Consider the following 57,671-nt stretch of genomic DNA (forward strand, 5'->3'; position numbering starts at 1 on the left):
CTTACATATCTGATTTTAAACCTTGTTCAATCTTGTGTAGTTTTAAATATACTTGCATACCCAAAATCTAAGTTGTAATCCTTCCATTTAATATAACGATATAAAAGATACTTAAATACAATAACATAGAAAATAAAATGTATATCTTTAAATATAATAATATGTGACTAAGTGAATGTTGCTCAGAAGCATATAAAATGCTATAGTTTAAAATAAAGTATGATGTTAAATTTCATTATAATCTAAAAATTTAAGAGGGGGGATTTTATGAAAATAAAATTTGCTATAATAACATCTATGATATTTTTAATTGTATCACTTGTGGCTTGTCAAAGTACTAAAAATATAGAAAAAAAAGCACCAGATGCAGAAGTTAAAATATTAGCTACAGCTGACTTACATTCAATTATGACAGATTCTTTAGTTTCATATGTAAAAGAAGAAAGAGCAAAGAATGAAAACTTACTTATGGTAGATGCAGGTGATTTTTTTGGTACACAAAGTAAAGAAATGTGGGAATGGACTTCTGGAAAAAAACTAGTCAATATTAAAACAAGTGGTAGGGCAGAATATGAAGATATAATTAAGCGAAGTACAGATGAGGTACCTATAGTTAAAGACATGGCTCCTTTGAAGTATGACGCTGTGGTATTTGGAGACAATGAATTTGTTTCAAATGATAAGCAAAATCTTGATAAACTAGTTTCTGATTTTAAAAATAATGATATGCCATTGGTATCGGCAAATATATACGAACAATCTGGAAAAAACTATGTACAACCATATATAATGAAAAATGTTAAGACAAATAAGGGGAATGTAAAAGTAGGAATACTAGGTCTTACTATAAAAGAAGTAGGGGAAAGCCCTGGTCTTGAAGATTTTGAAAAAGATAGAAAAGCAAGAGAGCTTGGAGAACAAGCAGAGTACAAGGGAAAATTATATGCAAATGATTTAGTAGAAGATGCAAAGAAATGGGTAAAAGTAATGCAAAAAGAAAGTCCAGATATAATAGTTGCAGTTGTACATTCAGGTGAAGAACCCAAAACGACTAGAAATGCAGGTAATAGAATAAAAGAATTAGCAACTACAGTGGATGGAATAGATGCAATTGTAGCTGGTCATACTCATGAAAAAATAGATGAACATACATATAAAAATAAGTCTGATGAAGAAGTAATAGTTACCCAACCAGGTTCACATGCAGACAGTGTGTCACAAATTAATTTTAAATTAAATAAGAAGGATGATAAGTGGCAGATAGAAGAAAAGTCTAGCAAGTTAAAAGTAATTGATAAAGAGGTAAGTATAGTTGCTACTGCAGATTTACATTCACATTTTTCTGATAAATTGACAGTAAGTCTTGTTAATGAACGAAGTAATCCAATCGAGCCTGTTGTAGTAGACGCAGGTGACTTTTTAGACCCTCAAACAGGGGAAATGACTCAATGGTATAAAGAGTGGAAAAATATAAGAGATAACAATGCCAGGAAAACGATTAGTAGATGTCCAATGGTTAAATCTATGAATCAGGGTATGTATGATGCAGTAGTACTTGGAAATCATGAGTTTGTATCTGAGAAAGATGAGTTTTGGTCAGATGAGCGCCTTTTAGATGCTGTTATAGAAGACTTTGGACAAATAACAATTCCTGTATTATCAGCGAATATATATAGACAATCTGGAGAAAATTATGTTAATCCATATATCATAAAAGATGTAGAAACAAATGAAGGGAATATAAAAGTAGGAATATTAGGGCTTACTATAAAAGAAGTAGGGAAAGGTCTTAAAAATGTAAATTTACAAGAGCAATTTCAATACAAAGATAAATTGTACGCAAATGATTTAGTGGAAGAAGCAAAGAAATGGGTAAAAGTGATGGAAAAAGAAAAACCAGATATAATAGTTGCAGTAGTGCACTCAGGGGAAGAACCTAAAAACCCAAAACATCCTGGAAATAGAGTAAAGGAACTAGCAACTACAGTAGATGGAATTGATGCGATTGTAGCTAGTCATACTCATGAAAAAATAGATGAACATGACTATAAAAATAAAGCTGGAGATAAAGTTATAGTGACGCAACCAGGTGAACATGGTAAATACTATTCTAAAATTACTTTTAAAGTAAATAAAGAAAAAGGTTCATGGGTTATTAATGATAAGTCTAGTAAAACAGTAGCAGTTGAATAATTTTATAAAACTTATAGATACAGTAAAGTAGCTAATATTAGTGGTATGGATAAGATGAGTAGATAAGAGTATTTAAATGTGGTAAATATATGTGAGTATACTAGTAGAAATCTTAATTGATAATCTGAGTTTACTAGAGTAGGTTTTGTTTTACGAATAAAAAATATTGAGAACTATATGTAGATTTCATTAAAAAGGAATTTACATATAGTTCTTTTAGTATAATAAATAGTACAAACTTATATAGTAAAGATAAAGCATGGTATTAAATTTTATTATCATCCAAAATCTAAGGGGGAGGCTTTTATGAAAATAAAATTTATTATAGTGACATCAATAATATTTTTAATAGTATTACTCACAGGATGTCAAAGTACTAAAGATACAGAAATTAATGTACTTGCTACAAGTGATTTACATTCAATTATTCCAGATAATTTGGTATCTTATGTGGAGGAAGAAAGAAAATATGATGAGAATCTACTCATGGTAGATGCAGGTGATTTTTTTGATATGCAAAGTGGTGAAATGAATAAGTGGTTTACTGGACAAAAACTGGTAAGATTTAAAGATGGGATACCAGAGTATAAAAAAATAGCTGAACCACGTGAAGGAGAGGTTCCCTTAGCTAAAGAAATGGCAAAACTAAAATATGATGCAGTTACATTTGGAAATCATGAATTTGTTTCTAATGATAAACAAAGCCTTGATAAACTGGTTTCTGATTTTGAAAATAATAACATACCATTAGTGTCGGCAAATGTATATAAACAATCTGGAGAAAACTATGTAAAACCATATGTAATGAAAAGTGTACAGACTGATAAGGGAGATGTAAAGGTTGGAATACTGGGTCTGACTATAAAGGAAGTAGGTGAGCGCTCAAGATTTAAAAATTTTGAGGAAGATAAAAAAGCTAGAGAACTTGGAGAACAAGAACAATATAAAGGAGAGCTCTATGCAAATGATTTAGTAGAAGATGCTAAAAAGTGGGTAAAAGTTATGGAAAAGGAGAAACCAGATGTAATAATTGCGATAGTGCATTCAGGTGAAGAACCTAAAAATCCTAAAAACCCAGGAAATAAAATAAAGGAATTAGCAACTACTGTAGATGGTATAGATGCTATTGTAGCAGGGCATACACATGAAAAAATAGAACAGCATACATATAAAAATAAGTCGGGTGAAGAAGTAATAGTAACACAACCTGGAGCTCATGGTAATAGTATATCAAAAATTAATTTTAAGTTGGATAAGAAGAATGAGAAGTGGTATATAAAAGATAAGTACAGTGAGTTAAAAATATTTGGAAAGGAAGTAAATATAATCACAACATCTGGTCTACATCAAAATTTTTCAGATGAAATGGCAGTCAGTCTGTTTAATGAAAGAGATAGGGATGTCCAACCTATATTTATTGATACTGGGGATTTTCTGGATACCAATGCAAAGGAAATGACTAAGTGGTCTAAAGAGTGGCAGTACAATTCAAAGAAAGGTATCCATAAAAAAATAAATGAATGGCCAATTGTATACCTTGGTTATGATGCTGTAGTACTTGGTAGCCATGAGCTTACATCGGATAAAAAGAATTTTAAAGAAAAAAAATCTATCTTAGATTCTATTATAGAAAATTTTGAGGAAATGAAGATACCAGTTTTGTCAGCTAATATATACAATGAGTCTGGAGACAATTATGTAAAACCATATATAATGCATAAAGTGGAAACTAGGGAGGGGAGTATAAAGGTTGGAGTATTGGGTCTTACTGTAGACAAAGATAAAAAAGATTCTAGTGATTTAAATTCAGAAAAAGATTCAAAAACTTTAAATACTCCTGAAAAAACAGAAGAATTGTATACCAACAATTTAGTAAAAGATGCAGAAGAATGGATAAGAGTTATGCAAAAGGAAAATCCAGATGTAATCGTTGCAGTTGTTCATTCAGATAATAATATGGCACTGAAAAATCCAAGTAGCGAAATAAAAAAACTTGCAATGTCAGTAGACGGAATAGATGCTATTGTGGTAGGTCATACGAAAAATAAGATAGAAGAACATAGTTATAAGAATGAGTTTGGAGATAAGGTCATAGTAACACAATCTGGAGAAGATTGTTATTCAAAAATAAGCCTTGAATTAAGAAAAGAAAATGGTAAATGGAATGTCATCAATAAATATAGTAAGTCAATAAAAATGAAATAGGGTAATAATGAAGTAAGGTAATAATATATATTGAAATAAAAGAGAAGAACCTTTATATAAGGCTCTTCTTTTTTATTTACAAGCAATTAAACCTGTCAAAGACATTTTGTATGCCTGTATCACAGATTGCGCAACAGATTAGTATGATGGCTATGGCATTGGCAGGTGCAGAACGTATATTTGAATTAATTGATGAAGAACCTGAACAAGATAATGGATATGTTACACTAGTGCATGCTAGATTTAATAATAGTGAAGCAATAGAAACAACTGACAATACAGGGGTGTGGGCATGGAAACATCCTCATCATGATGGTACAATAACATACACTCCTTTAAAAGGAAATATTCAGTTCTCTGATGTAGATTTTGGATATACAGAAAAGAAATTAGTGCTACAAAACATAGTATTGGAAGCAACAGCAGGAGAAAAAATAGCATTTGTCGGTGCAACTGGAGCTGGAAAAACTACCATCACAAATTTGATTAACCGTTTTTATGATTTGGCAGATGGAAAAATTCGATATGATGGTATTAACATCAATAAAATTAAAAAGACAGATTTACGCCATTCATTGGGGGTTGTATTACAAGATGTCAACCTGTTTACAGGTACAATTATGGATAATATAAGATATGGTAAAATGGATGCTACAGATAAAGAGTGCATTGAGGCATCTAAATTATCAAATGCACATGATTTTATTACTAGGCTACCAAACGGATATCAGATTATATTGACACAAAATGGTGCTAGTCTTTCGCAAGGTCAACGACAATTAATCTCGATTGCCCGTGCAGCAGTTGCAAATCCACCAGTAATGATTCTTGATGAAGCTACATCTTCTATTGATACACGTACAGAAGTGTTGGTACAGCAAGGTATGGATAATCTTATGAAGGGTAGAACTGTTTTTGTAATAGCACATAGGTTGTCTACTATTAGAAACTCAGATTCAATTATAGTTCTTGAGCAGGGACGTATAATAGAAAGAGGTACTCATGATGATTTAATCAATCAAAAAGGCGTTTATTATAGTCTTTATACAGGGGCATTTGAGTTGGAATAGATTGTAGGTTGTAAATTTTTTTTAAGATATAGGCAAAGCAAGGTACTTTAAGTCATAACATGAGTACTTAGCTTTTTTATCTTTTTTGTTTTGTTGGAGTTATTTGTTCATTTTTAGCTTTTGTTACATTGTTTTTATATGTAGTAGAAGAGTAGAATTGGAATTTAATCTGCAAATCTATGCTACCTTAGTATTACATATTGCACATATTGTATGATTTGCAAGTCTTTACTACTATTTATTTCTAAATAATTTATCTCAATTACAAATTTAATCAAGAATATGTGATGATATTTTGTGTGTTGTAACACATTTTATAATGGATGTTGTGCTAAATGGAGAACGATGAAAGTGTTATACATAAATATAGTACGATGCATATTTATAAAAATATCAAAACATTTTAAGGCATTTAATGATAAAATAGTTATAGAAAATGATAAATTTAAATTGTATAAGTCTAAATTTGCTTATATTAAAAATATAGAAGCAAATAAATAGAGTGGAGGAGATAAATTGTCTTATATATATGAACCTAAAAACGACATTGAAAGAAAATTAGTAGAAGAATATGATAAACTAAATAAGAAAAAATATGAAAAGATGTATTGCAATATGGAAGATTATCAAATAGCTAAAGAAATATTAAATGAAGATTTATTTATAAGAGTTTGTATTAAAGATAGAAGATTAAAATATAAAGTAATGTGTATCAGTTTGGCTATTGTTGGTATATTCATATGTTTATTTCTGAGCTTTAGTATTTATAATGCTTCTAACATCTCCTCGAAATATTTATTTTCTTTTGGAATACTATTGCTCGCTATTTTATTAAATTCAAAATTAAGAGAAATCGGATTTAAATATAAACAACATAATTTAATTGATTTTAGTGCACTAAAGGTACTGGATGACATGAAAAAGAATACTAAATGTGTAGAAATAGAAAATGATGTATTTTAATAATTGAAACTGTTAAATTAAGAAGATTAAAACAATGAGTTATCTAAAGGTGATATAGTATATATCATATTCAGATAACTCATTTTTAATTAATTATGCATGATTTGAATTTATCTTGGTTTATTTGGTTCTCTTTTATATAACCTTTAGCCTCTAGTTTATTTAAGTTTTCATCAAATACAACATCTACCTTATTAAAAGAATAATACCACAAACAACCAGCCATATATTATAAACAGTATGTAATAGTGCTTTAGCATTTCCGAGAACACTCATAACTTGTGTTAAAGGATTATACCCTTTAAACCATAAAGCCCTTTTAAAATTTTGATAGCTAATTCTTTCATTACAATAATTCTTCATCAATGGTTTTCTTTGTTTTTATTGATTATCTCATACATAAAATAAAACAAATATATAGAATTGCCATTCATAAAGAAGTAATTATTTTTTTACAGAACACTTAATTATGATGGAATATTTAATATTTTTAGATTTATCATCATAGAAAGTTCAAAATAAGATACATCTCGTTTTATATGCTAAGAGTATTTGCAAATATCTTGTATATAAGTAGTTTTGGACTAGTTAATTCTAGTAATCTTAGAATTACAAATTATTTATATATAATCACTTTATAAACAAAATATAATCGTTTTATAAACGAATTGACTACTTTTAAGAGGTTTTCTCATAGTACTATAAGATAACAGGAATTGTGTTATTACAAAAAGAGAAAACCTATCAACTTATTTATGAATGCAATGTTCAATCCGTTTATTCAATATCTTAATTATTGAAATCCAAGATATTTCATTATAACGATTGTCTCAAATATCATAAAAATATACTTACTTGCTCTAGTTATAGTAAAAATACACTTATTCCTGTAGATACAAATAATTTAAATTTTAAAAAGGGGAATTAATTATGGCAATTGAAACTAAAACTCCAGACTGGGTTAATGTGCTGGAACTAAACAACAACATAGACATTACTGGAAAAGAAGATGTAAGTGATATGATACAAGAGATTGTTTCTGATGAATCACTAAAAGATTCTGTTATATACTTTCCAAATGGGGACTACTTATTTGAAAAAGGTATTAAAATTAGCCAACAAATAACACTTCAAGGAAATTCTTATTATGGAGGGGATGTTCCAAAGCAAGTAGAAGGTAAAGAACAACCATCTCTTGTAGGAGCAACAAATTTTATAACTCGAGGAGTTTCTAATATAAGCATTATTACATTGACAGAAACAAATCAAACAATCAAAAATATTAACTTTTATTATGATAATAGAGAAATAGAAGGTAAATTACCTGAAAATGTATCTGCTATCACAGAAGGGGAAAGAGTACAAGGTCTATCACATTTTGAGCATTTATATATTTCTGGCTTTTCAAAAACAGGAATAGAAGTCCCATTTTACGCTACTGCAAATGATATCACTGTTACTTCATGTGGACTTGGTATAAAACTTGGAGAGAAATCCATGCTTTCTAGTAGTAAGATTTATAGATGCAAAAACGGAATGGAAATTACGACTGGTGTCAGTGTAAACAACGTAAAAATAGAAGACATTCAAGAAATAGGTATTAATAATAAAGGGCTTGGTTTCAATCTTATGATGAACCTTTCAGTTGATAATTGTGGATACTGTGGATTTAAGTTTGACAAGATGGCTCATAGCCGAGTAAATGCAAGATTTACTAAGTGTGCTCAATATTATAAAAATGTTGACTATGATACTTACAAAAATATTACAGATAGAAAAGAAGATGCTTATTCAATATTTTATGGAGACTCTTTAGAGAACTGTAATATTGTATTACTGAATAATAATGTTGATACTCTAGAAAATGGTTTAGAGCGCAAGATACATGTAATCAAAGCAAATGAGACAACTAATGTAATGCTAGAATGCGATGCTGAGGCAGATAGTTTTGTACAATGTGCAAAAGGTAACTTATTATTGGAAAATGGTAGAAATACTTATAAGTTTTATGATGGTGAACTTTGTTCTGTAGGTGGCGTTCAGATTTCTGATACAAATCAGGGTGATTTACTTAAGATAAGTGACAATACACTTAGTATAAAAAATGGTGTACAGGACTTAATAGTTCCTAGATTAAGAAAGAATACTGTCATATCATCAATATTAGATTCTGAAGAAGAAATAAGTAAATTACACAGTGGAACATGGGAGCAAATAGGTGTAAAAACACTTGCTGGTAATCCTATGTACTATTATAAAAAAATAGAAGAATAATTCTAAAATTAGGAGGTAGTGAATTATGGGAGAACCGATAACAATTAAAGAAACAGATGGGTGGATTAATGTTTTAGATTATGGAGTTTGTAATACTGAAAAAGAAAATGTAAGTTATAGAGTGCAAGAAATCATAAATGCTGCACCAGAAGATTCCATTATATATTTTCCAAGAGGGAAATACCTATTTACAAGTGGTATAGAGATTAATAAGCGCTTAACACTATGTGGAGATACCTATTTTAGGTCGAATAATCCAAATCATAAAGATTTTTATTCAGGAGCGACACAATTTTCTGGTAAATTTGATGAAAAAGAGATAGAAAATGGGACAATGGAAAGTTTCACAATAATAACAGTAAAGGGAGTAAAGCATTGTATTAAAAGTATTTCTTTTCAATCAAATAACTGTAATACCAATAGTTATAGTGCGCCTCCTGCAAATGGTAAACCAGGATTTCATCATGAAATAACATTCAAAAGCGAACACAAAGGGAAATGTATATCAGCAATTGTATGTGAAAATGCACCAGAAGGGTCTGGTCACTATGAAAATGTAGATTTTGGTGGTTTTGGTGAAATTGCACTTAAAATGTCTAATAATTCTACAGTAAATGATATTACTGTTTTTTCATGTAATCATGGTATTAGTGCAGGGGAAAATTCGATAATTACTAATGGAAAGACTTGGGGATGTGATTATGGAATGGAAATTTCTACTGGAACATTTATCAATGGTATGAGAGTTGAAGAAGTAGGTAAGATTGCTATTAACAATGTTGGTAAGGGCTCAAACTTTATTACAAATATCACAATTGACCAATGTGGCTATTGTGGATTCAAATTTGATTCAATATCTAATACCCAAATATTAGGTAATGTCTCAAGATGTGGGCAATATTATTTTAATTTTAGCTATGATGACTACTTAAAGTTAGATGAAAAGGTTGAGGAAGCATATTATTTATTATATGGAAATTCAATAGAAGCAAGTAATATAACAATACCAAATGATAATACAGACAATTGGGAAGATAAAGGAAAAGAAAATCACACTGTATATCTCATAAAGGCATTTGAAACCAAAAATGTATTATTAAGATGCACTATAGATGCTACTGATATGGTTCTTGAGTCAGAAAAAGGAAATTTAATATACAATAACAAAGGACAAACAGTTATATTCCATGATGGTGAGATTAGTAGCATCAATGGGATTGGTGTATCTGAAGAGGATTATGGTGATAAAATCAAGATAAAAAAGGGTGATATGTACATAAATAGCAATAATAAAGAGCTTAAAATGTATAGTCCACAGATAGGCGATATCCTAACAACAACAAAAGTAACAAGTGATGAAGTTGCTAGTTCTTATGGTGGAAAATGGGAAAAAATTGGTAAAAAGGTAGAGTTTGAAAATACGGTTCATTATCATAAAATGATAGATAAATAAGCAAATTTATTAAGCTCAACGAGGTAGTTTTCTAAAATTCTAGTTTTAATGAGTTTAATATAGTCGAACTGATAGCTAAAAAAATCATGTAACATCGAAAGTGAATAAGAAAGGAATAGATGATATTATGGAAGAATTTAAGTATGAAAAATGGATTAACGTATTAGAAAGAGAGAATAGTATTAAAAATGACGGTTCAGAAGATGTAGGGCCTCTTATACAAAAGATTATTAATGAAACAGATTTTTGTGTTTTATATTTTCCAAAAGGTAAATACCTATTTAAAACTGGTATTACTATTAATAAAGAAATTACATTACTAGGAGATTCTAATTCATCAACATCTGCTACACAATTTATAACAAGTGGAATCCCTAACATGAGTATTATTACATTAGTAAAAAGAAAACAATGTATTAAAAATATAAGTTTTTATTCTGACAGCTGTGAGATACTTGTTCACGATGAACCCCCAACAAAAGGAAATCCACATTATCATTATGAAATGCTAATTAAGAAAAATGATAATGGTGAAGATTTAGAGTGTGTATCAGCGATTACAACTGATGGTCTAAGGGATAATACTAGAGGTCTTGGTCATTATGAAAATCTTCATATAAGTGGTTTCTCAGGTATAGGAATTCAGATACCATATTATGCAATTTCAAATGACATTACAGTTTCTTCTTGTGGATTAGGTGTTGATGCAGGTATTGATGCAATTATCTCTAACAGTAGAATATATAAATGTAAAAATGGAATGAGAATTATGACTGGTACTAGCATAAATAATGTAAATATTGAAAAAATACAAGAAGTTGGTCTAGAAAGTAGTCAAATTGAGAATCTTGAAGGATATGGTAGTTATAAAATCAATAATATTACAATCGATCAATGTGGTCATTGTGGCTTTTTATTTGATTCAATAAGAGATACTTGTATATCTGGTATTATAAGAAGATGTGGTCAACGTTATTATAACACTGATTATGATACTTATTTAAAAATAAAAGATAAAGATGAAAAAGCATATTCTCTGTTTAGTGGAAATTATTTTACTAATTGCCATATTAATTTAGTTAGTGATAATAAAGATAACTGGGATGATGAATTAGAATATGAGCACAAAGTTTATGTATTTGAAATTCTTCAAATACCAAATGCTACATTGAAATGTAATATAGATGCTGAGGATTATATAATAAAAGCAGACAATGGAGGTGGAAATTTAAGATTACAAAATAACTTTAATGATTATATATTTATTGATTCCTCTAAACCAGAAATTGTCAATGGAATTAGCACAATGCAACACCATGAAAACGGAAATTTATTACTATTGAATGGTGGTACGTTGAGATTTGGAGATGTTAATAAGAAAAAGGGCATATTTAAATCTCAGGTTGGCTTGATTGTTAAATCAACAGATTCAGATATTTCTCAGATAAAATCTACCTATGGAGAAAAATGGGCGAATATTGGCTCTGAGCGTATCGGAAAAGAAACTGTATATTATTATAAATACACTTCTTAAAATATATTATAAATAACATGAAGAAATGAATCCTTATAATGGGATTCATTTCTTTATTAAAATATTTTATGATAAATTTTTAATATATATCAAGAATTTTCAAGTACTTCTTATTAACTTTATATACATCCTTTTCTTTTTAAAAGTATCATATCCTTTATTAATTAAATATAGATACGATAATGCTCTTGATGTTCTTCAATTACCATCACTAAAAGGATGAACATACACAAAATAGAAATGAATTATTGCACTCTTTGCTAAATCATTTACTTTACTATTTTCCATAAAAGTTATTAATTCATCTATAAAATCATATATTTTCAAAATTTTTACGTATTTATTCCTCGATTTCAAAAACTAAATCAATTTTTCTTGTGAACCCATGGGCATTTATTTCTATGGGAATAAATCCAATATAACGATAACCTTTTTTTGCATATTCTTCGATAATTGTGCGATGTTCTTTCATTACACCAGTTACAAGAAATTGAGATTCATAGCTTAAAGTAACATATTCATACTTTTTCATTTTTATTATCTCCTTTAGTTAAATTTATATTTATATATATCATACATTTAGTTTCAAACAAAAGCAATAAAATGGTCAACTGACTACTCAATAGCACTTTTGCAATAAGTATTTATATAACTCTTGAATAGAGCAAGTTTAATTTGCAAAATATAAGTCTAAATATATAAACTTAATAGAAAAGGAGACAAATTATGAGTCAGAAGAACATTGCAATTGTAACTGGTGCGAATAGTGGGTTTGGCAAAGAATTTCTGAAATTATTAGTAAATGAAAAAGAAATAACAGAAATATGGGCAATTGCAAGAAACAAAGAGCGATTAAATCAATTAATAGATGAATTTGGAAGTAAGATAAAAATTTTTTCGAAAGATTTGTCAAAACTAGAAGAAGTAAAAGAACTTGGTACCTTTTTAGATAAAGAAGATATATGTATAAAGTACCTTGTAAATAATGCAGGCTTTGCAAAATTCTGTTCATATAATGATTTGAGTATAGATGAATCTATTAATATGATTGATTTAAATATTACTGCTGTTGTAGCAATGGGGCTTATATGTATCCCATATATGAAAAGAGGTAGCCATATTATAAATGTTTCTTCTCAAGCATCATTCCAGCCATTACCATATCAAAATATTTATAGTTCAACTAAAGCATTCGTAAGAAATTATACAAGAGCATTAAATGTTGAGCTTAAGGATAAAGGCATAAATGCAATTGCTGTATGTCCAGGGTGGATGAGTACAAATCTATTTGAAAGAGGGATAGTTAAGGCTGAAAAAGGAACAAAAAAATTCTCAAGTATAGTAACTCCAGATGTTGTTGCCATAAAAGCTTTGAAAGATGCAAAGAAAAATAAAGATATTTCTGTGTATGGCATCAATACAAAGTTAAGTCATGTACTAGCAAAACTATTACCACAAAAGATGGTGATGAAGGTTTGGTTAAAACAACAACATATCAAGGCATAATAGGTTTGTTTTTTTTAATCCCAATTAAAATATAAGATAGATTTATATCTTTTTAACTGGAAAGCACACCTCTGTTACCCAATTATCAGGATTATTGTCCTTATCAGGACCTATATGATAAATATTAAACATAGGACCATCCATTTCATAATTATTGTCTGATATCCAATTACCAATAGCCTCACAAGTATCTGTAAGTTGATTGAAATCTCCTTTAACTATAGCAGTTGCAGCAGTCACGCTTGGGACAGTCTTAAATCTAACATGTTCAGTATCCTTATATTTTCCAGATACAGCAACCTGTACTTCAACATCTACATAATCTTCTTGATATCCTGTATCATAAAAGACTGCCTTAGAATGATTGGGATATTCAAGTTGGATATTTTGTTCCTTTGTCTCTAAAAACGACTGATGCCATAATAGTCCTTCATCTTTATAAGTTGATATAACTTTTCTAAGAGTCATCATATATTTTTGGGAAAAATTCTTTATAGTTACATCATAATTGTCCATATTATCGTTACCTCCAATTCTTTTAATAGTATTTTCTATTTTAAGTATCTTTCTCTGTATATCTTCTAATTGTTCTTTTACTTGTGAGTGATGGATATTTAGGTATTTTATTAGGCTTTCTTTATCGTTGTATTCTGTCAAAATTTCTTTTATGGAATACAAGCTAAATCCCATATCTTTTAGTGCATGGATTCGATTTGTAGTTGAAAGTTGGTCTACACTATAGTATCTATATCCATTAGATTTATTTGTATGGCTTGGTGTTAAAAGTCCAATTTCATCATAATGACGTAGCATACGAATGCTAATTTTACTTAATTTTGAAAAATCTCCTATCTTAAACATGCTTGTGCCTCCTTTATAAAGATGTTTGTGTCTTACTATTAATATAAACTATGTCATAGTGTTAGAGTCAATTAAAATTTTGTTGACATATATTAAAAAAAATATTATACTGAACATGTTCAGAACTAAAAATGTTGGTTGTTTTGGAGGTCTACTATGAAAAGTAATGATAAGGATGCAAGAGAACGTATAATTGAAGTTACACTGAATATTTTGGATGAAGTAGATGATATTGATAAGGTTACAGTTCGACAAATCGCTGAACGTGCAAATGTAGGGGTTGGTTTAATAAATTATCATTTTAAAACGAAGGATAATTTGTTGAGCATTGCAATAGGGGAGGTAATGTCAAATGTTATAGAAGAGTTATATGATGACAATGTATATACTCTAAAGCCTATTGAAGATTTGAAAAGTTTATTAAAGAAACTGTGTGATATTGGATTGCATTATGAAAAGATGCTTACCTTTATGTTGAATCAATGTATATCTAATGGTGATATGCAAGCAGAACTTTATATTGTACCTATGCTTCGTAAAATTTTTGGAAGTGAAAAAGATGAGATGAGTTTGAGAACTATTGCTTTACAAATTATTTCGCCAATACAGATTGCTGCTTTATCACCAGAGTCATTTCAATTGTATAGTGGTATAGATGTAAAGAATAAACATCAGCGAGATAGCTTTATTGATATTTTAGTAGAAAATATTATTAGAGGGAATGGTGATGTAAAATGAAAATTATAACTATTGGTTCAAGTATTATTACTGCTTTACTTTTTTTTTCAACAATGATTTGTGGATTTTGGATTAAGAATAATAAGGTGACCGATGCAAGTTCTATTAAATTTCATATGAATAGTGCTATTATTACAGGTGTATTTTTAGTGATTTCAATAGTTCTTTTAATTATGTATGTAAAAAAATAATACAATCAATAAAAATAAATAATACAATCAATCATTATTAATAGATAAAACATCAGAAAATCTAAAGTCTAGAGAGATTGGAGTTTCTGATGTTTTATCAGTTTATTTTATTACACTGTAATTAGATGTTTAGTGTTAATTATTAAATAGTAATTGTATGGTCAGTATTAATGAATATCAAAATGAATATCAAACTGAGTATTGTAAATTTAGTATTATAAATTTAGTAGTTCAGATTAAGAAGCATTTTTTAGTTCAAGTGGATTATCTATGCCAAAATAATCATATAAAGTAGAACTTATTTCTTCTAAATTTCCATTTTGGAAGGGTAATTGTAAGTTTACTTTTTCTACTACATCCTTAAAACCAGCATCTGTATTTTGATTTAAAAAATCCATATACACATTAACTGCTTTTCTATAATCATCTTGTGACAATTGCCATATTTGAAGTGATATATCAGATGCAAGACCATAACTCAAGTAATAAAAAGGAACTTGGAAGTTATGAGATACAAGTATCCAAAAAGGAGCATTCTTTTCTTTAAGTACATTATTTGCCACTCCATATTCTTCTTCTAAGTCAAAAAATAATTTATTTATATCATTTAAGCTCATATATGGATTTTTGTATATAATCTCTTGAAATTCATCATAAAGACAAGCATCAATAATAGTATTTAGAACAATCGATAAATGTTCTTTTTTTATAGCCTCAGATTTCTTACCAAAAAAGTCATCAAAATACTTGTAAAACAAAATCTCTAAAGATGTTGAATGAACTTCGCATATATCTATACTTGGTTGTATTTTGTTATTTAGATTAATGCTATTGTAATAGTTATAAAAATGACCAAACTCATGAGCAAAGCTAGTAACACCCAAAAAAGAATTGTCCCATGTGTTGAATAAAAAAGGTGCATTGTACTTATTTATATAAGTAGTATATCCTCCAGGCGATTTATTCTTTCCAGAAGAATAATCATATAAGTCATATTTTTTCATATAGCTAAAACTCTCTTTTAATTTTGGAGATATGTCTTCAAGTACATTGTCAAATTTCCTAAATGAACGATTTTTATATACCTTAGTATATATAGAAGAATCAGAAGGTACTGATGAAATCTCTCTATATAGTGGAACTATGTACTCTTTAACGTCTTTTCTAAATTTTTTTGCTTCTTCTTGAGAATAATCTTTATTTAAGTTCATATAAGCATAATCTATATAATTCTTAAATCCTAACTTGCTTGCTATCTCAGTTCTCGTCTGAACAAGCTCTAAAAAGATATTGCCAAATATAGGGTTGTATTTTTTTAAGTAATCTGAATAAATCTTTACATATTCTTCAGGTCTAAGATTTGGTGTTGATAAAGCCTCTTCAAAGTCTGTCTCTATACCATCTATTGGTACTGTAGACTTAGATAAAAGGTCTTCATATTTTACAACTAAGTCTTGCTCTTTTTTAAGTAGACTTTCAACTTCTTTAGAATTAAGTTTTCCAATGTTTTTTAAATAATTAAATGTATCTTTCCCAAGCTCCTTTTCTAGTTCTTTAGAAAACTTAGAAGTTACAAATATATCCTGGAAATCTTTGTATGCCATGTCAACATCTACTGATTTACTCATAAGATATTTATATTCTTTAGAGTAAAATTCATCTGATGAATCTATATTGTTTCTAATTTTTGCTATAGTAAGTGTACTGTAAAAATCCTGATAAATCTTATCAACATCTTTAAATAAATTTAATTGTTCTTTAGCAGTCTTAGATGTTAAAAGTTTGTCGTTATATGTGTTAATATTTTCGCAAATTGACTTTATATCTGGACGATTATATTCCATTTTTTCAAAGGGAATAGTTCCTCTAACTGAATCTTTTTTTGAGTTATTAGTATAATTTCTTATGTATGATGCAAATATAATAAAAACTGCAATTAAAATTAGAGAAACAAATATTTTCTTCTTGGATTTAATCATAAAAATCCTCCAATCATGGATATAGTTATTAGTTATTTTACTATATTAAATATAAAAAATGCATGTTAAGAAAATTTAACATAAAAATATATACAAGCTTATAAATAATATAAAAAATTTAACTTCAAAAAAGTATATGAAATTTATATTAATAAAATGATAAATAAATTTTAAGTACAAAATAGTAAAAACTATGATAGTCTTAGACCTATTATATTTGAAAAATATGGATGTTTTTGGTAAAATTCAAATTAAAAGATATATATAAAAATTTGCAATATTCCAAACAAGAATTATAAAGATTCATATCATTGTCTTTATACAATATTTATACTATAATAGAATAATAATTTAGAGGAAAGCTCTAAAAATAAACAAATTAAGGGTCTTAACAGTAGTGATTTTATGTTAAGGAGGTATAAAGAAAGTTGAAAACAATAGTTAGAAGACTTATTCTCTACGCAGATGGAATGCGACCTACCCAAATAATGGTATCTGGGTTTGCAGCGATTATTGTAATTGGAGCATTGTTGTTGACACTCCCGATAGCGTCGCAGAGTAGAGAAAGTATAGGGTTATTGAATGCTCTATTTACGGCTACCTCAGCGGTTTGTGTCACTGGTCTAGTTATGGTAGATACGGCAACTTATTGGAGTTTATTTGGACAGATAGTTATAATAACGTTGATACAAATTGGTGGACTTGGATTTATGACTGTAGCCACAATGTTTTCACTTATGGCACGAAAAAAAATACAACTAAGAGAAAGGTTATTAATACAAGAATCACTGAATCAAGCTGATTTGTCAGGTCTTGTAAAACTTACAAGATTTGTATTAATAATAACCATAACAATAGAAGGAATAGGTGCATTGATTTTATCAACTGTCTTTATTCCGCAATTTGGTTTATCTAGAGGAATATGGTATAGTGTATTTCACGCAATATCAGCGTTTTGTAATGCCGGATTTGATTTAATGGGAAGTGTAAGTGGACCATTTACATCACTAAATTCATATGTAAATAACTTCACAATATCAATGACTATTTCTACACTTATAGTGTTTGGGGGGCTAGGATTCCCAGTCGTGCTTGATATTGTAAGAAAAAGAAGATTATCAAAATTAAATGTGCATTCTAAAGTTGTCTTATTTTCAACTGCGACACTTATTATAGTAGGTGCATTATTCATTTTTATTATAGAATTTAATCAAAAAGCCACTATGGCGGACTTGCCTTTAAAGGGAAAAGTATTATCAGCAATATTTCAATCAGTAACGGCAAGAACTGCTGGATTTAATACACTTGATTTAGCTACTTTACAAGAAAGTAGTATATTTATAATGATAATTTTGATGTTTATTGGAGCATCACCTGCATCTACTGGTGGAGGTATAAAAACTACAACACTGGCTGTTTTGATAATTACTGTTAGAAGTTTTCTATCAGGAAAATCAGATATAGAAGCCTTTGAAAGAAGATTAGCTCCAGCAACTATAAAAAAATCTCTGGGTATATTTGTAATTAGTATATCAGCAGTTATTTTTGGAACTTTGATTATTTCAATAACTCAGCCTAATTTTACATTAGTTCAATCAGCATTTGAGGTTACATCAGCACTTGCTACAGTAGGTTCAAGTTTAGCTGGAAGTCCAAACCTAAATGCTTTAGGAAAGATTATAATAATAATCTTTATGTTTATGGGTAGAGTTGGTTCTCTTACTTTATTTATGGCAATACTTTCTGGAGGTAGAAGAAAGAGCCAACCAGTCAGATATGCAGAAGGCAAGATTATGGTTGGTTAAAATATAAATTTATTAGTAAAGTAGTGGAATTAGATATAGTAGTGTGAACAAATAAGTTTGATTAATAAATAAAACATAAATTAAATTAATATATGTATATATAAAAATTATACGTTATATATAAAATTTATATGCATAATAAGTAATTTAAATGATATTATACAAATTGTGTATTAGGGAGGAAGTTTCGAGATGAAGCAATATATAGTCATTGGGTGTGGGAGATTTGGAAGCTCTGTTGCATCTACTATGCATCTTTTAGGACATCAAGTAATGGCAATAGACAAAAATGAAGATTCAGTTCAAAGTGTATCTGATAAGGTAACTCACTCACTTATAGTAGATGTTACTGATGAACAAGCATTAAGATCATTAGGTTTAGGTAACTTTGATGTGGCAGTAGTTGCAATAGGTTCTGATATAAGAGCATCTATAATGGCGACTCTTATAGCTAAAGAGATGGGTGTAGAGCTGATAATATGTAAGGCAAAGGATGAATTACAAGCTAAAGTACTTTATAAAATTGGTGCAGATAGAGTTGTATTCCCAGAAAGAGATATGGGAGTAAGAGTTGCACACAATTTAGTTTCTGATAACATATTAGACCATATAGAGCTTGACCCAGAGTACTCAATTGTTGAAATCGTAACTCCAAATGGTTGGGTTGGTAAGACTTTAGTAGAGCTTGAATTAAGAGCTAGATATGAGATAACTGTACTTGCTATAAAAACAGGTAAAAATATAAATGTTACACCTTCTCCAGATGAAGAACTTACAGCTGGAAGTATTCTAGTTATAATTGGTCAAAATACTAGTATAACAGCCATAACATCTGGAAATAAGGGGATAATTAGAAGAAGATAATTTATTATTTAATATAGATTTAATTGCAATAAAAGTAGATAGTATCATATAATTATGAATAGTTATATGATACTATTTTTATTTAATCAAAAGTAGGATTTGGAAGAGTATGATTTTAATTAAAAGTAAAGTAAGGAGGTTATGCTAAGATAAGTTTAGCATTTAGATAAAATGATTACGAATATAAGCAGTAAGGATAATGAAAAGTTAAAGTATACAAAAGCACTATTGAAGTCAAAAAACAGAAATAAAGAATCAAAGTTCATAGTAGAAGGATATAGAATAGTAGTACTTGCACTTGAATGTGGGGCAAGTCTTGATTATGTATTTATCAATGATGACTTTGAAAATAAGAAGGAACATGTGGAACTATTAGAAGATTTAGATAAAAAACATACAAAGATATATAAGACTAGTAATAAAAACTTTAAGGAACTTATAGATACAGAAAACACCCAAGGTATAATAGGTGTGGTTTCATTTAAAGAAAAAAATTTAAAAGAAAATATAAATAACAAAGATAAATTTGTGTTAATTTTGGACAGAATACAGGACCCAGGAAATATGGGAACTATAATAAGAACTGCTGATTCTGCTGGAGTGGATGCCATAATAGCACTAAAGGGATGTGTTGATATATATAATCCAAAGGTAATTAGGTCGACTATGGGCTCTATTTTTGATATGAATATAATTAATGCCTCTCAAGATGATACTGTGGACATGCTTAAATCATTGGGTTTTAATATAGTTTCAAGCTATCTAAATACAGATAATTTTTATGATAAAATAGATTATGGTTCAAAAGTTGCTTTGGTGATAGGAAATGAAGCTAATGGAATAAATGAAGAACTTGTATCAAAGTCTGATATTTTGGTTAAGATACCTATATATGGTAAAGCTGAGTCGTTAAATGCAGCAATAAGCTCTGCTATATTGATGTATGAAATAAAAAAATACTTGATTTAATGTATTGTAATAAATATAATGTCATGTTATAATCTTGAATTAAATAGTAGAGTATCAAAAATAGTCAATATATTTAAAAAAATAATTGAATTAATTATGTATTAGATGTATATTAAAAATAGTCACATAATTTGAATGGAAATGATATAATACTAAAATAAACAATATAATATTGTAGATACAATGAAAGAGGAAAGTATTTTGATTAAACTTAGTAAAGAGATAAACACCTAGGCTGGGAGTGTTTTCTAAGAGGTCAGGAGAAGTTCCCTCTGGAGTAACAGAGCTGAAACTTGATAGTAGGCTTTGACGTGAAAAACGCGTTAAGTTTGTTAGAGGTGGTTTGATGATTTTTTAATTGTTAAACTACTAGGGTGGTACCGCGAAACTATAGCCTTTCGTCCCTAGACAGGGATTGAGGGGCTTTTTTTATACAAAAAAACGAAAGGGTGATATGTGTGCAAGAAAAATTACTTGCTTTACGTGAAGCAGCTTTAGCTGAAATAAAAGAGGCACAAAGCATAGAAAGTGTAGAAAGTTTAAGAGTTAAGTATTTAGGAAAAAAAGGTGAGATAACTGCCATACTTAAAGAGATGGGAAAATTATCTGCTGAAGAAAGACCAGTAGTTGGTAAGGTTGCTAATGATGTAAGAGAGAATATTGAACTTAGCATAAATTCTAAGAAAGAAGAATTAAATGCTATTGAAAAAGAAAGAAAATTAAAAGAAGAAGTAATAGATGTTACTCAACCAGGAAAAATTCTAAAGGTTGGAAAGAGACATCCAATAACTCAAATCATAGATGAAGTAACAGACATATTTATTGGAATGGGATTCTCTGTAGCAGAAGGTCCAGAAGTTGAGACTGTTGATAATAACTTTGATGCTTTAAATGCTCCTAAAGACCATCCATCAAGAGATATGAGTGATACATTCTATATGAATGATGGTGTATTACTTAGAACTCAAACATCTCCAGTTCAAGTAAGAACTATGAGAAGTCAAGAGTTACCAATAAAAGTAATTGCACCAGGTAGATGCTTTAGATCAGATTCGCCAGATGCAACACATTCACCAATGTTCCATCAGATAGAAGGGCTTGTTGTTGGGAAAGATGTTACTATGGCAGAATTTAAAGGAACTATGGATATCTTCGTTGAAAAATTGTTTGGTTCTGATATCAAAACGAAGTTTAGACCTCACAACTTCCCATTTACAGAGCCAAGTGCAGAAGTTGATGTTACTTGTTTCAAATGTGGTGGTAAAGGTTGCCCAATGTGTAAGTATGAAGGTTGGATAGAAATATTAGGTTCAGGTATGGTTCATCCAAACGTTCTTAGAAATTGTGGAATAGACCCAGAGGTTTACAGTGGATTTGCATTTGGAGTTGGGGTTGAAAGACTTGCAATGCTTAAATATGAAATAGATGATATTAGATTATTATTCGAAAATGATATGAGATTCTTAAATCAATTTTAATTAGGAGGGTATATAGATGTTAGTATCTTTAAAATGGCTTAGAGACTATGTTGATATAGACATGGATGTAAAAGAGTTCGCTGATAAAATGACAATGACAGGAACTAAAGTTGAAACAATAGATTATTATGGTGAAGAGATAGAAAATATATTGGTTGGAAAGATTTTAGAAATAAAACAACATCCAAATGCTGATAAGTTAGTTATAACTAAGGTAGATATTGGAGATAAAGTTGTTCAAATAGTTACAGGAGCTACAAATATATCAGAAGGAGATTATATTCCAGTAGCTATAAATGGTTCTAAATTACCTGGAGGAGTTGAAATCAAACAAACTGACTTCAGAGGTGAATTATCAGATGGTATGATGTGTTCAGCAGCTGAATTAGGCATAGATGAACATTACATTGAAGAGTACAAAAGAGGTGGTATATATATTTTAGACCACGAAGATTCATATGAATTGGGAAAAGATATAAAAGATGTTTTAGGATTAAAAGATGCTTTAATAGATTTTGAATTAACTTCAAATAGACCTGACTGCAAATGTATGATAGGTATAGCTAGAGAAGCAGCTGCAACTATAGGAACAAAAGTAAAATATCCTGAAATTGAAGTAAAAGAAAGTGATGAAGAGATAGACTTCAAAGTTGAAATAGACAATCCAGACTTATGTAGAAGATATTTTGCTAGAATGGTTACTGATGTAAAAATAGAACCTTCTCCATATTGGATGCAAAGAAGACTTACAGAAGCAGGTGTAAGACCTATAAGTAACATAGTTGATATAACAAACTTCGTAATGTTAGAGCTTGGTCAACCACTTCATGCTTTTGATATAAATCAAGTAGAGACTGGAAGAATAGTAGTAAGAACTGCTAAAGATGGAGAAAAACTTGTAACATTAGATGATGTTGAAAGAACATTAGATAAAGATGTGCTAGTTATAACAAATGGAGAAAAATCGCTTGGTATAGCTGGTGTAATGGGTGGTGCTAACTCAGAAATAACTAACAGTACAAAGACTGTACTTTTCGAGAGTGCTAATTTCAAACCAGAAAACATAAGAATGACAGCTAAAAAAGTTGGAATTAGATCAGAAGCATCTTCAAGAAATGAAAAAGATTTAGACCCTAATATTGCAGAGATAGCAGCAAATAGAGCTGTACAACTTGTTGAGATGTTAGGAGCAGGTAAAGTTTTAAAAGGTGTTGTAGATGTATATCCAAATAAACCAGAGCCTAAAAAATTGGTAGTAAATCCTCAAAGAATTAATCATCTTCTAGGTGTAGATGTACCAATGGAACAGTTTGTGGGAATTTTAGAATCATTAGAATTTAAATGTAATTTAATAGCTAATGATAAATTAGAAATAGATGTACCAAGTTTTAGAACAGATATGGAGCAAGAAGCTGATGTATGGGAAGAAATAGCTAGAATTTATGGATTTGAAAACATACCTTCTGTACAATTAGAAGGAAATACAACAGCAGGAATCAAAACTTCAAAACAAAAATTCATGGACTCTTTAAAAGATAATTCAACTGCTGTAGGATTAAACGAAATATTAACATATTCATTTGTAAGCCCTAAGGGAGTAGATAAGATAAGAGTACCAGAAGGTAATGCTAAGAGAAACTTTGTTAAATTACTTAACCCATTAGGAGAAGAAACTTCTGTAATGAGAACTACTTTAATACCAAACATGTTAGATGTTTTATCAACTAATGTATCTCATAAAATAGAAGAAGTATATGCATTTGAGTGTGGACATATATTCATACCACAAGATTCAGAGTTACCTAAAGAAGAAAATAGAATGTGTGTAGGTATGTATGGTAAAGATGTTGATTTCTTTGCATTAAAAGGTGCTATAGAAACAATACTTGTAAATGTAGGATTTAAAGGATATGAAATTGAACCTCAAGATAATAATACTACCTTCCACCCTGGTAGATGTGCTAAAATAGTGTATAATAATAAATATGTAGGTACATTAGGTGAATTGCATCCAGATGTTATAGAAAATTACAATCTAGGTCAAAGAGTTTATGTCGCTGAAATAGATATTGACTTTGTATTTGATAATTCTGATAGAACAAAGAATTATGTACCATTACCAAAATATCCATCTACATCAAGAGATATAGCTCTTATTGTTAAAGAGGATGTATTTGTAAAACAAATAGAAGATATAATAAAGGAAAATGGTCAAGGATTAGTAGAAAGTTACAAGTTATTTGACGTTTACAAAGGTTCTCAAATAGAGGCTGGATACAAGTCAATTGCATATTCAATAACTTATAGAAGTAAGGATAAAACTCTAACAGACGAAGATGTAGCTAAGGTGCATGATAAGATATTAAGTGAATTAAGCGAAAAATTGAATGCTAACTTAAGATCAAATTAACAACTAATGTCGGGGGAGGTTAGGATGAACAAAGTAATGGTTAAAATCCATGGCGTTGAATATCCAATGGTTGGAGATAAGTCAGAGAAGTTTATGATTAGTATTGCTGATTTTGTTGACAAAGAAATGGATAAAATAACACGTCAAAACCCGAAATTAAGCTTATCAGTTGCTGCGATATTAACTGCATTAAATATATCAGACCTTTTATTTGAATGTTCAGATGAGAATGAAAAGTTGATTAAAGCTAATGAAGAATTGAGTAAAAAAGTTGGGGCATCTAATGAAGAACTTCAATTAGAAATCAAGTCTCTAAAGCTTACAATAGCAGAAAAAGAAGCAGAAAGTCGTGAAACTGAGGCTAAGATGAAAGAGTTAATTGATATTATAGAAAATAAAAAGCAAGAAATATTCGAACTTAGTAATACGACAGAAGGTTCTAGAGCCGAGTTAGATGCTTATAAAAGCAAGATTGAGGAACTAAGTGCTCAACTTGAAGAGGCAAATGAGAGAGCTACAATAGCTGAGAATTTAGCTTCTGAGTTTCAAAACAAAGCTTATGATTTACAGCTAAAATGTACAGGGTTAAATAATGATGAAAAAAATGTGAAATAAAATTAAAAGATTTGCTGTCTCTATTGTTTGTTGAGACAGCTTCTTTTAATGTACAAATACAAATATTTATACAGATAAAAGTTTTTTTAATATTAATAAAAAATAGTATCTAAAATAATTTTGATTTGGTATCTATCATTAGAAAGTGAGATGTTTTATATATGACAAGCCAGAGCCAGATGTCTGAATCATTCTTCTTATGTTCTTTATTGGCAATAACAGGAGGATTTTTAGATATTTATACTTATGTAGTAAGAGGAAAGGTCTTTGCCAATGCACAGACTGGAAACATAGTTTTATTAGGGCTTAATATAGCAGAAGGGAATATAAAAAAATCTTTTTATTACTTGATTCCTATTTTGGCATTTATGTTAGGTGTATTTATAGCAGAGAAGATAAGAAAGTACTTTAAAGATAACTCTAAGATTCATTGGCGTCAAGTTATCATTATAATTGAAATGATTACAATACTTGTAGTTTCTTTTGTACCTAGAGGACGATTCAATATGTTTGTAAATGTTGCTATATCTTTTATTTGTTCAATGCAGGTAGAGAGTTTTAGAAAAGTAAATGGAAACAGTTTTGCAACTACAATGTGTACTGGAAATTTAAGAAGTGCTACAGAAACATTATTTCATTATATACAGACCAAGAATGTTTTTATGATAAAAAAGAGTTTGCAGTACTATGCAATTATTGTATTCTTTATATCTGGGGCTATTTTAGGAACTTTTTTTACAAAGATTTTTGTGGAAAAGTCAATCCTAGTATGTTTCTTTATTTTGGCAGTAGTCTTTGGAGTTATGTTTATCAATAAGGATGATTCATTTAACGAAAACTAACTTAGTGTAAATTGATAAAAAATGAGTTATTATTTGATATACTGTATATGGTAAATAGTATATCAAGTTAAATATAGTAAGTAGTGTATAAATTTAATGTAAGTGTGTGTGTTATAGATAATTATATTAATCTAATAAGTATAAATAGAGGAGAAAAATATGAAAAAAATAGAATTACTTGCACCAGTTGGCTCTTTTGATTCATTAAAAGCAGCAGTACAAAATGGAGCAAATGCTGTGTACTTAGGTGGTAAAGACTTTAGTGCAAGAGCATCTGCAAACAACTTTGATAGAAATGAGCTAATTGATGCTGTTAAATACTCTCATATAAGGGGAGTACAAGTTTTTGTCACAGTGAATACATTGATAAAACAGTATGAAATAGAGGATTTTGTAGAATATGTAAAATTTTTATATGATATAGATATTGATGCTTTAATAGTACAAGATATAGGAATGGCAAGGCTTATAAAAAGACTATTACCTGATTTTGAACTACATGCAAGTACTCAAATGGTAGCTCATTCATTAGAAGATGTTAAGTATCTTCAAAGTGTTGGCTTTGATAGAGTTGTTTTAGCAAGAGAATTAAATGTGGATGAGATAAAATGGATTTGTGAGAATACGACTGTAGATATAGAGGTCTTTGTGCATGGGGCTTTATGTGTATGTTACTCAGGTCAGTGCCTTATGAGTAGTATGATAGGGAATAGGTCTGGAAATAGGGGTAGATGTGCACAACCATGTAGACAAAAATATGAGTTGATAGATATAAATACAGGTGAAGTAGTAAAGAGTGATGGAGATTATTTGTTGAGTCCTAGAGATTTAAGTACTATAGAGGAATTAGATAAAATAATTGAAGCAGGTGTATTATCTCTAAAAATAGAAGGAAGAATGAAAAAGCCTGAATATGTAGCTACTGTAGTTTCAGGATATAGAGAAGCAATTAATGAATTTGTAGATAAGAATAAAATAAGTATTTCTGATGAAATAATAAATAATTTGTATACTATATTTAATAGAAAGTTTACAAAAGGATATATACTAGGTGAAGTTGGTAAGGATGTAATGAACTCCAATAGACCTAATAATCAAGGTCTATATGTTGGAAAAGTTTTAGATTACAATAGAAGAAGCAAAAGGCTTAGAGTCATATTAGAAAACACACTTAAAAAAGGTGATGGAATCAATCTAGGTGGAGGTACTATTGGAAGGATAATAAAAGATGGAGATATAACTACAATAGCACATAAAGGCGATTTGATAGAATTAGATTTTGTTGGAGAAGCAAAGAGAAATCAGCTTATATTTAAAACTTCAGATAGTGAGTTGATGGATAGAGTACAAGCTACATTCCAACAAGATAAGGAGTTAATAAAAACTAATATAAAAGCAAAAGCAAGTATTAAACTAGGTAAAAAGCCTGTGCTTTCTATAAGTGATTTCTGTGGGAATACATCAATTGTAGAGGGAGAAAAGATAGTTGAAAAAGCTATAAAAGTAGCTTTAAGCAAGGAGAAAATAGAGACACAAATCCAAAAGCTTGGTAATACTCCTTATACATCAAAAGATATAGAAATTGATTTGGATGAAGGTGTAAGTATGCCTATAAGTGTTCTAAATCAAATGAGAAGAGATTGCATTGAGCTTTTAGACCAAGAAAGAATAAAAATAAAAGGTAGAAAGTTTAAGGAGAATAGATTAAAATACCAACCAGACAGAGTAAATAAACAGAAAAGACTTAATACAGTCCCTAAAATTAGAGTTAAAGTCAAGAACTTAGAGCAATTAGAAGCAGTATTAAAGTACAATGTGGATTTAATTTATTATGAAGATATAAATACATTATCAAAAGCCTTAGAAATGGTATCAAATATTTCTAAAGAATCAATAGTTTCAAATGTAAATAACATAAATACTTCTGGTGAAAAGAGTTCTAGTGTTGAAAATACTGAAAGTAGATTAATATATTCAGTACCACGAATTATTAGAAATAAGGAATATAAGCAATTTGAAACATTAGATAATATAAAAGGAATCAATAAGGTTCAAATTGGTAACTGGGGTTCTATAGAATATTTTAAAGGAAAAGATTTAAATATAGATTGCTATTTAAATGCATTTAATAGTGAAAGTATAAATCACTTCAAAGATGAGGGAGCAGGTACAGTTTGTTTATCACAAGAATTAAATCTAAATGAAATCAAACAAACTTTAAAATATACAGATGTAGAAATTGAAGCAGTAATATATGGATATACTCCTATGATGATTACGGAATACTGCCCTATGGGAGTTGTTGTTAGGGATTGTAAAAAGGACAAGAGAGTTGCTAAATGTAAGGAAAGTAGCTATGCCTTAAGAGATTTTACAGATGCAAGTTATAGAATAACACAAGATATATTCTGTAGAAGTACGATTTACAATTCAAAGGTAACTTGTATGTTGGATAATCTATATGAGTTAGATGAAATTGGAATAGATGTGTTTAGAATAGATTTTACAGTAGAAGATAGTGAGATGGTTAAAAAGGTTATTGAAGCCCATATTGAGGTTTTGAGTAATGATTTTAAGCTTGGAGAAAAGGCTACTAATTTATATAAGAAATTGGATGAAATTGGAACAGTTGCAGGACACTACTATAAAGGTGTAGAATAGATATAATATGAAAAATATACATAAATATATAAATAAACTTAAATTTATGTGTATTAAAATATAAAAATATCATATACATGAAAAAATAGGGGGAATAATGAAAATGAGAGAAGAAGCTTTAGAAATTTTATTTAAGTATTTAGAGACTGATAGAATGAGAAAACATTGTTATGCTGTTGAAGCAGTTATGAGAGACTTAGCTAAAAGATTAGAGCCAGAAAAAGAAGAAGAGTGGGCAGTTGCAGGCCTTTTACATGATTTAGATTCAGATATAGTTGGGAGAAAGCCAGGGGAAATCTGTGAAGGACATGCTACAACAACAGTGGAACTGCTTAAAAAAGAAAACTTTGGTGATGAAGAGATGTATAGAGCAATACTTGGTCATCATGATGGAATGGGAGTTACAAGAACTAGTCTAATGGAAAAAGCTATATATGCAGCAGACCCTATAACTGGTTTTATAACTGCTATAGCGTTAGTTTATCCAGATAAAAAGCTTACTAGTGTAAAAACAAAGTCTGTAATTAAAAGAATGAAAGAAACAAGATTTGCTTCAAATGTAAATAGAGATGCAATGAGAAGTATAGAAGATATAGGGATTCCATTTGATGAATTTGCAGAGCTTTCTCTTAATGCAATGAAGAATATCAGTGATGTTCTTGAGAGTAATGAAAATGAATAATACCAATAATATACGAATAAAAAATAGGAAAAGAAAGTAAGGCGGGATGTATGAAGCTTACAACTATTTGTTATATAGAAAAAGATGGAAAGACTTTAATGTTATATAGAAATAAAAAGAAAGATGATATACATGAAGGTAAATATGTAGGAGTTGGAGGAAAGTTTGAGCAAGGAGAGACTCCTGAAGATTGTGTAATTAGAGAAGTTAAAGAAGAAACTGGGCTTACTCTTAACTCGCTAACATATAAAGGATTGATAACTTTTCCAAAGTTTAAGAATGATGAGGACTGGTACATGTTCTTATATTTTTCAGATGATTTTGAAGGTGACTTATCCGAAAAAGATTTGGATGATTGTAAAGAAGGAAAATTAATTTGGGTAGACAATGATAAAATATTTGACTTAAATATGTGGGAAGGTGACAGATTGTTTTTGAATTGGGCTAAGACTGGTAAGGTTTTTAGTGCAAAGATAATATACAATAACGGAAAATTGGAAGATTATAGTGTAAATTTCTTAACTTAATTTGTATACATATTTTCAATTTAGACTTGATTTGGAGTTAATATTGTTAAAAAAATAAAAATTGACTTAGACAACTATTTGCTTTATACTAAAGTAAAATTTTTAAATGGAGGAAAAATCTAGAATGATAGACATAAATTTAGAAACATGCGTAGGTTGTGGCTTGTGTGAATCAGACTGCCTTGTAAATGCAATAAAAGTTAGAGAAAATAAAGCAAAGGTAAAAAATATCCTTTGCATTAATTGTGGTCACTGTATGGCAATTTGCCCAACAGACTCTATAGAAATGCAGGGATTTGATAAGAGTGAAGTATTAGAATACAATCATGAGACTTTTGACTTAGAATCTGAAAACTTAATGAATTTCATAAAATTTAGAAGAAGTATAAGAGACTACAAAGACATAGAAGTAGAAGAAGAAAAAATAAGAAATATAGTAGAAGCTGGTAGATATACGCCAACAGGTGGAAATAGACAGCCTCTAAGATACATATTGGTAAAAGATAAATTAAAAGAAGTAAAAGAATTGGCAATAGAAGGGCTTTACAATATGGCACTAAATACTGATGATGAAGACCCTGTTCGTTCTATATACAAAAACACATTTAAGAGAATGTATAAAGGATATAAAGAAAAGGGAATTGATTCTTTATTTTACGATGCACCATTACTTATGGTAGTTGTTGGTGATATTTCTTTAGGTGGAAGTGTATATGTAGATGGAGGATTAGCTGCATCTAATATGGAGCTTATGGCTTATTCGCAAGGATTAGGAATGTGTTACAATGGATTCTTTGTTATGGCATCAAATATAGAGCCAAAGATAAAAGAGTTATTAGGAATGAATGATAATGAGGCAGTTATAACTTCATTTATATTAGGTTATCCAAATGTAAAATATAAAAGAACTGTAAATAGAAATGATGCTAAACTTGATATAATATAAATTAAAAATAATATTATATATCAAATTAAGATAAATAATTTGCTAATATATCAAATTTATTGTAAAGGCAAGTTAAATGGAGTATAATCAAATTATATTATGTATGAATGAGGATATTAAATTTTTTACGAAATTTTATGTCCTTTTTTATACTAACTTATATTTTAAAACCCAGAAAATTATACAGTGTATACACTGTAAATATTATTATATGGAGGAAGCGGTAGTGAATTTGAAAAAGTTATTTTCTTTAACTTTTATAATTGTGTCCATATTCACTTTTTGTATATTTCCTTTTGATATTAATGCCATGAATAATGATAATCGTACTATACGTGTTGCTTATCCTATTCAAGAAGGTCTAAATGAAGTAGATGAACAAGGTAGATACTCTGGATATAACTATGAATACTTACAAGAAATTGCTCAGTATACTGGATGGAATTATGAGTTTGTTCGGGTTGGAGGAGATACAAACACTTCTCTTCTTAAATCTATGGAGATGTTAGAAAAAGGCGAAGTTGACTTAATGGGTGGAATGTTATACGATGAACAATTAGAGAAAATATATGATTATGCAGGTTCTAGTTATGGGACTGTAAATACAGTATTACAAGTGCTTAAAGACAATGTAGATATTGACAGTGTGAGTTCACAAGTTACAAAGACCATGCGTATTGCAGTGCCAGAGAATGGAATTAATAAGATTAAAGAATTAGATAGATATTGTGAAATGAATCAAATATCTCCTGAATTGGTGCCTTGTAAAACAGGAGAAGAACAGTTACAGGCATTAAAGGATGGAAAGGCAGATGCAATGCTTAATGTCAGTATGAATCATATAGATGGTGTTCGAACTATAGCTAAATTTTCTCCTAAACCATTCTATTTTATTACATATAAAGGCAATAAAGAATTATCTCAACAACTCAACTCAGCAATCTCTAATATTGAGCAAACAGACCCATATTTTTCACAGACATTATATGAGAAATATTTTACACCAGAAAATAAAGAGTTAGTTTTATCCAATAAGGAATCTGAATATATAAAAAATATAGAAACTTTGCAAGTAGGAGTTTTACTAAAAAATCCACCATTTCAATATGCAGATGATAAAACAGGTAAATTAAAGGGAATTTCAATAGACTTACTTAATTATATCTCAGATAAAACTGGCTTAAAGTTTGATATGATACCTGTGAAATCTCAGAAAGAATTGGACAATATGATAAAAGATTCTAAGATTGATATTGTAGCTGGTATGTCTTATGATTATGAAAGGGCACGTGAACGTCATGTAGCCATGACTCGCCCATTTATTTCTACACAGTATATTATGATGATTAATAATAAAATTAATGAAGATAGTCTAGAAAATAAACGTTTAGCTCTTACAAAAGATACTTCTTATAAAGAATATTCATCTAATAATATTATTTGGTATGATACATTAGAGGAGTGTATTGAAGCTGTAAATAGTGGAAGAGCCGATTATACATATGGTGAAGGATATGCTATACAGTATTATGTCAATCAACCCAAGTATAAGTATGTTCGTCTAATTCAACAAAACTATGAACCACATCGTTTTTGTTTTGGTGTAGCTAAACAGAACAAACAGGAATTATATAGTATATTAAATAAGGCTATTAATAGTATGCCTACTGAAAACATGCAATCAATTATTTATAAGAATACTACATATATATCAAATTTTTCTCTAATTCATATTATGCAGGAAAATCCAATTCAAACTATTCTTATAGTCTCTAGTATATCATTATGTATTATTATAATTATGGCTTGGAGTCTTCGTACTCGTACAAGTATGAATCAGAGAATTTCTTTAGAACTTAAAAAACATACTGAAGTATATGAGATGGCAAGTGAGTATTTCTTTGAATATGATTATCAAGCAGATAAAATTACGATTGCTATGCAAGAAAATGGAGTTAATGTCTTTAATGGTTTAAGTCATAGTAAAGATGAATATGAAAATGAAATTGAAAAAGAGTATAGGGAACAATTTTTTAAGTTGATTAGGGAACAAGAAAATGGTTCAACAGAAATGTATTGTGTTTGTCCTGATGGAGAGTTTCATTGGGTTAGAATTACATCAAAGATAATTCATAATGAAAAGAATGTTCCTGTGTATTCAATAGGCAAATTACATAATATTGATTGTGAAAAAGAGGAAAAAATGAGGTTGTTAGATAAAGCGCAAAGAGATAGTTTAACAAATATTTTTAATGCTGCTTCTATAAGGGATATGGCTACAAAAAGTTTAGATGATTTATCTCATAATGAAAGGGGAGCTTTACTTATCTTAGATATTGACTATTTTAAAGATATAAATGATACTTATGGTCATCTTGTTGGAGATAAGATGCTGATTGCAGTTGCAAATATTCTTGTTAAATGTTTTGATGAATGTGACATAGTAGGTCGCCTAGGGGGTGACGAATTTAGCATATATGTTAAAAATGTAAAGGATACAGAAAGTCTTATAGAAAAGTGTAATATTTTATATGATAAAATCCATGGCATTAAATTACCAAATGGCAATAGTATATCTGTAAGTATGGGCGGTGTAATATCAAAGCAAGGACAGACATATGATGAGATATACAAAATGGCAGATGATGCACTTTATAATTCGAAGAAGCAGGGTAGAAATCGATTTAAAATTACTGAATAGGAAAATTTTTTATATACATTTTATATAATCTATATAATGAAAGAACATATAAGTATGTGTTTACCAGAAAATGAATGGAGTTAATCTACATATGTACAAGATATTAAGTAGTATAATTTAATATCTTGATTGTAGAGAATTACATAAGTTTAAAGAAAAAAAAATCTATCAAATAAAAATATATAGTAAAATAATAAAGCCTAATGACAAATATAAAAATGCATCATTAGGCTTTATTCCTATAAACTTTTATAATGTTAATTTATAGACTAAGTGTAATATAGATTTATTTATAATCTATAATTGTATCCAAGACTCAATCCAAATAAACTTTAGATTTAATATTGGTTCATAGATTTTAATATTTCTATAACATAATCCCAAACATTAGCTATAGAAGGGATACTAACATGTTCATTTGGAGTATGAACATCAAACATATCTGGTCCTATAGATATAGCTTCAGCATGAGGAAGTTTATCAAGTAATAATCCACACTCAAGACCAGCATGTAGAGCCATAACAGTAGGAACTTTACCAGTTAATTTTTCATAAGTTTCACTACATATTTTTTCTAATTTAGAACCTTTTTTGAACTCCCAAGCTGGATATTGAGAAGTAAGACCATAATCAGCACCTAAAGCTTGAGCTAAAAGTCTTATTCTATCAGCTATCTCATCTCTAATAGACATAACAGAACTTCTAACAGAAGTTAAGAATTCAATAGTAGATTCTTTAGTTTCAATTATAGCGAAGTTAGTAGAACTTTCAACTAATCCTTCTATATCAAGGCTTACAGATTGAACACCATGAGGAGTTAAGCTTGACATTTGAACAACTTTTTCTTTACAATCTTTAGCAAGAACTTTTTCTACAGAAGTTTCAGCTATTGAATAAGTCATACCAGGGTCAGAAGTAGTGAACTCATGTTTAAATGCAGTTAAAATTTCATTTATTTGTTTTTTAGCAACTTCAACATCAGCTTTATTAACAGCTATTACACACTTAGCTTCACGAGGTATAGCATTGTGCTTAGTTCCACCATCAACTGAAGCTAAATCATAGTCAACATCTAATACGCTTAATACTCTAGCTATTGCTTTATTAGCATTTGCTCTTTGTAAAACAATTTCCATACCAGAGTGTCCACCTAATAGTCCAGTAACTTCAACTAATAAACCTTGCTTGTCAGCTTCAACTTCTTTGTATTCAACAGGTAAACTAACAACACAAGTTTTACCACCAGCACAACTAACTAATAAGTATCCTTCCTCCTCGGAGTCCATATTTAGGATATATTGACCTTTAATTAAGCTAGGGTCTAATGCATCAGCACCATTCATACCATCTTCTTCATTAACAGTAACTAAAACTTCTAATGCTGGATGCTCTAAAGTGTTGTCTTCTAATATAGCCATACCCATAGCAACAGCTATACCATTGTCAGCTCCTAAAGTAGTTCCAGTAGCATATATCATGTCACCATCGATTCTTAATTTTATAGGGTCTTTAAGAAAATCATGTTCAACATTCTTTTCTTTTTCACAAACCATGTCCATGTGTCCTTGAAGAACTACGCCTGGACAATTCTCATATCCTTTTGTAGCAGGCTTTCTTATTATTATGTTTAAGCTTTCATCTTGAATAGTTTCAAGACCTAAATCTTTACCAAAGTTAAGTAAATAATCACTTATACCTTTTTCATTTCCAGAACCTCTAGGAATTTGAGATATTTTCTCAAAGTTTTTAAAAACATTTTCTGGTTTTAATCCTTCTAATACGTTTCCCATGACTTATGTTCCTCCTTAGTTTATCTATATAAGTAGCTATTCTTTAAAAACATGCTAAAACAAACTACTTTAAAAATATTAAAGAAGATTTTTTAACAGATTATATTACAAATAAAGCATGTTTATGTATAATATATAGATAGCTACATACATAGTATAATACAAAATATGTGTAAAATATATCTAAAAGAGAAAAAATATAATAATTTTAGAAATGAAAAAGAAATAAAACTTGCAGTTTTTATTGGAAATGCTTGAAAACATACATTTTTAAAATTAAATAAAAAAGTTAAAATATCGAGGATGGTGAATATAGAAAATGAATGAGAAATCGTTAAGAGTTCTAGAATACAATAAAATAATAGACTTATTAAAGAAGAAAGCCTCATCTTCTTTAGGTCTAAAATATATAGAAAGTTTAGTCCCAAATACTGATTTTATAGAAGTAAAATCTATGCTAGAAGAAACTAGTGAAGCTCAATCAATTATTATAAAGAGAGGTTCAGTAGGTTTGGAAGGTATCCATGATATAGAAGACAAGGTAAAGAGAGCGTATATAGGAGCATCTCTTGACCCAGGAAGTCTAATTATGATAGCAGATACTCTAAGAGTAGCTAGGAGATTGAAAAATAGTCTATCTAGCAGTGATGAAGAAGATTTCAATTATCCAATAATACAATCTCTATCAAATTCTCTATATGTGTATAAAGACATAGAAGACCAGATATACAATGCGATAATTAGTGAAGTAGAGATATCTGACAATGCCTCAAGTACACTTAGAGATATCAGAAGAAGAATATCTCAGAAAAATCAATCCATTAGGTCGAAACTAAATTCAATAATAAGTTCAACTACTTATCAAAAATACTTACAAGATGCCATAATTTCTCTAAGAGGTGATAGATTTGTAGTGCCTGTAAAAGCTGAATATAGGTCGCAAGTTGCTGGTATAGTACATGACCAGTCATCTTCTGGTGCGACACTTTTTATAGAGCCAATGACTATAGTAGAAATGAACAATGAATTGAGACAGTTGAAATTAGGAGAACAAGAAGAGATAGAAAGAATTTTATCGGAGCTTTCTGCTATGGTTGGAGAAGTGAGTGAACACTTAATTTCTAATCAGGAGATACTAGGAAGATTGGATTTTGCATTTTCAAAAGGAAAACTTTCGATACAAATGAGAGGTATAGAACCAACTTTAAATGAGGATAAATATTTAAATATAAAAAATGGAAGACATCCTTTGTTAGATAAGAAAAAAGTAGTAGCAAATACAATTTATTTAGGAAGAGACTTCCATACATTAGTAATAACAGGTCCAAACACAGGTGGTAAGACTGTTACAATAAAAACTGTGGGTCTATTTGCACTTATGACACAAAGTGGACTTCATATACCTGCTGATTATGGAAGTAGTATGTGTGTATATGATAATGTATTTGCAGATATAGGAGATGAACAAAGTATTGAGCAGAGTCTATCGACATTTTCATCTCATATGACGAATATAGTATCAATACTACAAAACGTAACAGCAGACTCTTTAGTTATATTTGACGAATTAGGAGCAGGGACAGACCCTGTTGAAGGAGCTGCCCTTGCAATAGCAGTATTAGAAGATATAAATTCTGTAGGAGCTAAATGTATAGCAACTACTCACTATAGTGAGCTTAAAAACTATGCTCTTACTAAATCTGGTGTAGAAAATGCAGCAGTTGAATTTGATATAGAAACATTAAGTCCAACATATAAACTACTTATAGGTGTTCCAGGAAAATCGAATGCTTTTGAGATTTCTAGAAAACTTGGACTAAGTGACTATGTAATTTCACGTGCTAAAGAATATATAAATACAGATAACATAGCTTTAGAAGATGTACTACAGAATGTTGAAAAGAATAGAATCAAAGCAGTAGAAGACAGAGAAGAAGCGGAAAGATTAAAAGAAGAGATTGAAAGACTAAAGGTAGAATATGATGAAAAGCTTGAAAAATTGATTAGCCAAAGAGATAAGATGGTTGAAAAAGCTAAGTCAGAAGCGTTTTCAATTATAAGACAAGCTAAAGAAGAAGTAGATATTATAATAAAGGAACTTAGAAATCTTGAACAGGAAAGAGCTTCAAAAGAAAAGAATCGTAAGATAGAAGAACTTAGAAAAGAATTGACTAGTTCTATGGGAAGTCTTCAACCAACAGTAAAAAGCATGATAGTTCCAAAGGTTTCAAATAAAGAGATAAAAGACCTAAAGCCAGGCGAAGAAGTCAAGGTAATAACTCTAAACCAAAATGGTAGTGTAGTGTCAGTGGATAAAAAGAGAAAAGAAGCAGTAGTGCAAATTGGTATAATGAAGATGACCCTACCTTTTAAATCTTTACAAAAAACTCGCAAGGATGTTTCAACAAATGTAACTAAATCAACAAGAAATATAATAAGGTCAAAATCTGGTAATATAAAAAATGAAGTTGACCTTAGAGGATTAAATCTAGAAGAAGCTATAATGGAAGTTGAAAAATATCTTGACGATGCATATGTGGCAGGATTGGAATCTGTAACAGTAATACATGGAATTGGTACAGGAGTACTAAAAGCAGGACTACAAGATGTATTAAGAAGGAATAGACATGTAAAATCACAAAGAGGTGGTCAATATGGAGAAGGTGGAGCAGGAGTAACAATTGTTAAACTAAAATAATTTGTATGGGAGCACATTTTTATGATATTAGTATCTGCATGTTTAATAGGAATAAATTGTAAATATAGTGGCGATAATAATGAAAATGAAAAAGTTAAGGAATATTTAAAAGACAAAGAATTTACACTTGTATGCCCAGAACAGTTAGGTGGTCTATCTACACCAAGACCACCTGCTGAAATAGTCGATAATAAGGTAATTACCAAAGATAATAAGGATGTGACAGAAAACTTCGTAAAGGGTGCTAAAGAGACCTTAAAAATAGCAAAATTATATGTATGTAGCGAAGCAATATTAAAAGAAGGTAGTCCATCTTGTGGGTGTAATTTAATTTATGATGGAAGTTTTTCTGGTAAAAAAATTTCAGGAAAAGGTGTCACAGCAAAACTACTTGAGGAAGAAGGCATAAAAGTTAAAAGTGAAAAAGATTTGTAGAAAACCAATACAGGAATAAAAAATTGCATGTAAAAATAGTATTTTTAATGTAAGCAGAATTTGTATAAAAGGTACAATTTTTAAAGTACTTTATCACATAATGAAATACTTGAAAAAACACGAAATTTGATTTAACATAAAGAGATAAGCACAATATAAACCAGGTACAATGTAGAGAGGAGCAACAAGATGCAAGATTTCAAGGTAGCAATATCAAATTGCCTTAAAGAAAAAATAGAAGATTTATCGAAAGAAGAGATAGAGGCACTTATAGAAGTTCCACCAAACAAGGACATGGGTGACTATGCTTTTCCATGCTTTAAATTAGCTAAAGTGTTTAGAAAAGCTCCAAACATGATAGCAAATGAATTGGCAGAAAGTATAGAGCCAAGTGGAGAGATAACAAAGGTGATACAATTAGGCGGATATGTAAACTTTTTTGTAAATAAGTCTCAATTGGCAGAAACTGTAATCAAAAAAGTATTAGAGGAAAAAGAAAATTATGGTCATAGTGATTTTGGTAAAGATAAAACTGTAATAGTTGAGTATTCTTCTCCAAATATAGCAAAACCTTTCCATATAGGACATATAAGAACTACAGTGATAGGTAACGCCCTATATAAGATATATGACTCACAAGGATACAAGACTATAAGAATAAATCATTTAGGTGACTATGGAACTCAATTTGGTAAGTTAATAGTGGCCTTTAAAAAGTGGGGAGAAAAGGAAGTAGTAGAATCTAATCCAATTCCAGAATTACTAAAATTATATGTAAGATTCCACGATGAAGCTGAACAATATCCAGAAATGGAAGATGAAGCAAGAGCGTGGTTTACTAAATTAGAAAATGGCGATGAAGAAGCAAAAGAATTATGGCAATGGTTTAGAGATGAGAGTTTAAAAGAATTTAACAGAGTGTATAAACTTTTAGATATAGAATTTGATTCTTTGGCAGGGGAAAGTTTCTATTCTGATAAGATGGGTAAAGTTATTGAGTTATTAGAAGAGAAAAATCTTCTAATAGAGTCTAAAGGTGCAAAGATTGTTGATTTAGAAGAATATAAAATGCCACCAGCACTTATTACTAAGAATGATGGTTCAACATTATATATGACAAGAGATTTAGCTGCTGCAATATATAGAAAAGAAACTTATAATTTTGACAAGTGTATATATGTAGTTGGTTCTCAACAAAACTTACATTTCCAACAATGGTTTAAAGTAATTGAGCTTATGGGATACGATTGGGCAAAAGATTTAGTTCATGTTGGGTTTGGTATGGTGGCTCTTGAAGAAGGGACTATGTCAACTAGAAAAGGAAGAGTAGTATTTTTAGAAGATGCTTTAAATCAAGCTATAGATAAGACTAAGGATATTATATTAGCTAAAAATCCAAATGCCAAAAATGTAGATGAAATATCTAAACAAGTAGGTGTTGGTGCAGTAGTATTCCAAGAATTGTCTAATAGTAGAATTAAAGATTACACATTCTCATGGGAAAGAACATTGAGCTTTGATGGTGAGACTGGACCATATGTTCAATATACGCATGCTAGATGTTGTTCAGTTTTAAGAAAAGCAGAAGAAGAAATAACTTCTGATATAGATTATAGTCTGTTAGCTGATGAAGATAGTGCAGAAGTTCTTAGAGTTATAGAATCATTTAATAAAAATATTTTACTTGCTCTAAAGAAAAATGAACCACATATAGTGACTAGATTTATGTTAGATTTGGCTCAAGCGTTTAATAAATTTTATCATGACAATCCAATTTTAGTAGAAAATTTGGAAATTAGAAAAGCTAGACTTGCATTAGTTCTAGCTACAAAACAAACTTTGGAAAATTCTCTGAAACTGTTGGGAATGCACGCTCCAGAAAGAATGTAATACGATAAAATGTTGAAATAAAAAGAATAAAATTGAACTTAGTACGCAATTTGTATAACTGTAAAATATAGGGATGTCGAAAACTGATGCTTTACATATAAAAAAGTAGTATCGTATAATAATATATAGATAGTAGATTACAATGATTTTTGTACACTACTATCCCCCTATATATGACAGCTTCTTAAACGGGCTGTCTCTTTTTTTTTAATAGCAAGATATTTAGATTCAATTTTTTAGAAAGGATATATTTATGAATGATGAATTACTAAAAAAAGTCTATACATCTTCTTTTAGTAGTGCAAGTAGGGCTCTTAAAGATTTAATTATAATAAATACGAAATCCTTAATAGATGATAAAACACAAAGATGTGTATATATAGACGAAAATAGACTGAGAGATGAACTTATTTACTATAGATTTTATGGAGAGAAAATAGGGAATATTAATTTTTTAAATATTTTATTACCATTAATTTTATCAAATACTAATATCCAAAAAAGTGAAGACGAGGTTGTTAGACTAATAAAAAGATATGTGAGTTATTTTAAAAAAGAAGAATCTTTATTTGATTATTTATTAGGTTCTGTAGCGTATAATTCTGTTATGCACAATCTTATAAATAATAGCAAAATAGAATATGTCGAATTACTACAGAGTATCAAAGACAAGATAATAGGATTTTCTATAGAATTAGACAAATCAGATATTGTAAAGTTTCAGATGGCAAGGATTAAAGCAATACAATTAATTGATAAATATATTGATTCAAAGTTTGAAGAGTATGATGAAGAAAGTGTTCTATTAAACGTGTTAAACGTCTTATACGATGTATATATGGAAGATAGGATTGTAGAAAATGAAGGAATTAAGAGCATAAAAAAATCTATATTATCCATTTTGGGTGAAGATAGTGAATTAAATGAAGATAATATAGATTTTATTTTTTCTATGTCAGAATATGTTGTTAAATTGAGAAAATATAAAATTGGAGTCAAGGCATACAATAAAAAAATAGACCCAAGAAGTTTTATAAGACTTGAAGAAGGGAATACTTTAATAGACCCCATATTTAATCAAATAACAGTTATATCAAAAACTTTTAATGATAACATATTAAGCATAAAAATAAATTCTAAATCAGGTATTCATATATTGAAATTTAAAAAAGTTTAGGCTATCAGAGTGTGCTATTTTTCTCTAGATAATCCAAAAAATCTTTTTCCTTAGTGTCAGTTAAAAAACATAATTCCTTTACAATATTATTTCTAAGGTCGATGAAATCACTAATTTGAGTATTTTCATTAGTGTATTCAAGAGACTTTATAATAAGTAGTAGATCTCTTTTTGATAAAGAGTTGATAGATACTTTTTCAATTAATTCCATAAAAAACTTCCTTTCCTCACATTACTTGAAATTAATAAATTAATTATATAGATATTATTAAAACTTTACATATACTATTCTAACCTATAAGGGGTACAAAAAGACAGTATAATATTAAAAAGAGGTGAGAAATATTTGAAAATTTTATTAACAACATTAAATTCTAAGTTTATTCATACAAATTTAGCTATAAGATACCTAAAAGAATTTGTAAGAGATTTGATAGAAGTTGATATGAAAGAATATACGATAAATAATGATTTGGACTATATTTTGAAGGATATATACAAAAACGAGTATGATATAATATTATTCTCCACATATATTTGGAATGTGGGGGATATAGTTAAGCTTTGTGATAATCTAAAGAAAATTAGACCTAATACTAAAATAGCTTTGGGCGGACCAGAAGTTAGTTATGATAGTTATGAGGCAATGAAAAAGTACGATTTTGTGGATTATATACTTTATGGAGAAGGAGAATTAATTTTTAAAGACTTGGTACTTCATTTACAAGGCAAAAAAGACATAAATGATGTAAATGGACTTGTATATAGACAAGGCAATGAGATAATCGTGAATAAGCCAATGGAATTACTTCAAAACCTGGACGAGATTCCTAGTCCTTATGAAAATTTAAATCCAAAAGAATATGAAAATAGAATAGTGTATTATGAATCATCAAGAGGTTGTCCTTTTAACTGTCAGTACTGCTTATCATCCACTATTCCAGGTCTAAGATATTTTAGCTTAGATAGAATAAAGAGTGATTTAAAAGCTTTAATAGATGCAAGGGTATCACAGATAAAGTTTATTGATAGAACTTTTAATGCAAATAAAAAAGTGGCTATGGAAATTATGGATTTTCTTATGAAAAATGATAATGGATATACTACTTATCATTTTGAAGTTACAGCGTATTTGATAGATGATAAGATGCTTGAATTTTTAGCTGATTGTAAAGAAGGTCTTTTTCAGTTTGAAATAGGAGTGCAATCGACAAATGAAAAAACACTTGATGCAGTAGGTAGAAGGGATGATTTTAAAAAATTGTCTCATGTTGTTCAGACTGTAGCATCGTATAGAAATATACATCAGCACTTAGACTTAATTGCAGGGCTTCCTTATGAAGATTATAAGAGTTTTGAGAATTCCTTTAATGATGTATTTAATCTAGGTATAGAGCATCTACAATTAGGTTTTTTAAAGATGATTAAAGGTACAGGCATGAGAAAAGTTGCAGATGAACATGGTTTTAAATATAAAGATTATGCTCCATATGAATTTTTATATAATAATTATATAAGTTATGAGGAAACATTGAAGCTAAAGGATATAGAAGATATATTGGAGAGGTACTATAATTCTAAAAACTTTGTGTTGTCCATGAGATATATTATAGGCAGATTTTATAAACAAAGTCCTTTTAAATTCTTTGAGGCTTTTGCTAAGTATTTTGATGAAAATGGATATTTTGATTTGGCACAAGGAAAGAATCAGCTATATAAAATATTGATGGATTTTTATAATGAAAATATAAATATGGATAATGATGTATTCAATGATATATTAAAGTATGACTATATATCACTTGGTAAAACATCGAATATACCACAGTTTTTTAATAAGTTAGATGTGGATGATTTTAAGAATAGATGCCATGTATTTTTACAGGATAATGGTAATTTATCAACATATTTACCTAGTTTTGTTGATAAGCCAGCTAAACATATAATAAAATATGTTCATTTCGAGCCATTTAAATTCAATGTTGTTGATTTAAAAAGTGATATAAATATAGAAATAAGAGAAGAAAAAAATGTAGTCTTATTTGAATATGATGATAAAAAAGTATTTGAGAAATCTAAAACTCATAAAGTAGAGATTTAAATATTTAGGAGGGAAAAATGGATTTTAAAATAGAAAAATATTTGCTGAAAAAGGCAGAGGAACTAGCTTTTATTACTATAAAGCATGGTGGCGAGTTTAAATTAAAGAGCTATGATGTGCCAAAAGGTGGATTAGATGTACCTATAAAAAATGAGGTATTGGTAAAAGGAATAAAAGAAAAGACTGCTCAGGATAAGTTAAATTCAATGTCTATAGCAGATGCTATGATATATATAATTGGTATAGATAGTAAATTTAAAAACAATGGAGAATATGAAAAGTTCTTAAATGCTTTATCTGAAGATATTAATCTGGATTTAAAGGCATACATGGGATATATGTCAAGAAAATACTTTGAGATTGGGGAACATACAGATGCTTTAATATATATAAAAGCATTTATAACAATGTATCCAGATGATTTAGATGCCATGTATAATTATGCAATAGTTTGCCAAGAGATAGCAAAACAGTATCAAAAAGATATGGATGAGAAGGCAATGAATGCCTTTTTACTTGAAGCAATGGCCAAGCTTGAAAAGATAATTGATGTTGATGAGAGTTTTGCATTAGGTTATTACCATTTAGGTTACCATTACTATAATCAAGGTCAATATCTAAAGACTAAGCTAACTTGGGAAGATGCATTAAGACTTGGGCTAGATGCTGATTTGGTAGCTGAGATACAAGATAACTTAGGAAAGATGGACTTTAAAGTCCAGTATGAAGAAGGATATACGCTTGTATTCCAAGGTAAATTTAAAGAAGGATTAGAGAAACTACTGCCATTAGAAGAAGAACATATGGATTGGTGGAACTTGTTGTTCATGATAGCACTTGGATATAAGGGTATGGGCGAGATAGAACAGGCTGAGATGTATTTGGAGAAGATATTGATAATAAAGCCTAAGCAAGTGGATGCTATAGTGGAATTAGGGCTTTGTGAGGCTTATAAAAATAATTTAGATAAAGCAATAGAATATTTTGAACAAGCTGCTAAGATAAAGGAAGACCCAGAGATACTTTGTAATTTAGGGATGGCTTATTTAAATAATGGTGATATTGATGATGCAACTTATTATATAGAAAGAGCTTATGAATTGAATCCACAAGATGAGATTACAATTGCTTGTTTAAAAGAGCTTGGAATAAATAAGTAAGAATATTGTTAAGTTGTATTTGATTTTATTGGTTAGGCGGTATAACATTTATCATGTTATACCGTTTTTTATTTTTTACTTATTTTTCTTCAGATGTATTCAACGTGATAGAAGAAAAATCTTTTTGTATTTGAAGTAAAAATTTTTCTGATGCTTTTGAAAATATTTGATGTTTTTTCCATATAATATTTAATTTAGCTTCTAAAGGAGGATATAGAGGTCTAAAACAAAGATTACTATTTTCTGTAGTATTAACAAGTCTATCTAAACATAAAGCATAACCCAGCCCTTCTTCTACCATAAGAGAAGCATTATAAACTAAATTATATGTTGCAACAATATTTAGTTTTTCAGTACTATCTTCAAGCCATTTAGAGATTGCCTTATCAACTAGTGTTTGTCTTGAAATAATAAGTGGTATATTACATAAATCTTTTGGATTTATCGCATTTTGTGAGGCAAGGACACTGTCTTTACGCATTAGTAAGCCCCAAACATCAGTAGCAGGGATTTGTATGTAATCATACTTCTGTATATTTGCAGGTTCAATTAAAATACCAAAATCAAGAAGTCCTTTGTCTAATTTTTCAGTTACATCATCAGCATTTCCACTAAAAAGGTGGTATCTTACATTAGGGTATTTTTTATGAAAATGATATGCAGTTCTAGCTATAAGTCGCATAGCCTCAGTTTCTCCACCACCTATATATATATCACCACTAATAATTTCATTGGGATTATCAAATTCCAATTCTACCTTATCAACTAATGATATAATTTCCTCTGCTCTTTTATGTAAAAGCCTACCTTCATTTGTTAAGGAAACTTTTCTATTTCCTCTAACCAATAATTTAACTCCCAACTCTTCTTCAAGTTCTATAATCTGTCTAGAAAGTGTTGGTTGTGTTATATGTAAAAAGGTTGCTGCACCAGATATACTTTCCTCTCTTGCGATTGCTAAAAAATATCTTAATACTCTTAATTCCATAGTTAATCATCCTTTACTAACTTATTTATTATATAATTATATCAATTTTTATGCTTTTTAAGTATATGTAAGTATTTAATATAGGTATTTGATATAAAAAAATTAGTATATTACACTAAAAGTAGTAATCATATTACTTATAAAATTAATTAAGCTAATTTTTATTAAAATGTTATTTAGAAAATACAAATAAACTAAAATGTATATTGAAAGGATGTATAAAATGAATATCAATGAATTTTTAAAGCATGTGAATCAAAGAAAACCTGTTTCTAGTGAATCAGAAATACATGAATTTATGGTTAAGTTAAGTAATGAGGCAATGAAAATCACAAGCAGGCTAAATTCCTCTTATCATGAACCAGAAGAAGTGCGTAGTTTATTTTCTGAGTTGATTGGAAAGAAAGTAGATGAATCATTTTTTATGTTTCCACCATTTTATACAGATTGTGGAAAGAATATTACTATAGGAAAAAATGTTTTTATAAACAGCAGTTGTCATTTTCAAGACCAAGGAGGTATTGAGATTGGAGATAATACTCAAATTGGGCATAATGTGGTATTGGCTACACTTAACCATGGTATTATGCCAGATAAACGCAGTACAACCTATCCTTCTCCAATCATAATAGGAAAAAATGTATGGATTGGTGCTAATGTAACTATTGTTTCAGGAGTCACTATTGGCGATAATGCAATTATCGCTGCTGGAGCAGTTGTAACCAAAAATGTTGCAGAAAATACTATTGTAGGTGGTGTTCCTGCAAAGCTTTTAAGAGTTATTGATTAAATCCCAGAATAAAATATTAAACTATTATTTAGTTATACAAATTTTTTATAACATAAAAAATAAATTGAGAAAAGGTATAGCAAATATGGTATTATTTAGTTAAATATATATAAGGGAGGGGTTACTTTTGATAAAAAAATTAGATGATATTTTAGAGCAACTTAAGGGAGGAGAGAAAATAGTACTTTCTGTAGCAGCAGCTCATGACAAAGAGGTTTTGATGGCAATAAAGGATGCTGTAGAAAGAAATATAATTACTCCTATATTAGTTGGAAATGAAGAAAAGATAAGAGATATATCAAAAGAAATAGGATTTGATTTAAATGGTATCAAAATAGTGGATAAGGATGATATCAAAGATTGTGCAGAAATAGCAGTTAAACTAGTATCAAGTAAAGAAGCTGATTTTGTAATGAAAGGATTATTAGATACATCAGTTATCTTAAAAGAAGTGTTAAATAAAGACTATGGTCTTAGAACTGATAGTTTATTAAGTCATGTAATGGTATATGAGCTAGAAAGATACCATAAATTACTTATAACTACAGATGGAGGTATGAACATAGCTCCTGATTATGAGCAAAAGGCAAAAATATTAAAAAATTCAATAAAGGCTGCAAAAGCTTTAGGTATGGAAACTGTAAAAGTTGCATGCTTAGCAGCTAAAGAAAAAGTAAATCCTAAGATGCAAGCAACTGTAGATGCAGATATGCTAGCAAAAGCTTGTAAAGAAGGAGAGTTTGGAGACAATGTAATCGTAGAAGGACCTTTAGCTTTTGATTTAGCTGTTTCAAAAGAAGCTAGTGAAATAAAAGGATTTAAGAGTGACGTATCTGGTGATGTAGATATTATGTTGGTTCCAACAATTGAGGTTGGTAATGGAATAGGGAAAGCCTTTACATATATGGCGGACTCTAAATCAGCAGGTATAATTATGGGTGCAAAAGCTCCTATAGTTTTAGTATCAAGAGCCGATTCACATGAATCTAAATTGTATTCTATTGCATATGGTGCTATTGTGGCTAAGAGTATGAAATAAAATCAAGAGTATGAAATAAATGAATAAAAATAGAAAAAACAGTCAAAATGTCTAAATTAATGCAATATTAAAAAAATTTTATATAAAAAATAATTATGGCTTCAAATGAATATATACAAATGTTCAATTTGAAGCTATAATTAATATTAAAGTAGGAAAAATAAAAAAATTCAAAAAAATTAGTCCAAAAAATGCTATTCTAAGAAATTTTTACTAATTAAGTTTAGGGAGTAAAAATCTGTAACAAGTCTAAAAGTAATGAAAAATAATAAATACACAATCAACATATAAAAACGAAAAAATGACTAGAAATAATTCAAACTTGATTTAAAAAAAATCAAAACATAATTTAATTAAACTAAAGTATCAAAAAATAGGTTTAAGTATTAAAAAATAGCCAAAAACAGTAAGTAAAATTAACTTAAATTAGGTACCAAAAATTAAATTTTTATGTATTATCTAATTTTGTTAAAAAAATATTTAAATCTAAAGCAAAGTGTTGGAAATTAGTATATAATCAACTTAGAAAGCATTTATTTTATTATTTTATGACATGAAGTCAGTCACCTGGGGGATTTTAAAAATCAAAAAAAGGGGATAGGAATATGGATGAAAAAATGTTAACAATTGATTTAAACAGCCAGAAGATGATAGCAAAAGCTAGAGAAGAAGGCGTAGAAACAATGTATGATAGAAAAGAAGGCTTCAAGGCACAATGTGGTTTTGGTCTTCAAGGTGTTTGCTGTAGAATATGTGGAATGGGACCATGTAGAATAAGTCCTAAGACTCCAAGAGGGTTATGTGGAGCAGATGAACACACTATAGTAGGTAGAAACTTTGCAAGAATGGTTGCTGGTGGGACAGCTGCCCATTCAGACCATGCTAGAGATATTGCACATACATTAGCATTAGCTGATCCAAATGGAAACTATAAAATAAGAGATGAAGCTAAGTTAATAACTTTAGCTAAAGAATGGGATGTAGAGACAGAAGGTAGAGATATCTATGATGTAGCACATGAAGTGGCAGAAATTGCATTAATGGAGTTTGGGAAGCCTTTTGGAACATTAAGATTTATAAAAAATGCACCAGAACCAAGACAAAAAATATGGAAAGAATACGCTATAGAACCAAGAGCTATAGATAGAGAAATTGCAACAATAATGCACTCTACTCATATCGGATGTACTGGTGATATAGATAGTTTAATACACATGAGTCTTAGAACTTCTATGGCTGATGGTTGGGGAGGTTCTATGATAGGTACTCGTCTAAGCGATATCTTATTTGGAACTCCAGTGCCAAGAAGAACAGAGGCTAATTTAGCAGTATTAGAAGAAAATAAAGTTAATATAATATTACATGGACATGAGCCAGCATTATCTGAAATGATAGTTTTAGCTTCAGAAGAGCCAGACTTAGTAGCTTTAGCTAAAGAAGTTGGAGCTGATGGAATAAACTTAGCTGGTATGTGTTGTACAGGTAATGAGATTACAATGAGACATGGTGTAAGAATAGCAGGAGACTTCCATCAACAAGAACTTGCAATAATAACTGGAGCAGTAGAAGCTGTAATAGTTGACGTTCAATGTATATTCCCTGCATTAGCTAGAGTTGCAGATTGTTACCATACTAAATTTGTAACAACTTCTCCAAAAGCTAAAATAACAGGTTCAACTTATATTGAATTTAGAGAAGAACAAGCACTTGATGATGCTAAAGCAATAGTTAAAGAAGCTATTTTAAACTTTAAAAATAGAGATAAATCAAAAGTACTTATACCTGAATTAAAATCAGGGGCAACAGTTGGGTATAGTGTAGAAGCAGTAGTAAACCAATTAGATAGAGTTGTAAACTCTCATATAGACCCAGCAGGAACAGTTAAGCCATTAACAGACTGTTTAAAATCTGGAGTATTAAGAGGAGCAGCTGGTGTAGTTGGATGTAACAATGCTAAAGGAGTTTCAAATGAGGCTCACGTAACAATAATGAAAGAATTAATTAAAAATGACATAATAGTAGTTACTACAGGATGTGGTGCTTCAGCAGCAGCTAAATTTGGTTTAATGGAAACTGATGCAGCAGAAAAATATGCAGGTAAAGGTCTTGCAACTGTCTGTAAACTAGTAGGAATCCCACCAGTACTACATATGGGTTCTTGCGTTGATATAAGCCGTATATTAGATTTAGTTGGAGCAGCAGCTAATTACTTAGATATGGATATGTGTGACCTTCCAGTTGTAGGTATAGCTCCAGAGTGGATGTCAGAAAAAGCGGTTGCTATAGGATGTTATGTTGTAGCTTCTGGTATAGACACTTATTTAGGAATAATGCCTCCAATAACTGGTTCTTCAAGAACAGTAGACATATTAACTAGCGAATTAAAAGATAAAGTTGGAGCAACATTTACTGTAAATACTAATCCAAAAGAATTAGCAGCTACAATAATAGAAGATATAGAGAAAAAACGTGTTCACTTTGAAGCATTAGTTGAAGAAAAAATGGCAGAAAAGGCTGAAGCTTAAGAGAGATAGAAACCATAGAAAAAACGATTTTATAAGAAATTTTATGGATGAATAAAGTCAAATGTTAAGGCAAAGAACATCGAAATATAACGAATATACTGAATAAATAAAATATAAACAATATAATGAAGAATAATAAAACTATACATGCTGCTTTGAAAAGCTAGTAAGGTAAATGTAATTGGTTCCTGTAAGGACTAGCTGTAGTTTATTTTTAGTGTACAAAAAATAAACAACTATAAAATTAACTGCATAAAAAGCAAATAGTAATAAAGGTGGTAGGGATTATGAAGATAGCAATAACAGGTAAAGGTGGAGTAGGTAAAACGACTTTTTCTTCAATGCTCTCTAGAATGTTTGCTGAAGACGGATACAGAGTTGTTGCTGTTGACGCTGACCCAGATGCTAATTTAGCTTTAGCACTAGGTTTTCCAAAAGAAGTATATGAATCAATAGTACCTATATCAGAAATGAAAAAATTAGTTTCAGATAGAACAGCTGCTTCTGTAGGTTCATTTGGAAAAATGTTTAAGATGAATCCTAAAGTTGACGATATCCCTGAAAATTTCTGTAAAGAATATAATGGAGTAAGATTACTTACATTAGGGACAGTAGATTCTGGTGGCACTGGATGTGTATGTCCAGAGCATGTTCTTTTAAAAAGATTATGTTCACATTTAATACTACAAAATAAAGATGTAGTTGTTATGGATATGGAAGCGGGAATTGAACACTTAGGAAGAGGAACAGCCCAAGGTGTAGATGCTTTTATAGTAGTTGTAGAACCAGGAGAAAGAAGTTTACAGACTTATAGAAAAGTAAAAAAACTTGGACATGATATAGGAGTAAATAAGGTATTTGTTGTAGGAAATAAAATTAGAAACAAAGAAGATGAAGAATTTATAATCAAAAACTTAGAAGATGGAGAATCTTTAGGATTTATTTATTACAATCAAGATGTTATAGATTCTGATAGAGCAAATCAATCTCCATATGATTCTAGTGAAACAACAAAAGCACAAATTAAAGCAATAAAAGATAAATTAATGTCACTTAAAGATAAATAGAATTTTGATTTGGGATTTTAGGTTGGTTAAAGGTTAGACATAGGTAATAGATAGGTAATAAATAAGTAATTAGATAAATAACTAGCTATTAAGTTTGAATATTTTAATAGCTTAGTAGCTAGTTTTTAAGCAATTTTACATGTATAATTATCTTATAAAATATAATTTTTACATATTAATACAATTTTTACAAAAATTATATTTTAAATCTATTTAGGTTGTGGGAGGAGATTCAGTTATGGGATTTAAATCTGATATTGAAATAGCTCAAGAAGCTAAACCTCAAGATATTAGAGAGGTTGCAAAAAAATTAGGACTAGGTGAAGATGATGTAGAACTTTATGGTAAATACAAAGCCAAAGTTGACTACAATCTACTAAAAAGAGACACTGGTAAAAAAGCTAAGTTAATATTAACTACAGCTATAAACCCAACTCCAGCAGGTGAAGGAAAAACTACTACTACTATAGGTGTGGCTGATGCATTTGCAAAATTAGATAAAAATGTATTAGTTGCTTTAAGAGAACCATCTCTAGGACCAGTATTTGGTGTTAAAGGTGGAGCAGCTGGTGGAGGATATGCACAAGTTGTTCCTATGGAAGATATAAACTTACACTTTACAGGTGATTTCCATGCTATAGGAGCTGCTAATAACCTTTTAGCTGCTATGCTTGATAACCATATTCACCAAGGAAATACTCTTAGAATAGACCCTAAGAAAATAACTTGGAGAAGATGTGTAGACATGAACGATAGACAACTTAGAAATATCGTTGATGGTATGGGTAAAAAAGGTGATGGAGCAGTTAGACAAGACGGATTTGATATAACTGTTGCTTCTGAGATAATGGCAGCATTCTGTTTGGCAAGTGATATATCTGACTTAAAAGAAAGATTAGGAAACATAATAGTAGGATATAGTTATGAGGGTGACCCTGTAACAGCTAGACAATTAAAAGCTAATGGTGCTATGGCTGCATTATTAAAAGATGCTTTAAAACCAAACTTAGTTCAAACTCTTGAAGGAACACCATCATTTGTACATGGTGGACCATTCGCAAATATCGCTCATGGATGTAACTCTGTTATAGCTACAAGAATGGCTATGCACTTTGCAGACTATGTAATAACTGAGGCTGGTTTCGGTGCTGACCTTGGAGCAGAAAAATTCTTAGATATAAAATGTAGAATGGCAAACTTAAAACCAGATGCTGTTATAATAGTTGCTACTGTAAGAGCATTAAAATACAATGGTGGAGTTGCTAAAGCAGACTTAAATAACGAAAACCTAGAAGCTCTTGAAAAAGGACTTCCAAACTTATTAAAACATGTTGAAAACATAACTCAAGTATATGGATTACCAGCAGTTGTTGCAATAAACAGATTCCCACTTGACACTGAAGCTGAACTTAAACTTGTTGAAGACAAGTGTAAAGAGTTAGGTGTAAATGTTGCTCTTTCTGAAGTATGGGCAAAAGGTGGAGAAGGTGGAGTTGCAGTAGCTAAAGAAGTTCTAAGATTATTAGATGAAGAAGAAAATAACTTTAGATTCTGCTATGAAGATGATTTATCTATAAAAGACAAGATAAATGCTATAGCTACTAAGATTTATGGAGCAGATGGTGTAGATTATACTCCAGAAGCTGATAAAGAAATAGCTAACTTAGAAAAACTTGGATTTACTAAGGTTCCAGTATGTATGGCTAAGACTCAGTATTCTTTAACTGATGACCAAACTAAATTAGGTAGACCAACAGGATTTAGAATAACTGTAAGACAAGCAGCAATCTCAGCAGGAGCTGGATTTATAGTTGCACTTACTGGAGAAATCATGAAGATGCCAGGATTACCAAAAGTTCCAGCAGCAGAAAAAATAGATGTTGATGAAAATGGAGTAATAGCTGGATTATTCTAAGCACATTAATTTATAAATAAAGAGTAGGAGATATCTTAAAATAGTTCGTAAAATATCTCGAATAATTTGAGATATTTTCCTACATCCTTTTAAGGAGGATTATCATGAAAATAGCAGATAAAACTTGTGTTGATTTTGTAGAGGTACTATCTTCTAAAGAAGCAGTACCAGGTGGCGGTGGAGCTGCTGCACTAGTTGGTGCAATTGGTATGGCTCTAGGCAGTATGGTATGTAATCTTACAATAGGAAAGAAAAAGTATGCTGAGTATGAAGAAAGCGTAAAAGAGATATTAAGTAAAGCTGGAAAACTAGAAAAAGATTTGTTAAAAATGATAGATGATGATGCAGAATGTTTCTTACCATTATCAAAAGCTTATGGGCTTCCTAAAGAAACTGAAGAAGAAAAAAGAATAAAAGCAGAGACAATGGAAAAAGCGCTTAAAGTTGCTTGTGAAGTACCATTAAATATAGTAAGAGTTTGCTATGAAGCTATTAAGTTACATGAAGATTTAGTTGATAAAGGTTCAAGACTTGCTATAAGCGATGTTGGTGTAGGAGTTCAATGTCTAAGAGCTGCTATACTTGGTGGACAATTAAATGTAGTTATAAATATAAATTCTATACAAGACAAGGAATATGTTGATAAAGTAAAAACAGAAGTAGATAAATTAGTTGAAGAAGGCGTAAAAACTTGTGATGAAGTTTATGCTAAGGTTGAAAAAGCTCTTGGAAAATAATTTTTAAATGACGAAAGTAAATACTATGTTGTTAATATGTGGTATATAGAATAAATTAATTTAAGTTTGCTTGTAGGGGAGTTGTGAATATATGGAAGGAATGTCAACTAAAGGACAAATTATAAAAGGAAAACCTGTAGCTGATAAGATTAGTGAAGAGTTAATAAAAGAAGTTGAGTTATTAGTTAAAGAAGGTATAAATCCTAAACTAACAATAGTTAGAGTTGGAGCAAGAAGTGACGATTTATCATATGAAAGAGGCGCATTAAAAAGATGTCAAAACATTGGTATAACAACAGAAGTGTTAGAATTAGCTGAAGATATAACTCAAGAAGAATACATTGATGTATTAAAGAGAGTTAATGATGACAAAAATGTTAATGGTATATTATGTTTTAGACCTCTTCCAAAACACTTAAATGAAGAAGTTATAAAATATGTTATTGCACCAGAAAAAGATGTAGACTGTTTTAGTCCAATAAACTCTGCTAAAGTCATGGAAGGTGATAAGAGTGGATTCCCACCATGTACTCCTACAGCAGTAGTAGAAATATTAAAACATTATAATGTTGATTTAAAAGGAAGTAAGGTAACAGTTCTTGGAAGATCAATGGTTGTTGGGAAGCCAGTATCAATGCTTTTATTAAGTGAACATGCAACTGTTACAATATGTCACTCAAAGACTAAAAATTTATCAGGTGTAGCAGCAGACGCGGATGTATTAATAGCAGCTATTGGTAGAGCTAAGATGGTTGATGAAACTTTTGTTAAAGATGGGGCAGTAGTTATAGACGTTGGTATAAATGTTGATGAAGAAGGAAATTTATGTGGAGATGTTGATACAAATGCAGTTTTAGATAAAGTATCAATGATAACTCCAGTTCCAGCGGGGGTTGGTTCAGTTACAACATCTATACTTGCAAAACATGTAGTTAAAGCTTGTAAATTACAAAATAATAAATAGATATATATAAGTGGAAGGTTTAGGGGGGAAGTAGATATGATAATTTCTGAAAATAAACCATTAGAAGAAGTACTAGGGTACTTAAAGAATTTTGACAAGCTAGTTTTAGTGGGTTGTAATCAATGTGCAGCGACTTGTAAAAGTGGTGGAGAAGAAGAAGTTCTAAAAATGAAAGAAACTCTTGAAGGTGAAGGCAAAAAAATCTTAGGATATGTAATGCTTGACCCTGCTTGTAACCTTTTAAAGTCTAAAAAGGATTTAAAGGCTCTAAAAGAAGAGACTAAAGAAGCTGATGCAGTTTTATCTTTAGCATGTGGAGATGGTACACAGACAATAGTTAAGAACCTAAAAGATAAACCAGTTTATCCAGCGAACAATACTTTGTTCATAGGGGAAGTACAAAGGGTTGGAGAATATGAAGAAGCTTGTAAAGCTTGTGGAGACTGCGAACTTGGTTGGACAGGTGGGATATGTCCAGTAACTATGTGTGCTAAAGGTCTTATGAATGGAGCTTGTGGTGGAGCTAAAAATGGTAAGTGTGAAGTAAATGCAGAGAATGATTGTGCTTGGATAAAGATATATGAAAGATTAGAAGCTATAGGACAATTAGGCAACTTAGCAGAAATAAGACCACCAAAAGACTATTCTAAGCAAAATAATCCAAGAAGTTTAAGTGCAAAGAAAAAGAAAGAAGCAGCAGCAAATTCATAAAAGTTTTTTTTAGAAGGTTAAAAGGGGGATTAGAGATGAGCTTATTAAGAGAAACATTAGAAAGTGGAAAATTTGCAGTTACTACTGAAATGGCTCCTCCAAAAGGGACTGACCTTTCACATTTAATAGAATGTGCAAAGCCATTAGTTGGAAGGGTTCATGCAGCAAATGTAACAGACTTTCAATCAGCAGTTATGAGAGCAACTTCTCTTGCTACATGTAAATTACTAAAAGATGCTGGATTAGAGCCAGTTATTCAAATAACAGGGAGAGATAGAAATAGAATAGCTATACAAGGGGAAATGTTGTCAGCAGGTGTATTTGGGATAAACAATTTGTTGGCACTAACAGGAGACCATACTAGCGTAGGAGACCATCCACAAGCTAAGGGAGTCTTTGATTTAGACTCTGTAGGGATACTTCAAACTGCTGAGACTTTAATGGCAGGTACGGACATGGCTGGTAATAAATTAAAGGGTTCTCCAGATTTTTATCTAGGAGCATCAGTAACTCCAGAATATTCTCCAATAGAAGTTCAATTATTAAAAATGCAAAAGAAAATAAAAGCAGGAGCTAAATTTTTCCAAACTCAAGCACTTTATGACATAAATACAATGAGAAAGTTTAGAGAATTAACAAGGGATATGGATTGCAAGGTATTAGCAGGGATAGTACCTTTAAAATCACCAGGAATGGCCAAATTTATGACTGCAAATGTACCAGGAATATTTGTTCCAGATGAACAAATCGAAAGATTAAGAGCAGTTGGAAAAGAAAACTGGGTAAGTGAAGGAATAAAAATGGCAGGAGAACTTATCAAACAATTAAAAGAAGAAGATTTATGTGATGGTGTTCATATAATGGCAATTGGGGCAGAAGAGAATATACCTGCTATACTAGATGCCGCAGGTTTATAGTATTGTAATATTATAGATTATATAAGGTTTGGGGGAATTAAGGATGAAGATAGTAGTAGTAGGTGGTGGACCAGGTGGATATGTAGCAGCTATAAAAGCTTCTATGCTTGGTGCAGAGGTAACAGTTATTGAAAAAAGAAGAGTTGGAGGAACTTGTTTAAATGCAGGATGTATACCAACTAAAGCACTTCTTGCTTCTTCTGGAGTATTAAACACTGTAAGAGAAGCAAAAGATTTTGGTATAGAAATAGATGGAACAGTTACACCAAACTTCACTGCCATAATGGAAAGAAAAAATAAAGTTGTAAATCAATTAATAAGTGGTATAGAATTCCTATTTGAAAAAAGAGGAGTAAAACTAGTTAATGGTTTTGGAAAATTAATTGATAAGAATACTATAGAGGTAACAAAAGAAGATGGAACAGTAGAGACTATAAAAGCTGACAAGATAATACTAGCAAATGGTTCTGTTCCAGTTGTACCAAGAATGTTCCCATATGATGGAAAAATAGTAATAACTAGTGATGAAGTTCTTGGACTTGAAGAGATACCTGAATCTATGTTAATAGTAGGTGGTGGAGTTATAGGATGTGAAATAGGGCAGTTCTTTAGAGCCTTAGGAACAGAAGTAACTATAGTTGAGATGGTTGACCAAATACTATTAAATGAAGATAAAGATGTAGCTAAGCAACTGCTTAGACAATTTAAGAAAGATAAAATTAAAGTTATCACAGGTATTGGAGTACAAACTTGTGAAGTAGTTGATGGCAAAGCTGTTGCAACTCTTTCTAATGGAAAGGTTATAGAAGCACAATATGCACTAGTATGTGTTGGTAGAAGACCTAACCTTGATAATTCTGGAGTAGAAGATATAGGAATTGAAATGGAAAGAGGAAAAGTAGTAGTTAATGAGCATCTTGAAACTAATGTAGAAGGTATATACGCAATAGGTGATATAATAGATACTCCTTTCTTAGCACATGTTGCTTCTAAGGAAGGTATCGTAGCAGTTGAAAATGCTTTAGGTAAGACTAAGGTAGTAGATTATAGAGCAATTCCAAGATGTGTTTATACAGAGCCTGAAGTTGCTGGTGTTGGTAAAACTGAAAAGCAACTTGAAGCTGAAGGTGTAGAATACAATGTAGGTCAATTTGACTTTAGAGGTCTTGGAAAAGCACAAGCTATAGGACATTTCCAAGGATTTGTAAAGATTATAGCTGATAAAGAAACAGATAAAATAATAGGTGCAGCAGTAGTAGGGCCTCATGCTACAGATTTATTAACTGAGTTGTCACTAGCT

46 protein-coding genes and 1 other annotated feature (1 of these 47 cut by a window edge) are annotated in these 57,671 nt (G+C 29.9%); of the genes, 39 read left to right on the forward strand and 7 right to left on the reverse strand.

The features are described 5' to 3' along the window. Positions 1-267 precede the first annotated feature (267 nt). From Q3223_RS08970 to Q3223_RS09005, 8 genes are all read left to right on the forward strand, one after another. A complete protein-coding gene (locus tag Q3223_RS08970) occupies positions 268-2,193 on the forward strand; it encodes a metallophosphoesterase (RefSeq protein WP_407811876.1) in 1,926 nt (641 codons plus the stop codon). Between the two features lie 306 nt (positions 2,194-2,499). Continuing rightward, positions 2,500-4,398, forward strand: coding sequence for a metallophosphoesterase (locus tag Q3223_RS08975; RefSeq protein WP_407811877.1), 1,899 nt, complete (start codon positions 2,500-2,502; stop codon positions 4,396-4,398). A 110-nt stretch (positions 4,399-4,508) separates the two neighbouring features. Further along, entirely contained in the window at positions 4,509-5,468 is a 960-nt protein-coding gene (locus Q3223_RS08980) for an ABC transporter ATP-binding protein (RefSeq protein WP_407811878.1), read from the forward strand. A gap of 351 nt (positions 5,469-5,819) precedes the next feature. Then, positions 5,820-5,969, forward strand: a complete 150-nt coding sequence (locus tag Q3223_RS08985) for a hypothetical protein (RefSeq protein WP_284181687.1) — start codon at positions 5,820-5,822, stop codon at positions 5,967-5,969. Positions 5,970-5,984: 15 nt separating this feature from the next. After that, positions 5,985-6,431 (forward strand): hypothetical protein, encoded by a 447-nt coding sequence (locus Q3223_RS08990; RefSeq protein WP_054269219.1) that lies wholly within the window; start codon positions 5,985-5,987, stop codon positions 6,429-6,431. A gap of 930 nt (positions 6,432-7,361) precedes the next feature. Further along, entirely contained in the window at positions 7,362-8,705 is a 1,344-nt protein-coding gene (locus tag Q3223_RS08995) for a glycosyl hydrolase family 28-related protein (RefSeq protein WP_407811879.1), read from the forward strand. Positions 8,706-8,730: 25 nt separating this feature from the next. Then, positions 8,731-10,158, forward strand: coding sequence for a glycoside hydrolase family 55 protein (locus Q3223_RS09000; RefSeq protein WP_407811880.1), 1,428 nt, complete (start codon positions 8,731-8,733; stop codon positions 10,156-10,158). A gap of 127 nt (positions 10,159-10,285) precedes the next feature. Further along, positions 10,286-11,692: a glycoside hydrolase family 55 protein gene (locus Q3223_RS09005; RefSeq protein WP_407811881.1), complete on the forward strand. Its 1,407-nt coding sequence runs from the start codon at positions 10,286-10,288 to the stop codon at positions 11,690-11,692. A 198-nt stretch (positions 11,693-11,890) separates the two neighbouring features. Here the strand turns inward: Q3223_RS09005 and Q3223_RS09010 are convergent, their stop codons facing one another. Both Q3223_RS09010 and Q3223_RS09015 read right to left on the reverse strand, forming a co-directional pair. Beyond that, entirely contained in the window at positions 11,891-12,049 is a 159-nt protein-coding gene (locus Q3223_RS09010) for a Fic family protein (protein ID WP_407811882.1), read from the reverse strand. After that, positions 12,033-12,224, reverse strand: coding sequence for a DUF4177 domain-containing protein (locus tag Q3223_RS09015; protein WP_054276032.1), 192 nt, complete (start codon positions 12,222-12,224; stop codon positions 12,033-12,035). Before Q3223_RS09015 ends, Q3223_RS09010 begins: the two co-directional genes overlap by 17 nt. Positions 12,225-12,418: 194 nt before the next feature. On the opposite strand from Q3223_RS09015, the gene Q3223_RS09020 reads away from it, so the two are divergent. Beyond that, entirely contained in the window at positions 12,419-13,198 is a 780-nt protein-coding gene (locus Q3223_RS09020; protein WP_407811883.1) for an SDR family NAD(P)-dependent oxidoreductase, read from the forward strand. A 42-nt stretch (positions 13,199-13,240) separates the two neighbouring features. On the opposite strand, the gene Q3223_RS09025 is transcribed toward Q3223_RS09020, so the two are convergent. Further along, positions 13,241-14,059, reverse strand: a complete 819-nt coding sequence (locus Q3223_RS09025) for a MerR family transcriptional regulator (RefSeq protein ID WP_054269226.1) — start codon at positions 14,057-14,059, stop codon at positions 13,241-13,243. Between the two features lie 156 nt (positions 14,060-14,215). Here Q3223_RS09025 and Q3223_RS09030 point away from each other — a divergent pair, with 156 nt between their 5' ends. Together Q3223_RS09030 and Q3223_RS09035 are read left to right on the forward strand one after the other, a co-directional pair. Further along, positions 14,216-14,797, forward strand: a complete 582-nt coding sequence (locus tag Q3223_RS09030; RefSeq protein ID WP_284181691.1) for a TetR/AcrR family transcriptional regulator — start codon at positions 14,216-14,218, stop codon at positions 14,795-14,797. Next, positions 14,794-14,988 (forward strand): hypothetical protein, encoded by a 195-nt coding sequence (locus tag Q3223_RS09035; protein WP_054269228.1) that lies wholly within the window; start codon positions 14,794-14,796, stop codon positions 14,986-14,988. Before Q3223_RS09030 ends, Q3223_RS09035 begins: the two co-directional genes overlap by 4 nt. Before the next feature lie 236 nt (positions 14,989-15,224). Here the strand turns inward: Q3223_RS09035 and Q3223_RS09040 are convergent, their stop codons facing one another. Continuing rightward, positions 15,225-16,967 carry a peptidase M3 gene (locus tag Q3223_RS09040; RefSeq protein WP_407811884.1) on the reverse strand — a complete coding sequence of 581 codons (1,743 nt, stop codon included), beginning with the start codon at positions 16,965-16,967 and terminating at the stop codon, positions 15,225-15,227. A 428-nt stretch (positions 16,968-17,395) separates the two neighbouring features. Here Q3223_RS09040 and Q3223_RS09045 point away from each other — a divergent pair, with 428 nt between their 5' ends. The 12 genes from Q3223_RS09045 to Q3223_RS09100 all read left to right on the forward strand — a co-directional run bounded on the left by Q3223_RS09045 (position 17,396) and on the right by Q3223_RS09100 (position 33,467). Next, a complete protein-coding gene (locus tag Q3223_RS09045; RefSeq protein ID WP_054269230.1) occupies positions 17,396-18,772 on the forward strand; it encodes a TrkH family potassium uptake protein in 1,377 nt (458 codons plus the stop codon). Positions 18,773-18,964: 192 nt separating this feature from the next. Next, the gene (locus Q3223_RS09050) at positions 18,965-19,636 is read left to right on the forward strand and encodes a TrkA family potassium uptake protein (protein WP_054269231.1); all 672 of its coding nucleotides are present in this window, start codon (positions 18,965-18,967) and stop codon (positions 19,634-19,636) included. Between the two features lie 171 nt (positions 19,637-19,807). After that, a complete protein-coding gene (locus Q3223_RS09055) occupies positions 19,808-20,605 on the forward strand; it encodes a TrmH family RNA methyltransferase (protein WP_407811885.1) in 798 nt (265 codons plus the stop codon). Between the two features lie 174 nt (positions 20,606-20,779). Further along, positions 20,780-21,014, forward strand: a binding site (T-box leader). 49 nt (positions 21,015-21,063) lie between these two features. Continuing rightward, positions 21,064-22,083, forward strand: coding sequence for a phenylalanine--tRNA ligase subunit alpha (gene pheS / locus Q3223_RS09060; RefSeq protein WP_021383457.1), 1,020 nt, complete (start codon positions 21,064-21,066; stop codon positions 22,081-22,083). Positions 22,084-22,099: 16 nt separating this feature from the next. Further along, on the forward strand, positions 22,100-24,493 hold the full coding sequence (pheT, locus tag Q3223_RS09065) for a phenylalanine--tRNA ligase subunit beta (RefSeq protein WP_407811886.1): 2,394 nt from the start codon (positions 22,100-22,102) through the stop codon (positions 24,491-24,493). 24 nt (positions 24,494-24,517) lie between these two features. Beyond that, positions 24,518-25,108, forward strand: coding sequence for a cell division protein ZapA (gene zapA / locus Q3223_RS09070; RefSeq protein ID WP_054269234.1), 591 nt, complete (start codon positions 24,518-24,520; stop codon positions 25,106-25,108). 161 nt (positions 25,109-25,269) lie between these two features. Further along, entirely contained in the window at positions 25,270-25,950 is a 681-nt protein-coding gene (locus Q3223_RS09075) for a YoaK family protein (protein ID WP_054269235.1), read from the forward strand. A 159-nt stretch (positions 25,951-26,109) separates the two neighbouring features. Continuing rightward, complete coding sequence (locus tag Q3223_RS09080) at positions 26,110-28,611, forward strand: U32 family peptidase (protein WP_284181695.1); 2,502 nt, start codon at positions 26,110-26,112, stop codon at positions 28,609-28,611. 97 nt (positions 28,612-28,708) lie between these two features. Beyond that, a complete protein-coding gene (locus Q3223_RS09085) occupies positions 28,709-29,293 on the forward strand; it encodes an HD domain-containing protein (protein ID WP_054269237.1) in 585 nt (194 codons plus the stop codon). Positions 29,294-29,343: 50 nt separating this feature from the next. Further along, complete coding sequence (locus Q3223_RS09090; protein ID WP_054269238.1) at positions 29,344-29,820, forward strand: 8-oxo-dGTP diphosphatase; 477 nt, start codon at positions 29,344-29,346, stop codon at positions 29,818-29,820. A gap of 124 nt (positions 29,821-29,944) precedes the next feature. Further along, positions 29,945-30,766 (forward strand): nitroreductase family protein, encoded by an 822-nt coding sequence (locus tag Q3223_RS09095; protein WP_054269239.1) that lies wholly within the window; start codon positions 29,945-29,947, stop codon positions 30,764-30,766. A 226-nt stretch (positions 30,767-30,992) separates the two neighbouring features. After that, positions 30,993-33,467: a diguanylate cyclase domain-containing protein gene (locus Q3223_RS09100; RefSeq protein ID WP_223152677.1), complete on the forward strand. Its 2,475-nt coding sequence runs from the start codon at positions 30,993-30,995 to the stop codon at positions 33,465-33,467. Between the two features lie 338 nt (positions 33,468-33,805). Here the strand turns inward: Q3223_RS09100 and Q3223_RS09105 are convergent, their stop codons facing one another. Beyond that, the gene (locus tag Q3223_RS09105) at positions 33,806-35,257 is read right to left on the reverse strand and encodes an aminoacyl-histidine dipeptidase (protein WP_167639765.1); all 1,452 of its coding nucleotides are present in this window, start codon (positions 35,255-35,257) and stop codon (positions 33,806-33,808) included. 319 nt (positions 35,258-35,576) lie between these two features. Between Q3223_RS09105 and Q3223_RS09110 the strand changes: the two genes are divergently transcribed. From Q3223_RS09110 to Q3223_RS09125, 4 genes are all read left to right on the forward strand, one after another. Next, positions 35,577-37,955: an endonuclease MutS2 gene (locus tag Q3223_RS09110; protein WP_054269241.1), complete on the forward strand. Its 2,379-nt coding sequence runs from the start codon at positions 35,577-35,579 to the stop codon at positions 37,953-37,955. 21 nt (positions 37,956-37,976) lie between these two features. Next, a complete protein-coding gene (locus tag Q3223_RS09115; protein ID WP_054269242.1) occupies positions 37,977-38,390 on the forward strand; it encodes a DUF523 domain-containing protein in 414 nt (137 codons plus the stop codon). A gap of 189 nt (positions 38,391-38,579) precedes the next feature. Next, complete coding sequence (argS, locus tag Q3223_RS09120; RefSeq protein ID WP_054269243.1) at positions 38,580-40,280, forward strand: arginine--tRNA ligase; 1,701 nt, start codon at positions 38,580-38,582, stop codon at positions 40,278-40,280. A 253-nt stretch (positions 40,281-40,533) separates the two neighbouring features. Beyond that, entirely contained in the window at positions 40,534-41,457 is a 924-nt protein-coding gene (locus Q3223_RS09125; protein ID WP_054269244.1) for a hypothetical protein, read from the forward strand. A gap of 4 nt (positions 41,458-41,461) precedes the next feature. Here the strand turns inward: Q3223_RS09125 and Q3223_RS09130 are convergent, their stop codons facing one another. After that, the gene (locus Q3223_RS09130) at positions 41,462-41,668 is read right to left on the reverse strand and encodes a hypothetical protein (protein ID WP_003418305.1); all 207 of its coding nucleotides are present in this window, start codon (positions 41,666-41,668) and stop codon (positions 41,462-41,464) included. A gap of 135 nt (positions 41,669-41,803) precedes the next feature. Here Q3223_RS09130 and Q3223_RS09135 point away from each other — a divergent pair, with 135 nt between their 5' ends. Both Q3223_RS09135 and Q3223_RS09140 read left to right on the forward strand, forming a co-directional pair. Next, entirely contained in the window at positions 41,804-43,558 is a 1,755-nt protein-coding gene (locus Q3223_RS09135) for a B12-binding domain-containing radical SAM protein (protein WP_074179174.1), read from the forward strand. Between the two features lie 17 nt (positions 43,559-43,575). After that, entirely contained in the window at positions 43,576-44,718 is a 1,143-nt protein-coding gene (locus Q3223_RS09140; protein ID WP_407811887.1) for a tetratricopeptide repeat protein, read from the forward strand. A gap of 79 nt (positions 44,719-44,797) precedes the next feature. On the opposite strand, the gene Q3223_RS09145 is transcribed toward Q3223_RS09140, so the two are convergent. Further along, the gene (locus Q3223_RS09145) at positions 44,798-45,706 is read right to left on the reverse strand and encodes a LysR family transcriptional regulator (RefSeq protein ID WP_219673873.1); all 909 of its coding nucleotides are present in this window, start codon (positions 45,704-45,706) and stop codon (positions 44,798-44,800) included. 223 nt (positions 45,707-45,929) lie between these two features. Here Q3223_RS09145 and Q3223_RS09150 point away from each other — a divergent pair, with 223 nt between their 5' ends. The 10 genes from Q3223_RS09150 to lpdA form a co-directional block, all read left to right on the forward strand. Then, positions 45,930-46,496: a DapH/DapD/GlmU-related protein gene (locus tag Q3223_RS09150; protein ID WP_054269248.1), complete on the forward strand. Its 567-nt coding sequence runs from the start codon at positions 45,930-45,932 to the stop codon at positions 46,494-46,496. 127 nt (positions 46,497-46,623) lie between these two features. Continuing rightward, the gene (locus Q3223_RS09155; RefSeq protein ID WP_284181697.1) at positions 46,624-47,535 is read left to right on the forward strand and encodes a bifunctional enoyl-CoA hydratase/phosphate acetyltransferase; all 912 of its coding nucleotides are present in this window, start codon (positions 46,624-46,626) and stop codon (positions 47,533-47,535) included. A 605-nt stretch (positions 47,536-48,140) separates the two neighbouring features. Beyond that, complete coding sequence (cooS, locus tag Q3223_RS09160; protein ID WP_054269250.1) at positions 48,141-50,060, forward strand: anaerobic carbon-monoxide dehydrogenase catalytic subunit; 1,920 nt, start codon at positions 48,141-48,143, stop codon at positions 50,058-50,060. A 287-nt stretch (positions 50,061-50,347) separates the two neighbouring features. Then, positions 50,348-51,127 (forward strand): AAA family ATPase, encoded by a 780-nt coding sequence (locus Q3223_RS09165; RefSeq protein WP_054269251.1) that lies wholly within the window; start codon positions 50,348-50,350, stop codon positions 51,125-51,127. Between the two features lie 238 nt (positions 51,128-51,365). Then, entirely contained in the window at positions 51,366-53,042 is a 1,677-nt protein-coding gene (locus Q3223_RS09170) for a formate--tetrahydrofolate ligase (RefSeq protein ID WP_074179177.1), read from the forward strand. Positions 53,043-53,146: 104 nt separating this feature from the next. Continuing rightward, a complete protein-coding gene (locus Q3223_RS09175; protein ID WP_054269252.1) occupies positions 53,147-53,779 on the forward strand; it encodes a cyclodeaminase/cyclohydrolase family protein in 633 nt (210 codons plus the stop codon). Between the two features lie 91 nt (positions 53,780-53,870). Next, positions 53,871-54,743: a bifunctional 5,10-methylenetetrahydrofolate dehydrogenase/5,10-methenyltetrahydrofolate cyclohydrolase gene (locus Q3223_RS09180; protein WP_054276053.1), complete on the forward strand. Its 873-nt coding sequence runs from the start codon at positions 53,871-53,873 to the stop codon at positions 54,741-54,743. Between the two features lie 36 nt (positions 54,744-54,779). Beyond that, positions 54,780-55,454 carry a methylenetetrahydrofolate reductase C-terminal domain-containing protein gene (locus tag Q3223_RS09185; protein ID WP_021383443.1) on the forward strand — a complete coding sequence of 225 codons (675 nt, stop codon included), beginning with the start codon at positions 54,780-54,782 and terminating at the stop codon, positions 55,452-55,454. 35 nt (positions 55,455-55,489) lie between these two features. Next, positions 55,490-56,371 carry a methylenetetrahydrofolate reductase gene (locus Q3223_RS09190; RefSeq protein WP_021383473.1) on the forward strand — a complete coding sequence of 294 codons (882 nt, stop codon included), beginning with the start codon at positions 55,490-55,492 and terminating at the stop codon, positions 56,369-56,371. 43 nt (positions 56,372-56,414) lie between these two features. Continuing rightward, on the forward strand, positions 56,415-57,671 hold the 5' portion of the coding sequence (lpdA, locus tag Q3223_RS09195) for a dihydrolipoyl dehydrogenase (RefSeq protein ID WP_021383534.1). It continues 129 nt past the right edge of the window; only the first 1,257 of its 1,386 coding nucleotides appear in the window; it begins with the start codon at positions 56,415-56,417; its stop codon lies off the right edge, out of view.

The organism is Clostridioides sp. GD02367 (assembly GCF_045900275.1).
Lineage (GTDB): Bacteria > Bacillota > Clostridia > Peptostreptococcales > Peptostreptococcaceae > Clostridioides > Clostridioides difficile_A.

Coding starts and splice junctions, on each gene's coding strand:
- Q3223_RS08970 (WP_407811876.1), top strand. CDS start 268: ATGAAAATAAAATTTGCTATAATAACATCTATGATATTTTTAATTGTA.
- Q3223_RS08975 (WP_407811877.1), top strand. CDS start 2,500: ATGAAAATAAAATTTATTATAGTGACATCAATAATATTTTTAATAGTA.
- Q3223_RS08980 (WP_407811878.1), top strand. CDS start 4,509: ATGCCTGTATCACAGATTGCGCAACAGATTAGTATGATGGCTATGGCA.
- Q3223_RS08995 (WP_407811879.1), top strand. CDS start 7,362: ATGGCAATTGAAACTAAAACTCCAGACTGGGTTAATGTGCTGGAACTA.
- Q3223_RS09000 (WP_407811880.1), top strand. CDS start 8,731: ATGGGAGAACCGATAACAATTAAAGAAACAGATGGGTGGATTAATGTT.
- Q3223_RS09005 (WP_407811881.1), top strand. CDS start 10,286: ATGGAAGAATTTAAGTATGAAAAATGGATTAACGTATTAGAAAGAGAG.
- Q3223_RS09015 (WP_054276032.1), bottom strand. CDS start 12,224: ATGAAAAAGTATGAATATGTTACTTTAAGCTATGAATCTCAATTTCTT.
- Q3223_RS09020 (WP_407811883.1), top strand. CDS start 12,419: ATGAGTCAGAAGAACATTGCAATTGTAACTGGTGCGAATAGTGGGTTT.
- Q3223_RS09025 (WP_054269226.1), bottom strand. CDS start 14,059: ATGTTTAAGATAGGAGATTTTTCAAAATTAAGTAAAATTAGCATTCGT.
- Q3223_RS09030 (WP_284181691.1), top strand. CDS start 14,216: ATGAAAAGTAATGATAAGGATGCAAGAGAACGTATAATTGAAGTTACA.
- Q3223_RS09035 (WP_054269228.1), top strand. CDS start 14,794: ATGAAAATTATAACTATTGGTTCAAGTATTATTACTGCTTTACTTTTT.
- Q3223_RS09040 (WP_407811884.1), bottom strand. CDS start 16,967: ATGATTAAATCCAAGAAGAAAATATTTGTTTCTCTAATTTTAATTGCA.
- Q3223_RS09050 (WP_054269231.1), top strand. CDS start 18,965: ATGAAGCAATATATAGTCATTGGGTGTGGGAGATTTGGAAGCTCTGTT.
- Q3223_RS09055 (WP_407811885.1), top strand. CDS start 19,808: ATGATTACGAATATAAGCAGTAAGGATAATGAAAAGTTAAAGTATACA.
- pheT (WP_407811886.1), top strand. CDS start 22,100: ATGTTAGTATCTTTAAAATGGCTTAGAGACTATGTTGATATAGACATG.
- zapA (WP_054269234.1), top strand. CDS start 24,518: ATGAACAAAGTAATGGTTAAAATCCATGGCGTTGAATATCCAATGGTT.
- Q3223_RS09075 (WP_054269235.1), top strand. CDS start 25,270: ATGACAAGCCAGAGCCAGATGTCTGAATCATTCTTCTTATGTTCTTTA.
- Q3223_RS09080 (WP_284181695.1), top strand. CDS start 26,110: ATGAAAAAAATAGAATTACTTGCACCAGTTGGCTCTTTTGATTCATTA.
- Q3223_RS09085 (WP_054269237.1), top strand. CDS start 28,709: ATGAAAATGAGAGAAGAAGCTTTAGAAATTTTATTTAAGTATTTAGAG.
- Q3223_RS09090 (WP_054269238.1), top strand. CDS start 29,344: ATGAAGCTTACAACTATTTGTTATATAGAAAAAGATGGAAAGACTTTA.
- Q3223_RS09095 (WP_054269239.1), top strand. CDS start 29,945: ATGATAGACATAAATTTAGAAACATGCGTAGGTTGTGGCTTGTGTGAA.
- Q3223_RS09105 (WP_167639765.1), bottom strand. CDS start 35,257: ATGGGAAACGTATTAGAAGGATTAAAACCAGAAAATGTTTTTAAAAAC.
- Q3223_RS09110 (WP_054269241.1), top strand. CDS start 35,577: ATGAATGAGAAATCGTTAAGAGTTCTAGAATACAATAAAATAATAGAC.
- Q3223_RS09115 (WP_054269242.1), top strand. CDS start 37,977: ATGATATTAGTATCTGCATGTTTAATAGGAATAAATTGTAAATATAGT.
- argS (WP_054269243.1), top strand. CDS start 38,580: ATGCAAGATTTCAAGGTAGCAATATCAAATTGCCTTAAAGAAAAAATA.
- Q3223_RS09125 (WP_054269244.1), top strand. CDS start 40,534: ATGAATGATGAATTACTAAAAAAAGTCTATACATCTTCTTTTAGTAGT.
- Q3223_RS09130 (WP_003418305.1), bottom strand. CDS start 41,668: ATGGAATTAATTGAAAAAGTATCTATCAACTCTTTATCAAAAAGAGAT.
- Q3223_RS09140 (WP_407811887.1), top strand. CDS start 43,576: ATGGATTTTAAAATAGAAAAATATTTGCTGAAAAAGGCAGAGGAACTA.
- Q3223_RS09145 (WP_219673873.1), bottom strand. CDS start 45,706: ATGGAATTAAGAGTATTAAGATATTTTTTAGCAATCGCAAGAGAGGAA.
- Q3223_RS09150 (WP_054269248.1), top strand. CDS start 45,930: ATGAATATCAATGAATTTTTAAAGCATGTGAATCAAAGAAAACCTGTT.
- cooS (WP_054269250.1), top strand. CDS start 48,141: ATGGATGAAAAAATGTTAACAATTGATTTAAACAGCCAGAAGATGATA.
- Q3223_RS09165 (WP_054269251.1), top strand. CDS start 50,348: ATGAAGATAGCAATAACAGGTAAAGGTGGAGTAGGTAAAACGACTTTT.
- Q3223_RS09170 (WP_074179177.1), top strand. CDS start 51,366: ATGGGATTTAAATCTGATATTGAAATAGCTCAAGAAGCTAAACCTCAA.
- Q3223_RS09175 (WP_054269252.1), top strand. CDS start 53,147: ATGAAAATAGCAGATAAAACTTGTGTTGATTTTGTAGAGGTACTATCT.
- Q3223_RS09180 (WP_054276053.1), top strand. CDS start 53,871: ATGGAAGGAATGTCAACTAAAGGACAAATTATAAAAGGAAAACCTGTA.
- Q3223_RS09185 (WP_021383443.1), top strand. CDS start 54,780: ATGATAATTTCTGAAAATAAACCATTAGAAGAAGTACTAGGGTACTTA.
- Q3223_RS09190 (WP_021383473.1), top strand. CDS start 55,490: ATGAGCTTATTAAGAGAAACATTAGAAAGTGGAAAATTTGCAGTTACT.